The 54,122-nt window shown below is 43.1% G+C and carries 41 protein-coding genes and 4 tRNA genes (1 of these 45 only partly in view); 23 read left to right on the forward strand and 22 right to left on the reverse strand.

Annotation, left to right across the window (positions count from 1 at the left end):
- From EMP01_RS06030 to EMP01_RS15780, 3 genes are all read right to left on the reverse strand, one after another.
- Positions 1 to 448, reverse strand: the beginning of a protein-coding gene (locus tag EMP01_RS06030) for an NAD(P)-dependent oxidoreductase (RefSeq protein ID WP_129020565.1). It extends 494 nt beyond the left edge of the window; the window shows 448 of its 942 coding nt (coding positions 1–448); its start codon is at positions 446 to 448; its stop codon lies off the left edge, out of view.
- Positions 445 to 1,203 (reverse strand): 16S rRNA (adenine(1518)-N(6)/adenine(1519)-N(6))-dimethyltransferase RsmA, encoded by a 759-nt coding sequence (gene rsmA, locus EMP01_RS06035; RefSeq protein WP_129020566.1) that lies wholly within the window; start codon positions 1,201 to 1,203, stop codon positions 445 to 447. The genes EMP01_RS06030 and rsmA overlap by 4 nt, the downstream gene beginning before the upstream one ends.
- A gap of 94 nt (positions 1,204 to 1,297) precedes the next feature.
- Positions 1,298 to 2,995, reverse strand: coding sequence for an OmpA family protein (locus tag EMP01_RS15780; protein ID WP_129020567.1), 1,698 nt, complete (start codon positions 2,993 to 2,995; stop codon positions 1,298 to 1,300).
- A 279-nt stretch (positions 2,996 to 3,274) separates the two neighbouring features.
- Between EMP01_RS15780 and EMP01_RS06045 the strand changes: the two genes are divergently transcribed.
- Together EMP01_RS06045 and EMP01_RS06050 are read left to right on the forward strand one after the other, a co-directional pair.
- Entirely contained in the window at positions 3,275 to 4,237 is a 963-nt protein-coding gene (locus EMP01_RS06045) for a polyprenyl synthetase family protein (RefSeq protein WP_129020568.1), read from the forward strand.
- Positions 4,238 to 4,263: 26 nt separating this feature from the next.
- Positions 4,264 to 5,073 carry an OmpA/MotB family protein gene (locus tag EMP01_RS06050; RefSeq protein WP_129020569.1) on the forward strand — a complete coding sequence of 270 codons (810 nt, stop codon included), beginning with the start codon at positions 4,264 to 4,266 and terminating at the stop codon, positions 5,071 to 5,073.
- 57 nt (positions 5,074 to 5,130) lie between these two features.
- Here the strand turns inward: EMP01_RS06050 and EMP01_RS06055 are convergent, their stop codons facing one another.
- From EMP01_RS06055 to EMP01_RS06075, 5 genes are all read right to left on the reverse strand, one after another.
- The gene (locus EMP01_RS06055; RefSeq protein WP_129020570.1) at positions 5,131 to 6,687 is read right to left on the reverse strand and encodes an Rne/Rng family ribonuclease; all 1,557 of its coding nucleotides are present in this window, start codon (positions 6,685 to 6,687) and stop codon (positions 5,131 to 5,133) included.
- Between the two features lie 511 nt (positions 6,688 to 7,198).
- Positions 7,199 to 8,119, reverse strand: a complete 921-nt coding sequence (locus tag EMP01_RS06060) for a tetratricopeptide repeat protein (protein WP_129020571.1) — start codon at positions 8,117 to 8,119, stop codon at positions 7,199 to 7,201.
- 58 nt (positions 8,120 to 8,177) lie between these two features.
- Positions 8,178 to 8,804, reverse strand: a complete 627-nt coding sequence (locus EMP01_RS06065; protein ID WP_129020572.1) for a deoxynucleoside kinase — start codon at positions 8,802 to 8,804, stop codon at positions 8,178 to 8,180.
- 24 nt (positions 8,805 to 8,828) lie between these two features.
- Positions 8,829 to 9,830, reverse strand: a complete 1,002-nt coding sequence (trpS, locus tag EMP01_RS06070) for a tryptophan--tRNA ligase (RefSeq protein ID WP_129020573.1) — start codon at positions 9,828 to 9,830, stop codon at positions 8,829 to 8,831.
- Between the two features lie 69 nt (positions 9,831 to 9,899).
- Positions 9,900 to 11,180 carry an O-antigen ligase family protein gene (locus EMP01_RS06075; protein WP_129020574.1) on the reverse strand — a complete coding sequence of 427 codons (1,281 nt, stop codon included), beginning with the start codon at positions 11,178 to 11,180 and terminating at the stop codon, positions 9,900 to 9,902.
- 125 nt (positions 11,181 to 11,305) lie between these two features.
- Between EMP01_RS06075 and EMP01_RS06080 the strand changes: the two genes are divergently transcribed.
- Entirely contained in the window at positions 11,306 to 12,817 is a 1,512-nt protein-coding gene (locus tag EMP01_RS06080; protein WP_129020575.1) for an Ig-like domain-containing protein, read from the forward strand.
- Between the two features lie 500 nt (positions 12,818 to 13,317).
- On the opposite strand, the gene EMP01_RS06085 is transcribed toward EMP01_RS06080, so the two are convergent.
- From EMP01_RS06085 to EMP01_RS06095, 3 genes are read right to left on the reverse strand one after another with little or no spacing between them, the layout of a single operon-like run.
- The gene (locus tag EMP01_RS06085; protein ID WP_129020576.1) at positions 13,318 to 16,842 is read right to left on the reverse strand and encodes a gliding motility-associated C-terminal domain-containing protein; all 3,525 of its coding nucleotides are present in this window, start codon (positions 16,840 to 16,842) and stop codon (positions 13,318 to 13,320) included.
- 33 nt (positions 16,843 to 16,875) lie between these two features.
- Positions 16,876 to 17,517 carry a response regulator transcription factor gene (locus EMP01_RS06090; RefSeq protein WP_129020577.1) on the reverse strand — a complete coding sequence of 214 codons (642 nt, stop codon included), beginning with the start codon at positions 17,515 to 17,517 and terminating at the stop codon, positions 16,876 to 16,878.
- A 49-nt stretch (positions 17,518 to 17,566) separates the two neighbouring features.
- Complete coding sequence (locus tag EMP01_RS06095; protein ID WP_129020578.1) at positions 17,567 to 18,286, reverse strand: 3'-5' exonuclease; 720 nt, start codon at positions 18,284 to 18,286, stop codon at positions 17,567 to 17,569.
- Between the two features lie 191 nt (positions 18,287 to 18,477).
- Here EMP01_RS06095 and EMP01_RS06100 point away from each other — a divergent pair, with 191 nt between their 5' ends.
- The 4 genes from EMP01_RS06100 to EMP01_RS06115 all read left to right on the forward strand — a co-directional run bounded on the left by EMP01_RS06100 (position 18,478) and on the right by EMP01_RS06115 (position 23,575).
- Positions 18,478 to 19,140 (forward strand): hypothetical protein, encoded by a 663-nt coding sequence (locus EMP01_RS06100; RefSeq protein WP_129020579.1) that lies wholly within the window; start codon positions 18,478 to 18,480, stop codon positions 19,138 to 19,140.
- Between the two features lie 107 nt (positions 19,141 to 19,247).
- Positions 19,248 to 19,895 (forward strand): DUF47 domain-containing protein, encoded by a 648-nt coding sequence (locus EMP01_RS06105; protein WP_129020580.1) that lies wholly within the window; start codon positions 19,248 to 19,250, stop codon positions 19,893 to 19,895.
- Between the two features lie 52 nt (positions 19,896 to 19,947).
- On the forward strand, positions 19,948 to 21,345 hold the full coding sequence (locus tag EMP01_RS06110; protein WP_129020581.1) for an inorganic phosphate transporter: 1,398 nt from the start codon (positions 19,948 to 19,950) through the stop codon (positions 21,343 to 21,345).
- Between the two features lie 142 nt (positions 21,346 to 21,487).
- Positions 21,488 to 23,575 carry a dipeptidyl-peptidase 3 family protein gene (locus EMP01_RS06115; protein ID WP_202615998.1) on the forward strand — a complete coding sequence of 696 codons (2,088 nt, stop codon included), beginning with the start codon at positions 21,488 to 21,490 and terminating at the stop codon, positions 23,573 to 23,575.
- 72 nt (positions 23,576 to 23,647) lie between these two features.
- On the opposite strand, the gene EMP01_RS06120 is transcribed toward EMP01_RS06115, so the two are convergent.
- Entirely contained in the window at positions 23,648 to 24,094 is a 447-nt protein-coding gene (locus tag EMP01_RS06120) for a DUF4293 domain-containing protein (RefSeq protein ID WP_129020582.1), read from the reverse strand.
- Between the two features lie 12 nt (positions 24,095 to 24,106).
- On the reverse strand, positions 24,107 to 25,384 hold the full coding sequence (gene serS, locus EMP01_RS06125; protein ID WP_129020583.1) for a serine--tRNA ligase: 1,278 nt from the start codon (positions 25,382 to 25,384) through the stop codon (positions 24,107 to 24,109).
- Positions 25,385 to 25,628: 244 nt separating this feature from the next.
- On the opposite strand from serS, the gene EMP01_RS06130 reads away from it, so the two are divergent.
- The 7 genes from EMP01_RS06130 (at position 25,629) to EMP01_RS06160 (ending at position 30,019) form a co-directional block, all read left to right on the forward strand.
- Positions 25,629 to 25,701: transfer RNA gene (locus EMP01_RS06130), tRNA-Thr, on the forward strand.
- Positions 25,702 to 25,756: 55 nt separating this feature from the next.
- Positions 25,757 to 25,839: transfer RNA gene (locus EMP01_RS06135), tRNA-Tyr, on the forward strand.
- Positions 25,840 to 25,877: 38 nt separating this feature from the next.
- Positions 25,878 to 25,950: transfer RNA gene (locus EMP01_RS06140), tRNA-Gly, on the forward strand.
- Between the two features lie 103 nt (positions 25,951 to 26,053).
- Positions 26,054 to 26,125, forward strand: a tRNA-Thr gene (locus EMP01_RS06145).
- Positions 26,126 to 26,323: 198 nt separating this feature from the next.
- Complete coding sequence (gene tuf, locus EMP01_RS06150; protein ID WP_129020584.1) at positions 26,324 to 27,511, forward strand: elongation factor Tu; 1,188 nt, start codon at positions 26,324 to 26,326, stop codon at positions 27,509 to 27,511.
- 135 nt (positions 27,512 to 27,646) lie between these two features.
- The gene (locus EMP01_RS06155) at positions 27,647 to 29,512 is read left to right on the forward strand and encodes an HNH endonuclease signature motif containing protein (protein ID WP_161971234.1); all 1,866 of its coding nucleotides are present in this window, start codon (positions 27,647 to 27,649) and stop codon (positions 29,510 to 29,512) included.
- A gap of 93 nt (positions 29,513 to 29,605) precedes the next feature.
- On the forward strand, positions 29,606 to 30,019 hold the full coding sequence (locus EMP01_RS06160; protein WP_129020586.1) for a hypothetical protein: 414 nt from the start codon (positions 29,606 to 29,608) through the stop codon (positions 30,017 to 30,019).
- Positions 30,020 to 30,086: 67 nt separating this feature from the next.
- Here EMP01_RS06160 and EMP01_RS06165 read toward each other — a convergent pair whose 3' ends face one another.
- The 4 genes from EMP01_RS06165 to EMP01_RS06180 all read right to left on the reverse strand — a co-directional run bounded on the left by EMP01_RS06165 (position 30,087) and on the right by EMP01_RS06180 (position 35,870).
- A complete protein-coding gene (locus tag EMP01_RS06165) occupies positions 30,087 to 30,686 on the reverse strand; it encodes a superoxide dismutase (RefSeq protein WP_129020587.1) in 600 nt (199 codons plus the stop codon).
- Between the two features lie 102 nt (positions 30,687 to 30,788).
- Complete coding sequence (gene gldG / locus EMP01_RS06170) at positions 30,789 to 32,522, reverse strand: gliding motility-associated ABC transporter substrate-binding protein GldG (protein WP_129020588.1); 1,734 nt, start codon at positions 32,520 to 32,522, stop codon at positions 30,789 to 30,791.
- Positions 32,523 to 32,570: 48 nt separating this feature from the next.
- Positions 32,571 to 33,227 carry a bifunctional nuclease family protein gene (locus EMP01_RS06175; protein WP_237559483.1) on the reverse strand — a complete coding sequence of 219 codons (657 nt, stop codon included), beginning with the start codon at positions 33,225 to 33,227 and terminating at the stop codon, positions 32,571 to 32,573.
- A gap of 69 nt (positions 33,228 to 33,296) precedes the next feature.
- A complete protein-coding gene (locus EMP01_RS06180; RefSeq protein ID WP_129020589.1) occupies positions 33,297 to 35,870 on the reverse strand; it encodes a DNA gyrase/topoisomerase IV subunit A in 2,574 nt (857 codons plus the stop codon).
- Between the two features lie 140 nt (positions 35,871 to 36,010).
- Between EMP01_RS06180 and EMP01_RS06185 the strand changes: the two genes are divergently transcribed.
- From EMP01_RS06185 to EMP01_RS06195, 3 genes are all read left to right on the forward strand, one after another.
- Positions 36,011 to 37,693: a S41 family peptidase gene (locus EMP01_RS06185; RefSeq protein ID WP_129020590.1), complete on the forward strand. Its 1,683-nt coding sequence runs from the start codon at positions 36,011 to 36,013 to the stop codon at positions 37,691 to 37,693.
- 87 nt (positions 37,694 to 37,780) lie between these two features.
- Complete coding sequence (locus tag EMP01_RS06190; protein WP_129020591.1) at positions 37,781 to 38,434, forward strand: DUF5606 family protein; 654 nt, start codon at positions 37,781 to 37,783, stop codon at positions 38,432 to 38,434.
- 267 nt (positions 38,435 to 38,701) lie between these two features.
- Positions 38,702 to 38,941 carry a hypothetical protein gene (locus EMP01_RS06195; RefSeq protein WP_129020592.1) on the forward strand — a complete coding sequence of 80 codons (240 nt, stop codon included), beginning with the start codon at positions 38,702 to 38,704 and terminating at the stop codon, positions 38,939 to 38,941.
- A 42-nt stretch (positions 38,942 to 38,983) separates the two neighbouring features.
- Here the strand turns inward: EMP01_RS06195 and EMP01_RS06200 are convergent, their stop codons facing one another.
- From EMP01_RS06200 to EMP01_RS06210, 3 genes are all read right to left on the reverse strand, one after another.
- Entirely contained in the window at positions 38,984 to 39,775 is a 792-nt protein-coding gene (locus EMP01_RS06200) for a C40 family peptidase (RefSeq protein WP_129020593.1), read from the reverse strand.
- A 65-nt stretch (positions 39,776 to 39,840) separates the two neighbouring features.
- Positions 39,841 to 40,713, reverse strand: a complete 873-nt coding sequence (locus EMP01_RS06205) for a uroporphyrinogen-III synthase (RefSeq protein ID WP_129020594.1) — start codon at positions 40,711 to 40,713, stop codon at positions 39,841 to 39,843.
- A gap of 77 nt (positions 40,714 to 40,790) precedes the next feature.
- Positions 40,791 to 41,687, reverse strand: coding sequence for a DUF4271 domain-containing protein (locus tag EMP01_RS06210; protein ID WP_129020595.1), 897 nt, complete (start codon positions 41,685 to 41,687; stop codon positions 40,791 to 40,793).
- 160 nt (positions 41,688 to 41,847) lie between these two features.
- Between EMP01_RS06210 and EMP01_RS06215 the strand changes: the two genes are divergently transcribed.
- Positions 41,848 to 43,269, forward strand: coding sequence for a CCA tRNA nucleotidyltransferase (locus EMP01_RS06215; RefSeq protein ID WP_202615999.1), 1,422 nt, complete (start codon positions 41,848 to 41,850; stop codon positions 43,267 to 43,269).
- A 56-nt stretch (positions 43,270 to 43,325) separates the two neighbouring features.
- Complete coding sequence (locus tag EMP01_RS06220; protein ID WP_129020596.1) at positions 43,326 to 43,916, forward strand: LURP-one-related/scramblase family protein; 591 nt, start codon at positions 43,326 to 43,328, stop codon at positions 43,914 to 43,916.
- A 76-nt stretch (positions 43,917 to 43,992) separates the two neighbouring features.
- Here the strand turns inward: EMP01_RS06220 and EMP01_RS06225 are convergent, their stop codons facing one another.
- Both EMP01_RS06225 and EMP01_RS06230 read right to left on the reverse strand, forming a co-directional pair.
- Positions 43,993 to 45,891, reverse strand: coding sequence for a porin family protein (locus EMP01_RS06225; protein ID WP_129020597.1), 1,899 nt, complete (start codon positions 45,889 to 45,891; stop codon positions 43,993 to 43,995).
- Between the two features lie 5 nt (positions 45,892 to 45,896).
- Positions 45,897 to 46,445 (reverse strand): RNA polymerase sigma factor, encoded by a 549-nt coding sequence (locus EMP01_RS06230; RefSeq protein ID WP_129020598.1) that lies wholly within the window; start codon positions 46,443 to 46,445, stop codon positions 45,897 to 45,899.
- Positions 46,446 to 46,788: 343 nt separating this feature from the next.
- Here EMP01_RS06230 and EMP01_RS06235 point away from each other — a divergent pair, with 343 nt between their 5' ends.
- The 4 genes from EMP01_RS06235 to EMP01_RS06250 all read left to right on the forward strand — a co-directional run bounded on the left by EMP01_RS06235 (position 46,789) and on the right by EMP01_RS06250 (position 53,686).
- The gene (locus EMP01_RS06235; RefSeq protein WP_129020599.1) at positions 46,789 to 47,418 is read left to right on the forward strand and encodes a hypothetical protein; all 630 of its coding nucleotides are present in this window, start codon (positions 46,789 to 46,791) and stop codon (positions 47,416 to 47,418) included.
- A 64-nt stretch (positions 47,419 to 47,482) separates the two neighbouring features.
- The gene (locus EMP01_RS06240; protein WP_129020600.1) at positions 47,483 to 50,650 is read left to right on the forward strand and encodes a TonB-dependent receptor; all 3,168 of its coding nucleotides are present in this window, start codon (positions 47,483 to 47,485) and stop codon (positions 50,648 to 50,650) included.
- 92 nt (positions 50,651 to 50,742) lie between these two features.
- On the forward strand, positions 50,743 to 52,320 hold the full coding sequence (locus EMP01_RS06245; protein WP_129020601.1) for a calcineurin-like phosphoesterase C-terminal domain-containing protein: 1,578 nt from the start codon (positions 50,743 to 50,745) through the stop codon (positions 52,318 to 52,320).
- Positions 52,321 to 52,333: 13 nt separating this feature from the next.
- Positions 52,334 to 53,686, forward strand: a complete 1,353-nt coding sequence (locus EMP01_RS06250) for an alkaline phosphatase family protein (RefSeq protein ID WP_129020602.1) — start codon at positions 52,334 to 52,336, stop codon at positions 53,684 to 53,686.
- Positions 53,687 to 54,122: the final 436 nt, after the last annotated feature.

The following is a 54,122-nucleotide window of genomic DNA, read 5'->3' on the forward strand; positions in this document are numbered from 1 at the left end:
TACCGATAATACCGGCCGTTGTGCCTTCTATCTCAAAGCCACGGTTAGCGTCCCTTAGCCAGATGTCCTGGCGCAGTTCTGTATGTGACTTTACAATGCGGTGCTGCAATGCCAGGTACATACCCAGGGCCTGTTCTGCTACGGCATTGGCATTCCCTTCCGGGCTGCTGATGCAGATGATATTACGGCTTTTGGCATAGGCTACATCTATATGTTCCATACCGCTGCCCATACGGCCTATCCAGTGCAGGTTTTCAGCCTTTTCCAGCAAAGGCTGATCAAACTTTATTTTGGTGGAGGTAATGATACCCGTATAGTCCTGAATACACTGCGAGAGTTGCTCATAATCGAGCGAAAAGCCTTCTTCCAGTGTATACCCCTTCTCCAGGAGGAAATCAGACAGTACCGGTTCTATTTTAGTGATAAGCAATACGCGTTTCACACTCATTTTTTAAAGTATTGATTGTACATCGCAACAAATTCTGCTACAGAAAGCTGTTCTGCACGTTTATTGAATATTTCATCGCCCAATTGTTCAGGAGCAATCAAAGGTCTTAACGCATTACGCAGTGTTTTTCGTCTTTGTCCGAATGCAGTTTTAACCATTTTCTGAAACTTAGGAAACTGGTCAATCTGGTATTTGTTGCCGGCATTCTTCAACCTGATCACTCCTGATTTAACTTTAGGAGGAGGGGTGAAGCAATTCTCATGCACATCAAACAGGTAAGTAACATCAAAGTATGCTTGTATCAATACACTGAGTATGCCATAATCTTTCTTCCCGGATGCAGCGGCTACGCGCAGTGCAACCTCCTTCTGGAACATACCAATTACCTCATCGACCTGGTCATGCCAGTCCAGTACCTTAAACAGGATCTGGGAAGAGATATTATAAGGGAAGTTACCGACCAAGGAGAACTTACCCTCAAAAGGTACAGTAGATTTCAGAAAATCGATATGGATCAGTTTGTCGGTTATGGCCGGGTAAGTTGCCTTCAGATAATTCACCTTATCATCGTCAATCTCAATAGCCTTGTAATGGATATTTGGAATCTCTAGCAAGTACTTGGACAGTGCGCCGCCGCCGGGTCCTACTTCTACAAGATTTAAACCTTCACTGAGGGTAACCTGGTCTACAATTTTAAGGCACATGTTTTCATCATGCAGGAAGTGCTGACCCAGGCTTTTCTTTAAAATATACATATATGAAGATTAGTGTACAAAAGTAAGCATAAAAAGAAAGCCCGCATTGCTGCGGGCTTTCTTTTTATGATCTAAAGTATGGTTAACTTAAGAATTATTTGCTTGTACCCAGGTGTGGGTGTGGAGGAGCTACAGAAGATGGACCTTCTTCGCCTTCGTTAGCTGAACGATACATAACAGAGTTGATATCGCCAGTAGCACCAGAGTATTGGAAGATGAAACGGTCACGGCTGATGTTTTGAGTTTCAGTCATGTACTCGATTACATTGTTTACGCGGTCCCAAGCACGTTGTTGTTGTACTTTAGAAGCACCAGCGTTACCCATTACTACCACTTTACAAGAAGGGTTAGCGTTCATCTGAGCAGCTAAGTTAGCCAGTTGGCTTTGAGCAGCTGGAGACAGACGAGCAGAGTTGCTAGAGAACATTACAGAACCTGCACCGATAGAACCACAAGATTTAGTATCTGTACCACAACCATCTGGACAAGGGCATTTACCAACACCATCAGCATCAACTGGTTGACAGTAAGTAGGAGTGATTAATTCTTTATCCATGTAATCAGGAACGCCATCACCATCAGTATCCAGAGGACAACCAGTAGCGTCAACTTTTACGCCAGCTTGAGTATCAGGACATTTGTCGAATTGGTTAGCAACACCGTCTTTATCATCATCAGCCAGAACTGGATCAGGCAGCATCATGTGACGAGGAGCAGCCATTTCGTTGTAGATATGATCCATTGGATTAACCCACCATAATGGTTGTACGTTTCTTTTCTTGTTACCCAGGTTGAAACCTAAACCAACAGAAGCATAGTTAATCAGATCTTTATCATTGTTCTGCAAGATTGGGCTTTCAGTTGCATCTAAGATGTCCAGACCAGTCCAAGTGATTTTATCTTCGAATTGTAAAGATACGCGATCACCTAATTTGAATTGGATACCCATACCACCAACTAACGCAGGAACTAAACCCCATGTTTTGTCGCCGATGTCAAATTTAGCCTGACCTTTGTTCGTTAAGTTAGCGCGGTTAGCGTCAACATAAGTCGCATCTTTCAGTGCTTTTTTGTATTCTTTCTGAGCATCTGTAGTTAATACGCCATTTGCGTCAACTGGCCAGCCAGCGAAATCAAATGGAGTACCGTTAGCTTGCATGTTACCAACTTGTGTGTTCCACAGTAAAGCACCAGCACCCGCAAAACCGTAGAAGCTGAATGCATTCTTAGCTTTGTGGAAACGGATGTTGTTAGTAGCAGCAACAACTTGTAAAGTTAACTCATGTGCACGGTATTTGTAGTTGTTATAAACCAGAGCACCTGGGTTAGTGTTGTACGCACCCCAAGAAGTACCTGCATTAACAGCCTCACGACCACGGTAGTCAATACCTTGAGCGTTTTGGAAGTTATACTGTAAACGACCAGAGAAAGTGTATCCGAAAGCTTTACGCAGAGATGCGCCGAAGCCCATAGCGTTAAACGGATTAGTTGCAGTCCAAGGCATTTTGTCCGTAACGTCAGAGAATAAGTTTTGTGTACCAACGCTTACGCCTAATTCCCACATGTTACGTGGTTTTGCAGGGAAGCCGTATTGATAGTTTAAATATTGGCGTTGTTGTTCCATTCTGCTTTTAGGAACATACGCGGTGTCTAATACATCATATACTTGACCACGGTAAGTCATGTCTCTACCGCCCCAAGATGATGATTGTTGTGTTTCTTGCGCAAAGGCCGGTTGTAAAGCCATTGCCGAACACAAACCTGCTAACAAGATGTACTTTTTGTTTACCATAACGAGATTTGTTTATTAACGTTTTTAGTTTTTATTTCTAAGTATTGCGACAAAGGTATATTCTATTTCGAGAAAAAAAAAATAAATACCTGAATTTATGGCATATTCGTCTATTTTTTCAATTTGATAACAATCAGGGTATAACTGCATTTTGGACTTGTTATTTGTTATCAGACTTGTTATAAATACATAAATTTAAATGTGATCAGAACTTATACATCGCTTTCCTGAAATAATAAGTACCTTAGCCGGACATTTTAATGAAGATATAATATTCGAATGAAATTAGCCAAAAAAGTAATTGAGGAAGAGCTGAAAATATTTGAAGAGCACTTCGCTCAGAGTATGAAAAGTGGAAAAGGCTTGCTCGACCGTATCATGAGTTTTATCATTAAGCGTAAAGGGAAACAAATGAGACCAATGTTTGTTTTTCTGGCAGCGAAAGTGGCTGGTGGTACTGATGAGCGCACTTTTCGGGCAGCATCACTTATTGAATTGTTACATACGGCTACCCTGGTACATGATGATGTAGTGGATGAGGCTAATATGCGCAGGGGCTTTTTTTCAATCAATGCTTTATGGAAAAATAAGGTGGCTGTATTGGTAGGGGACTACCTGTTATCTAAGGGCTTATTGCTTTCTGTTGAGCATGGTGATTACCCCATTCTTAAAATTGTATCTAAGGCAGTGAAGGAAATGAGTGAAGGGGAACTGCTGCAGATAGAAAAGACACGTAAACTGGATATTAAAGAAGATATTTATTTTGAGATCATACGCAGCAAAACAGCCTCATTGCTGGCTGCTGCCTGTAGTGCGGGTGCATGGTCTGTTACAGAGAACGAAGCAGAAGCCGAGAAAATGCGCCAGTTTGGCGAGAAACTGGGAATTAGTTTCCAGATAAAGGACGATCTGTTTGACTATGGTCATGATAATATTGGTAAGCCTACGGGAATAGATATCCGGGAGAAGAAAATGACCCTTCCCTTGATTTACACTTTGCAGACTGCAGAGGAAACTACAAGACGTAAGATAATATATATAGTTAAGAACCAGAATACGCAAAAAGATAAGGTTGAGGAAGTCATTGGATTGGTGAAGCAGCATGGTGGAATTGAATATGCCAAGACTAAAATGGAGGCCTATCAAAAAGAGGCACTGGACATATTACATAGTTTCCCGCCGTCAGAAGCGAGAGACGCTATGGAAGATCTGGTTGCTTATGTGACCAGCCGTAAATATTAAAACATCTAAATACCATATTGCTTATAATGAAAAATATTGCAAAACCACTAATTGCCGCTGCCGCTTTACTTACGCTCAATACACAATATAGTTGTGTGTCCAGTAAGAAGTACAAAGATGCTAATGCAACTATTGCTTCTCTGCGTAATCGTAACAAAGATTTGAACACCAATATTGACAACCTCAGAGACCGGCTTGAATTAATGGAGTCGGCCAATAATAGCGCTGCCCAGGAAATCCAGGATAAGGAGTCGACCATTAGTGCGAAACAGTCTGAGCTGGATGCCAAACAGGCAGAGATTGCTGCTCAACAGGAAAGGCTGCGCACCCTGCAGGAATTGATTGATAAGCAGAAGGCCAAGACAGAAGAACTGAAAAACAAAATGTCTGAGGCATTGAAGGGATTCAAGGCCAGTGAACTGACTGTATCTCAGAAAAACGGTAAGGTGTATGTAAGCCTCCAGGAAAGTCTTTTGTTCCCATCGGGTAGTGCTGTAGTAAATACCGGAGCCAAGAATGCTTTGTCAAAACTTGCTGAAGTATTAAATGCCAATCCGGATATTACTATCGCTGTAGAAGGACATACCGATTCCATTCCTATCCGTTTGAAATTTGAAGATAACTGGGCACTTAGCGTGGCCCGTGCAACAGCTATCGTAAGGGTACTGACCAATGATTATAAAATTGATCCGGAGCGGATCATCGCCAGTGGCCGTAGCCAATACTTCCCGGTTGCCGGCAATGAGAGTCCTGAAGGCAGGGCTTTGAACCGTAGAACGGAGATCATTCTGGAGCCTAAGCTGGATGCACTATATAATATTATAGAACAACAATAAGCTTATAAAAAATAGACCTGCCATATGGCAGGTCTATTTTTTATAAGCTTATTCCATTTACAGTTTTATGAAATCATCGGTTTGGGTATCGATGAATTTGTATTGTGTAATCGGGAAGTCATTATTAGGTTTGATCTTCAGCCAGATCTTGTGTTTGCGATACCATTTCCATTGAAGTGATTTCCAGAAGCCGCCATACTTAATATATGACTGCAACATCGGGTGACACATAATGGCCAGGTTTTTATGTCCCTGGTTGATCAGGTATTGCACATCTTTAGCCACCTCATCAGTAATCAGTATAGAAGGTTCGATCTTACCGCTGCCTTTGCAGGTAGGACAAACTTCCGTTGTATTGATATTGATTTCCGGGCGCAGGCGCTGACGGGTCAGCTGCATCAGTCCGAATTTAGAGATGGGCAGTACTGTATTTCGGGCTCTGTCTTTAGTCATAAACTTAGACATTGCATCATGCAGTATCTTGCGGTTCTCTGGTAACTTCAGGTCAATAAAGTCGATGATAATAATACCGCCCAAGTCTCTCAATCTTAACTGGCGGGCAATTTCTTCTGCAGCTTCCAGGTTTGTCTTTAATGCACTTTCTTCCTGGTTGCTGTCTGCTGCACGGGTACCGCTGTTTACATCAATCACATGCATCGCTTCTGTATGCTCAATGATCAGGTAGGCACCACTGTTCAGGTTAACGGTTTTACCAAAAGAGGCCTTTACCTGGCGGGTAATGCCAAAGGAGTCAAAGATCGGTTGGTCCTGGTGATAAAACTGCACAATCTCTTCCTTTTCAGGAGCGATCTTCGCAATATAGTCACGGGTATCGTTCAATATTCCTTTATCATTAACCACTACTTTCGAGAAACTGTCATTCAGCAGATCGCGCAGGATAGAAGTCGTTTTGGCTTTCTCGCTCAGGATACGCTGTGTCGGAACAGCACCTTTCAGGTTATTCTGAATATTCTGCCAGGTACTGGCCAGGTCAGAAAGATCGGAATGGAGTTCAGCTGTATTCTTTCCTTCAGCAGCAGTACGTACGATAACACCAAAGTTTTTAGGCTTGATGCTCTCTACGATTTTCTGCAAACGTTTTCTTTCTTCAGCAGAATGTATTTTGCGGGAGATAGATACGAAGTTGTTGAAAGGAGTCAATACAACGAAACGCCCCGGAAGTGAAAGTTCGCAGCTTAAGCGGGGTCCTTTGGAGGAAATAGGTTCTTTTAGAATCTGTACCAGTATTTCAGGTTTCGGGTTGAATACATCCGTAATCTTACCGGTTTTCAGAATCTCATCTTCGTTTTTGAAATTACCGAAATCAAAGCCGTTTGGATTCGTGTCGAATCGGGCCTGATGGGTAAATTTGATTAGTGAGCGCACATAAGGGCTCAGATCGGTATAATGGAGAAATGCGTCTTTCTCGTAGCCAACATCTACAAATGCGGCATTAAGGCCTGGCATCAGTTTTTTGACCTTACCAAGATATAAATCGCCTACGGCAAAGGCAGTATTGCTTTGCTCGTAATGTAATTCTACAAGTTTTTTATCCTCTAACAACGCTATTGCTACTCCGTTATCCGATGAATCGATAATCATTTCTTTGTTCATGAGTGATATCTTTTACATCGAACCCCAGGCGTTTGCACCAACTGGGTTCCGGCATTCTCCTCACTTATGGATACTAAGTACCGTACAACAGGTTTCTGACAAAGGCAGAGTCAGAAGAAATGCCGTCGGCATAATTAAGTTCGGGAAAGCAATTTAATGAATCTTACAATACAAAACAGTACCATAGTACCAGCCCTGTATAACTTACACAGCTGTGGCAATTAATGCCGGGTGCTGTGGGTTACAGACCGGGAATTAGCATACGGTACAAATAAGAATACAGATACCCGCAAAAAGTATACAAGTATCTGCATCAAATATTTAAAAACAAGTGGTAACGGGTACTACTTATCTCTTTTTGCTTTTATGACGATTCTTTCTTAAACGTTTTTTGCGTTTGTGTGTTGCAATCTTATGACGTTTTCTTTTCTTACCACAAGGCATAATTAATTGATTTAATTAAGTTAATAAAATGTTTACTATATATTTCAAGCGTTTCGCGCTATAAATTTTATGGTTTTTGCTGCTTATTGAAAGTAGCGATATATGCATCCATGTCTTTGTCAAATGCCGGGTTTTTCATAATCGCTTTTGCCTCATTGAATAATTCAATAGCTTTTTCGAGATTACCCTGCATTTTGTAAGCCTCACCCATAAACAGGTGCGCTTCCAGGTTGTTTTTGTCCAGTGCCAGTACTTTTACACCGCGTTCAATAGCCTTATCCGTTTGATTGGATTGTAATGCCATTTTACCGAGTGTAACCTGTGCGCGGATGTTCTGAGGGTGTTTTTCTGCAAAATCGCGCAGTTTAAATACACCATTCATCACATCGCCCCGGTCAATCATTGCGACAGCAATATCCATTTCAAGGGTATCACTTTTCGGATCAATGTTTATCACTTTATTCAAAGAAGCAATCCGGCCTTCGGCCAGCCATTGTCTCACAGCAGCATCTTTCTCTTCAGACAGAGCTTCCTGAAACAAATGGGCGGCAAAGTTCAGTATTTTTTCTGAATTTTCCAAATTACCCGCTTCAGCATAATAATGTGCCGCAATACCAAACTGGTTCATTTTCTGCCAGCGATCGCCCAAAGCCTTATAGGAAGCGGCTTGCGCCGTCTTGTCTTTGTTTGTAAGGGCGTCTGTTTCCAGGTGATTTATTTCTGCAGCAGTCTGCGGAGACAGTAATTTTTTCTTGGTTGCAGCAAGTAAAGAGTCAAAATTAGCAGGTGGTACCATAGCCATTGCTCCACCCATCATGGGGCCGGCCGCTCCCGGGGCTTCTGCAGCATGGTCATGTCCGTCATCGGCACTATGGTTATGGCTCGCCTCAGCGCTTCCCTTTGCGGGTTTTACATTACTTGTACCCCAGTATATACCTGCTGTGGCAGCCAGTGCGACACCAATGGCGATCAATTGCTTACTGTTCAAAATATTAAAATTTTTGCAAAATTAACGAAACTTACGTTTCTCATACGTTAAAACATGGTCAAAAAAGACCATTGATCTCCGCATCTATCTTACTGATTACCTGGGCAAAATCTTCGGTATTATCGGCGTAGTTACAGTTGTCAATATCAATGATCAACAGCTTGCCATCCTTATAATTATCTACCCAATGATTATAATGTTCATTAAGGCGCTTCAGGTAATCGAGCCGGATATTGTCCTCATATAAACGTCCTCTTTTTTGAATCTGGTCTACCAGTGTCGGAATCGAAGCCTTCAGGTAGATCATCAGGTCCGGTGGCTTCACCATACTCTTGATGGTACGGAAGAACTGGGCATAGTTTTCAAAATCCCGGGAAGACATCAATCCCATCTCATGCAGGTTGGGCGCAAAGATGTGCGCATCCTCATAGATTGTTCTGTCTTGAATCACCGCATGAGCACTCTGCTGTATTTCGAGCAGTTGTTTCAGCCGGCTGTTCAGAAAGTAGATCTGCAGGTTGAAAGACCATCGCTGCATATCATTGTAGAAATCGCTCAGGTAAGGATTATTCTCTACCGATTCAAATTGCGGTACCCATTTATAGTGTTTAGCCAGCATCTGGGTCAGGGTAGTTTTCCCTGCCCCGATATTTCCGGCTATGGCAATGTGCTTTAACGTACTCATTATACTATTGTACAGTTCTGGAGATTAATAATAGTTAATGCCGATTGCTTTGCGTGCTGCAGTCAGGGTCTGAACGGCACTTTCACGGGCACGTTCTGCTCCGGATTTCAGGATCTTACGCAGACGCTCTTCGTCTTTCTGCAATTCCAGTGCCTCTATTCTGATCGGATCCACAAAACGGATCATATCCTCAGCCAGTTGCTTTTTGAAATCACCGTAGCGGATACTGCAGCTATTGAACTGCTCTCTGAATAATGCTGCCGTATCTTTTTCTGATACCAGATCCATCAGGTCAAACAGATTCTTTATATAATCAGGCATTACGCTGTTGGGTTCTGTCGGACCGCTGTCTGTCTTGGCCTTCATCATTTTTTTGCGGATCGTTTCTGCTTCATCATTCAGGTAGATGGTCGCATTCTGGTTCTCGCTTTTGCTCATTTTACCATTGCCATCCAGGCTCATGATTTTTACCGTCTGCTCGTCGAAGCGGTATACATGTGGTTCCGGGAATAGATCAACGTTATAGCGCTGGTTGAAACGGTTACCGAAGTTGCGGGCCATTTCCAGGTGTTGCTCCTGATCCTTGCCCACCGGTACTTTCACCGCACGGTGTATCAGTATGTCTGCTGCCATTAATACCGGATAAGTAAGCAGGCCGGCATTCACATTGTCCGGGTTTTGTCTCACTTTATCCTTAAAAGTAGGCACTTTTTCCAGTTCCCCTTTATAGGCCAGCATATTCAGCATTAAGTATAATTCTGTAATCTCCGGTACGTCCGATTGTGCGTACAGGGACACCTTATCCGGATCCAGTCCACTGGCAATGTTCTCTGCGGCTACACGGAAAACGTTTTGCTTAAGGTCTTTAGGGTCAGGATGAGTGGTCAGGGAATGATAATCTGCTACAAAGAAGTAACAATTGTAATCATTCTGCATTTTGATATAATTATGAATGGCACCAAAATAGTTGCCCAAATGTAAAAATCCGGTGGAACGGATTCCACTAACTACGATATCTTTTTGCATAGTGCTGCAATTTACAATATTTTGAATTCTCCCTAAGGGAGATTAGTCTGAAATGAAATGAAAAATAACTTAAAGGGCAGCGGCTATGGCTGCAGGAGAATTGACGGCGCGCAGGCGCCAGACAAATAATACGAAGAAAAGATATACCAGTACACCAAACTGTACTTCCAGCATTGACTCTGCCATCATAGCAAAGATCAGTACTGCGGAAGTGGCTATGGCATACACTGCGCCAGGCCCTTTACTGAATATTGGTTGTACAATCATGAGTATAAAGATAAGACTTAATACGCAACCCAACGCAACCATCACAAAAAGTAACTGGTTATGAGGGATCAGGCGGTTCTCTTCCGGTATCAGCGGGTAGTGCGCTGCATACTGATCTGCCATTGCTTTTTTCAGGTCTCCGGCACCTACACCCAGCACGGGATGCTCTTTGATAATATTCAACGCCAGCTGATAAGAGATAATACGGCCCTGGTCGCTGTAGTTGTAGTCCAGCGCAGCATTGGGGTCGTTAGCCTGTTCGATCTCTTTTTGTACGTAATCTATCTTGGCATGGATTGTCGGCACTTTTAAGTAGGCCAGAAAACTCAGGACAGGCAGAGACAGCAGGAATAATACGGCCACCAGCTTATTGCGATTATAAATTTTACCAAAACCCAGTATGGCAATCATAATATAGAATCCGAGCAGGCCCGTTTTGGTTGCGAGCAAATGATTAAAACCTGTGAGTACCAGTATGAAAAAGAAGGCTAAAAACTTATCCCATTTTGTAATCCTGGTCCAGTGCTCCAATACTAAATACACATTTAAAAGCGTTGTCAATACCAATGCCAGGCTAAAGCGTATATAATCATTGTATATAGAAGTAGGTATCAGTTTAGATGAACCATAAGATTCTATGTAATAGCCCGGGTTTTGCATAAAAGTATACAGGCTCTGACTGATATTGATCAGCAATAGTCCCGAAATGCCATATATAAGTATGCGCAACATGTTCAGCTTATGAACCGGTAAGCTGAGAAAACCAAATGGTAACAGGAGGAACGGAAGCTTGATCACGATGCGGGAAGCCCATTCAGCAGTGTTACTGCTCCACAAACCGGAGACAAGGTAGCTGGCAAAGAAAAGGGCGCTCCATAAAGCCAGCCGGCTTTTGCGGATTGTAGCCCAATGTTGCTTTATGGTACCCGGCATGCAGGCATTCAGAAAAAGGGCAATGGCACCGATACTGACCAAAGCGCGTGCATGCAGCATTCCGGCGATCATCATCAGGCAGGAGAGTACCGCAATCCAATCCTGGATGCTATGCTTTTGGTGAATATTTCCGGTGGTTGTATGCGTCATCTGATGTGTGCTGTGCTTTAACAGGTTAGGCGCAAAATTCACCTTTTTAAATAACAATACAAAAAAAGCCACATTTTTCTAAGCAGTAGAATACTTGTACTTTTGATGCGTTAAAAATACCTTGTTTGAAACTAAATAAATATACAGGCTGGATTTTACCAGCGGCGATGGCCCTATTGTTTGCAGGATTGTACTCCTGTGCCAATATCGTTCCACCGTCCGGAGGGGAAAAGGACACTACTCCGCCAAAGTTGCTGTCCATGTCTCCTAAAGATTCTTTGCGCAATCAGAAGGTGAGTAAAATCGTATTGCACTTTGACAAATTCGTAGAACTGACTGATCTGCAGAAAAACCTGGACCTGTCTCCGCAACTGGAAATTCAACCTTCCGTGGTCGCTATAGGTAAACGGGTAGAGATCAAAATTGTAGACAGTTTATTAAAGCCCAATACTACCTATCGCATTTCTCTGGGAAATGCAATTACGGATAACCGGGAAAAAACGCCTTATGGAAATTTCCGGTATACGTTTACGACAGGCGACTATTTCGATTCCCTGCAGTTGCAGGGTAATGTGGCAGATGTATACGGCGGACACCCTGATACCGGGGCTATAGTAGTATTGTATCCGGAACCATTCAATGATTCGATGCTGCTCACCAAAAAAGCGATGTATGTAACGCGGGCAGATCAGAATGGTCATTTTAAATTAAGCGGACTGCCGGATAAGTCTTTCCACATATTTGCCATTGCGGATGCAGATGATAATAAGATGTATGGTGCGGAAGAGCGTATTGGATTTATAGCTGGAAGCCTTAAGCCAAAACCGGAATCAGATTCAACCAGTATAACCTTATATAGTTCCAAAGCCAGAGCGCCAGTCGCGGCAATAAAAGATACTACTGTTATTGCCAAACCGCTTACGGTAGGTAAAATCATTTCTACAGATAAGAATGCCCAGGTATATATTGTACAGGCCGATTCTGCGCACCTAGAACGCGAGACTTTTGAGCTGAATAAACCTCTGGGCATCCTGCTGAATACGATTGTAGGCAAAATCGATTCTTCGAAAATATACCTTAGTTATATCAATACTGGTGGTATTGAAACAGAAGGACGCCGGACCATCAGCACAGATAGCAGCCGCATACTGATACACCATCGCTGGGAGCCGGAAACGGTATATACCCTGCGACTGGTGAAGGGATGGGCGTTAGATACTTCAGGCAAAGAGTTGCCTCCGGCAAAAGTAAGCTTCCGCACCAAACGTAATGAAGATTATGCCATGATGAATATACATATCCCGGCAGCTTACCGTGCAGATAGTTTTGTGCTTTCGATATACAAAGATCAGGACAGCATCTATCAGCAAACAGTACGGGATAGTGTAGTAACCCTTACCTTACTGGATCCGGGAAAATATACGATCAAAATTATTGCAGACGGAAACAGGAATGGCATGTGGGATCCCGGTAATTTCTGGAAAAGGCTGCAGCCTGAGATGATATTTCCGCACCAGACAACAGTTGATCTGAAACCCGGTTGGGAGAATGATATTGATTTCGTCTTTGACCCTGCGGTACTGATCGCACCGCAGCAACAATCAGCATTGAAGAAGAAGGCTGCCTTTGAACGGTAGCGAGATGTATATAAAACAAACTGAGTATCCTCTTTTAGGAAACAAAGCTCTACATTATTTCTTTGATTTCATTTTGTATTATTGCTGGCTAAAATCAATGTGTTTGCCGTTCAGAAACCAGAACGCTGTACTCAGACAGTGGTTTGTAACTCTATCGACCGAGCCAATGATTTTTGTAACGCCGGATTTATAAGGCCTTTTAAGCGATCTGTACCTGTACAGATCGCTTATTGTTTTCATCACAGCGATAGTCATTTTGGAGTGGAGATGCGATCGTTGAGCACCGAACGCATCACACGTTAAGCTCAGACGATCAATGCACGCAACGGTACAAAATGGCGGTGCTCTGCAATCGCCTTGATGAAAACAAAGGCATTTTTGGTCCTTTTGTTGCCTGGACAAAAGGACGAATAAAAGAGTTACCTACATGCGTATAGTCAGTTAAAACAATAAAGGAGGGCATTGCCCTCCTTTATTGTTTCTATATAATGTTGAAATGCTTATCGCATAAGGGTTACATTACCCTGTTTCTTGGTAGTAGAGCCATCAAAGAAATCGGCAGTAAGCAAGTAACCATAAGTATCCATTTCCTGGAGTACACCTTTATACTTACCATCCCATCCTTTATCCAGTTCACTGGTCTCGAATACTTTTTCTCCCCAGCGGTTAAAGATTTGCAGGTTTACCTTGTCAATACCATAACCCCTGATACGCAGGATGTCATTATTACCATCTCCATTCGGACTGAATGCTGTAGGCAGATCTACGATAGGGTAAATGCTCGCGGTCAGTTCCTTGCATACTTTGTCACTACAATTGAATTCATTGGTGGCGGTCAGGCATACTTCGTATGTTCCACTACGTCTGTACTCAAATACAGGATTAGTTTCCGTACTGCTTCTGCCATCACCGAAATTCCATAAGTAGCTGCTCGCTCCTGTACTTTGGTTGGAAAAAGTAAACGGTTCATTCGGTTCTCCTATTGTCGGACTAAAGGTGAATGCAGCAGTCGGTGCCGGATTTACCTTGACAGTTACATAGATCGTATCGAATTTATTACAGGTATTGGGATTGCCCACAATCAAACGAGCGGTATACGTTCCAGCCTGGGTATATACGTGGCTGGTTGGAGAAGTGGTCGCCTGAGTGCCATCGCCAAAATCCCACTGATAAGAGATCGCATTGCTGCTGGAATCCGGGAAGTCCACTGCCGCATGTACACAAGCGCTTATGTCCGGGAGCGGATTAGCGTTTACAAACAGGTTAGAAAAATTAATCGTTTTGATCACACTGTCTGGGTTATTACAGGCACCAGGCATCGTCATTTTCAGTTTAATGTTGTATGGTCCCGTACCGGCATAGGAGTGCACCGGAGGGTTGGCACCGGTAAAGCTATTACCATCGCCGAAATCCCATACAAATGTAGCACCCGTGGTAGGGCCGCCGTTAATACCTACAGAAGTATTATTGAACTGCACTTTAGGGTTAAAGCAGCTATCCAGTATAGTATAAGTAAAGTCAGCATTAACGGTATCTGCACGTACGACAATGGTTACATAACTGGTATCTTCCGTAATACAGCCTTCGGGATTGCTTCCGATCAGGCGCACGCTATAAGTGCCCGGTGTGGTATATGTATGCGTAGGGGTTTGTGCCGTGCTGAAGCCCCCGTCGCCAAAGGCCCAGCTCCATGAGGTAGCATTGGAAGAGTTGTCCTGGAATTGTACGGTAAATGGTACACAACCAGAAGTAGAAGGGCTCGCCGCAGCATTCACCGACACACTACCCAGGTTAAACGCGATTTTTACCGCACCAAGGTTACAGTTAGAACTGCCTTTTGTCGTTGCATAGGCACCCGGTGTAGATGGAAATGCAGAGCCTGCACCGCAACTGGCACATATAGCCTGGTATACCACCCCTTTAGGATCAAAGCGGCTGGTACCACCATCTACGTGCTCCTCTTTAGACGGAGCACCAAAGTAGGTGCCATAAAGGAGGCTCTGGGCACCACTGCTTAATACAATAAAGTAAAAGTCTGCACCATCGGTTGTAGGTTGTATTGCATTGCTGGTTATAGGCATACCCAGTACACTGGTTGCCGGTGCAGCAGATGTAAGACCACCCCAGCCGGAGATATATACATTCTCACAGGTATCTACAAGAAATGCAACCGGAGAGATATTTGCATTGGCTACATTACTGCCGCTGCCATATACAGTAGAGTAAATCCGTGTGGCGAGCGTGCTATCCAGCTTCAGCAAAAACTGGCGTGAACCCGGATTGTTATATACACCGGGACTCACCGGGAAGCTACCCTGTGTTTGTCCCATTACATATACATTATTTTCTTTGTCGACCTGTATACCATAGTTCTGGTCATAAGCCGGAGTGCCCACATAAGTTGTACGGATCAAAGGATAAGTACCGCTATTCTGGAAGCGCATGATATATCCGTCGATACCTCCCGCATTACTGGATTGCCATGCACCAGCCGTACTGCTGCTATGGAAGTCGGTACTCTGCGTACCTCCGGAAACATATACCATAGCCTGTGTTTTGTCCAGGGCAATGCTATAGGCTCCGTCTACGCTGGTGCCACCGAGGTAAGTACCATAGGTAAGCGTGGTCAGGGTTGGATTAAATTTCAGAAATACACCATCCTGTGTACCGCCCAGCGATGATTTAAGCGCATTGGAGCTTACCGGAAAGTTTGCAGATTGCGTATTGCTGGACAGGTATATATTACCTGTATTATCAACAATAACCTCGCTCCGGGAGTCATCACCGTAGTTATGTTTTAAGGTAGAAAATGTATTATAGTTGGCAGAGATGTTTACACCATCTGCAGCCGTGCCTCCGATATAGGTAGATCCGACAAGTGCAGTGCCACCGGCATTCAGTTTGGTAACTATGATATCAAAGTCTCCTGCATTGGTGGTACGGAAAGCGCCGGTAGTAGTTGGGTAATTGGTAGAAGCAGATTTTCCGCTGATCACCAGATTGTTATTCTGATCTACAATAAGGCTGTGCGGCATTTCGTTGCTGCTGCCACCTATATATGTTGAGTAAACCAGGGAAGTACCTGAAGCATTAAATTTAGAGATAGAAATATCACAGTCTATACCCAGACTTGCAGACCCGCTACCACCGCCATAAGTGGTCTGGAAGGCACCGGTACCCACCGGATAACCAGCTCCTCTGGCAATACCCCCGGCATACAGATTGCCGGCAGCATCGTACGTGGCGGTAAAGCCCCAGTTATCTGCAATAGAACCCGTCAGTGTAGCAAACACCATCTGCGGGTCAATAGTCAGTACCTGGCTTTTGTCGTAACCTTTAGGAAATTTAAAGCTCAGCACATCACCATTCAGTACATACTCGCACTTTACTTCTTTACGAACGCCATCTACATACTGGAAAGCGTACGGCTTTTGTTCTATAATCTTACCAACGGAGGTCTGGATCTGTAAGTTGCCTTTTTCAAGGCTTAGTCCGTTTGTACCTTCGTACTGCAGTTTTATTTTATTAATATCTGCATTGGGTTGCACCACCAGGTCATACTTCAGGTAGCTGTTTTCAGAATAGAAATAAAAATCTATACCCTGGTAGATCTCTTTAAAAGTAACATTGCCAAATAAGGACACATTACTTTTCCAGCGTTGAGGATCGCTGCCCAGATAATAGTTGTGATAAGCAGTTTGCTTGCTTTGCGGCACCACAGCAGCCTGCTGGTTCCCGTTAAGCCATTTCATTTTATAAGCATGAAACTTCAGCGTAGGGGCATCAATATTACCATCCTTATACTGCTCGATCAGGGCATTGTTTTCCGGAGCGCCGGTAAGGTAAGTAATCCCTCCATGTTCCAGGTATATGTCTACATTCGGAGAGATACCCTTATAGAGAAAATCCTGTGACCATTGCCCTTCATTAGGGATAAAGAGAACGCTGCTGCTCTGTGCCTGCGCGCTATAGCCGGGACATAAAAGCAGTATGCATCCGATTATCCAAAAAAACTGTTTTATCATGTGATTAAAGCGTTTATAGAATAGTAAATGGGGTTATATAAATTTGTTCATACGGGCTGTTTTAATGGCTTCTGCTTTAGAATGAACATCAAGCTTACTGTATATATTTTTCAGGTGTGATTTTACGGTCTCCAGGTCTATAAAGAATTCATCTGCTATTTTGCCCCGCGTCTTTCCATTGGCAATCTGCTCCAGTATCTCTGTCTCTCTCTTGGTGAGGGGAGATTCTTTGCTGCGCTGGAAGGAGTTAACAACCATACGGGCTATGTGCGCGCTCATTGGTCCGCCGCCCAGCATTACTTCATTCACCGCATCCAGTATTTTCTGTGGGGGCGTGTTTTTGGTCAGGTAGCCGGAGGCTCCTTTGGTCAGCGCCTCAAATACGGCATCCTGGTGCTCGTTTACAGACAGAATAATTACAGCCGTATCGGGACATATTTCTTTAATCCTGGGTAAAGCCTGCAAACCCGAGAGTCCCGGCAACTGTATATCCAGCAGCACAACATCCGGAGCAATTGCAGGAAGCTGCTTCAGCGCACTTTCTGCATCTGCAAATACTGCTTTTACCTGGTAGCCTTCAGCATCGTTCAGTAAGACCTGGAAGCTCTCCCGGATTATAGCGTCATCTTCAATCAATGCAATAACAATATCATTCGTAGTAGTATTCTTTTTCATTATCTGGTTTATACACACAAATTTAACTATTTCTGCCTAGAATAAAACATTACACATAACAGGGCTCATATCCATCGCTGCTTTGCTGTGTCAGGCGCAGGTAGACCAGCGCGGTAGTATAGATATCGCTCATGCAGTAATGGGCAATGCCGGGCAGGTCATTTTCTATCCAGTAGTTATGTCCTACTTCACTACCACTCATCTCCGTTTTAGAAGACGGCAATTTTAAGGTGCGGGCAAGCAGATCCAGTGAAATAAAATGTTTGTAATCGCCAAATCGCCATAGATTAAGGGTATCAATATGAGGTACTTCCCATGGTTTCAGGCCATTCAGCTGTAAGCAATCGGGCAGGCTCAGGCCCTGTACGGTAAATCGCCTGCAGAGATAAGGCAGGTCGAACTCCTTAATATTATGGCCACAGAATATTATGGAAGGATGCTGTTCCGAGATCTCTTTAATGGTATCGGCAAAGGTCTGCAAGACAGTTTGCTCATCGTGATCAGCTATAGACTTAATACGGATTTGTTTGTTTTTAGTATCAATGATGCCCAGGCCTATGCAGATTACTTTGCCAAACTCTGCATAGATGCTGGCCCTGTTACGATAACTTTCGGCCGGATCGGCCAGTTCTGTTTCGTTAAGCTTTAAAAATGAAGACTTGTGTATCCAATGCTCCCGGATGCTTTCTTCCAGGTTTGTAATGTCTGCATGTTCGCTAACGGTCTCAATGTCAATAATTAGGATTTGTGGGCTGGTTTTAGATTTCATTATGGTAGTTTTAAAGTAACATTAATAATATTACATAAAGTTATCATATAGTTTTTTAAGTGTGGTAGGAAATATGAAAATATTGTTTTAGTTTTACTCTACCTCCTTATATGAACTGATTGAAAGAGTAACCTCTCAGCCCTAAAAAAAAACGTAGTAGTAAATAGTAAAAATTTAAAAATAAAGTTTATATGAGGTTTCTCGTGTTATTGATGGCACAGTTATGTGCATTTTGTGTAGTTTGGTCGCAGGAAAAGACGACGTATTTCCAGGGCAAGATTTCATACGTAATGAATTATTCCGATTTTAAAGGGAATAATATTAACAGCAAAGTGGCGGCATTTTTTGACCGCGAGCAGCATTTGTACATTAATGAGCAGAACTATAAGTTACTGGATCAGAACAAAAATCATGTGAAATTGTACAATGCTGGTAATAATGCCTATTTCTTCTTTAATAGGGATCATACCGCTTATAAGATCGATGTAACCAGCAAGACGACCCAGCGCGTAAAAGTGTTTGAGGTTGAAGATACGGACACTATTCTGGGTCATGTCTGTAAGGCGGTTAAGGTCGAGGCGGACTTCAGGGCGTACATATACTTCTACAGTCCCGAGATCAGGATTAATCCCGAGGTATACAATAACTACAACATGGAAGAGTGGAATGTGTATATCAAGGCTTCTAAAGGAGCCCTGCCGCTTCGTGTGATTACCCTTGACCTGCGCGGAAAGTATGTAGAAGATAAAGAAGCAGTGTCTATTACCCCAATGTCACTGGTGGCTGCCGACTTCACATTTCCTAAAGATGTTAAGCTGAAAAGGCTGAAATATGGCCTTGACATGGTCTGGTAGGCAGCAATCCAATATTAATTAATTATTAACTCTGGCGTTTTGATTGCATAGCCCGGTATTATATTGATACATTTGCCCCAAATTTTAAAAGCATAACATAAAATTATATGGGTTTAAATTCATTTTTGAAGGCTTTCCTTCCTAAGGACAAGATTTTTTTCAGCTTATTTGAGCAAATCGGAGTAAACCTTCAGGGAATGTCCAAGGCATTTGTAGCAGCATTGAACGATCCGAACTATGATAGCAGAAGAGCGGCATTGCTCAAACTGGAAGATTGGGAGCACAAAAACGATAACTTATCGCACAAAGTGTTTGTTGAACTGGGCCAGAATTTCATCACCCCATTTGACCGTGAGGATATCCACTACCTGGCTACCGCACTGGATGATGTAGCTGATTTTATGTATGCAGCCGGTAACAAGATCGTTACTTACGACGTTACAGAGCCTAATGATTATATGAAGAAAATGGCGGAGATTGTACAACTGTCTGTTGAACAATTGGCTATTGCGGTAGATAACCTGCGCGATATGAAAAATATCCGTGCGATTACAGAATGTTGTGTAAAAGTAAACAGCTACGAGAATGAAGCTGATGATGTGTACACGGCAAGCATTACCGACCTGTTCTCTTCTAACCTGCCTGCGGTAGAAATTATCAAATTAAAAGACGTATATCAGGATCTGGAATTTATCACCGATAAATGTGAAGATGCTACAAATATTATTGAATCGATAATCGTTAAATATGCTTAATCCGTTGCGGGTTAATCAATTCTTTTACATTTTATCTCAATAGTATTTTTATATGTTTACTTTACTGATTGTCATTATAGCATTAGCCTTAATATTTGACTATATTAACGGCTTCCACGATGCGGCAAATGCGATTGCGACCGTAGTGTCTACAAAGGTATTGACACCTTTGCAGGCTGTAGTATGGGCAGCATTTTTCAACTTTGCAGCATATTTTATCTTTGACCACGGGGTAGCCAATACCATTGCCAAGACGGTAAAGACGGAGTACATTACCCTGGCGGTTATCCTGGCCGGTCTCATAGCAGCCATTGCCTGGAACCTTATTACCTGGTGGTTCGGAATACCTTCCAGCTCCTCCCACACCCTTATCGGGGGCTTCGGCGGGGCGGCCATAGCACATGCCTTACTATCCAGCAGTGGAGCTACCGGATTAGGTGCTATCGATGGTCCTACCATTATCAAGATTATTTCCTTCATTGTACTGGCACCGTTTATGGGTATGCTGGTCGCCTTTATCATCTCACTATGGTTCCTGCACTCCTTCAAGAAAGGAGCGTGGCCGAAGGTTATATCAGTGTCGATCATTATCCTTTCCCTGTACTCTATGTCAAGAGTGCTGGAGACACCAAAGGCAACCATGTATAATTCGCAGGTAAAGATTGAAGAAACAACTGCAAAAATCACCGCTTTAAACCTGACTACCGATCAGAAAGTAAAAGAGATCGCAGATGAGACGCTGAGAAAAGAAGCAGAACCATTGTTTAAAGATCTGAAAGAAGCGAAAAAGAAAGCTGAGGCTGCACAGAAATCAATCGACAGCCAGAAGCCGTATATCCTTAAGTTATTACTGTTTGGGCATAATATGAAATGGGCATTATTGTTCTTCATCCTCATGTCTATGTCCATCTTTACCCTGTTCCTGAGCTCTTTGAACTATGCACAATCTGAGCGTTGGTTCAAACGCATGCAGCTGGTTTCCTCTGCCGCATTCAGTATTGGTCACGGTGGTAATGACTCACAGAAAGTAATGGGTATCATTATGGCGGCCTATATCGCCTACGATCCGACCAAGTATAACCTGGATCATATGGTGGCCTGGGTACCGCTGGCATGTTATACAGCAATCGCTTTGGGTACTATGAGTGGTGGTTGGAAGATCATTAAAACCATGGGTACCAAGATCACTAAAGTAACTCCTTTCGAAGGGGTGGCTGCTGAGACAGCCGGTGCCTTAACCCTGTTTATCACAGAGATGCTGAAAATACCGGTGAGTACAACACATACCATTACCGGTTCTATTATCGGGGTAGGGGCCACCAAGCGTCTGTCTGCCGTTCGTTGGGGTGTAACCATCAGCCTTTTATGGGCATGGATTATTACCATTCCGATCTCAGCCCTGTTCGCAGGAGCTGTATACCTGATCTTATCAGCATTCGGTCTGAAATAGAATATTAATCTTACATATCAAAAAGAGCTGCATCCCTCGGATGCAGCTCTTTTTTGTTACAATCTCCCCCCGAAAGGGGGACAGGCTTACTATTGAAATTAGTTTATCTTTACTGCTTCAATACCAGAAAAATTAATTGCTTATGTCAAAATTAAAAATAGGAATGATGATGCTATCAGGAGCTTTAGCATTTGCTTCTTGTAAAGGAACCACTTCCGGTACTACGGATGGAAAAGAAAAAGCCGCAAGCGGTTACAGTAAAGATTTTAAAGTAGAGGCAGAAGCCTTTGCAGACCTGCAACTGCTGCGCTACGAAGTGCCGGGTTGGGATGAGCTGACACTGCAGCAAAAAACACTGGCGTACTACCTTTATGAAGCAGCCCTGTGTGGTAGAGATATCTATTACGATCAGGCCAATATTCATGGTTTAACGTTACGCAAGACCATCGAAACAATTTATACAACGTATAAAGGAGATAAGAACTCCGAAGACTGGAAAAAATTCATGGAATATGCTGGTCGTTTCTGGTTCAGCACCGGTAATCACCACCACTATTCAAAAGATAAATTTATTCCGGAGTGTTCTGAAGAATATTTCAAATCACTGGTAAAGAATAGTGATACCACAAAGCTGCCTTTAGAGCAGGGCGAAAACGTAGATGCATTCCTGACCCGCATTCATGCGCCACTGTATGATATGAGCTATATGCCTAAGATGGTGGATCTGCGTGCTGGTGTGGATAACATTGCCAACTCTTCAAACAACTTCTACGAAGGTGTTACACAGAAAGAGGTAGAAGCATTCTACAACAATCCAGCATTGTTCCCGCACTCTGACCGCGAGCCGGAATGGGGACTGAACTCTAAGGTAATGAAAGATGCTTCCGGTAAATTAATCGAGAAGGTATGGAAACAAGGTGGCATGTATGATGCAGCAATCACTAAAATGGTTTCCTGGCTGGAAAAGGCAGTTACTGTAGCGGAAAATGAAGCACAGAAAAAAGCACTGTCTTTACTGGTTGAATACTACAAAACCGGTGACCTGAAAAAATGGGATGAATACAACATCGCTTGGACTGCAGATACCGCAAGCCGTATAGATGCGTCTATAGGCTTTATAGAGGTGTATAACGACGCAATAGGCAAGAAAGGTAGTTATGAGGCCGTAGTGTCTCTGAAAGACCTGGAAACAACCAAAATTGTTTCTAAAATTGCCAGTGAAGCACAATGGTTTGAGGACAACTCTCCACTGATGCCGGAGCATAAGAAAAAACAAGTTAAAGGGATTACCGCTAAAGGTATTACAGTGATTGTAGAAGCCGGAGATGCGGCGCCAAGTACTCCAATCGGTATCAACCTGCCTAACTCTGACTGGGTTAGAAAAGAACATGGCTCTAAATCAGTATCCCTGACCAATATCGTACATGCCTATAATGAAAGCAGCAAATCAAGTGGTATGCTGGAAGAGTTTGTAGATGGTAAAGAAGATATGGATCGTATTAAACAATACGGTAGCCTGGCCAGCGATCTGCATACAGATATGCATGAATGTATCGGTCACGCATCAGGACAGATCAACCCGGGTGTAGGTACTCCGGATAAAACCCTGAAAAACTATGCCAGTGCCCTGGAAGAGGCTCGTGCCGACCTGGTTGCGCTGTATTACATCATGGACAAAAAACTGGTAGATATCGGTGTGATGCCTTCTCTGGAAGTAGGTAAAGCAGAATACTATAACTACATGATGAATGGCCTGATGACGCAGCTGACCCGCCTGAAACTGGGTGATAAAATTGAAGAAGCACATATGCGCAACAGAGCCCTGAATGCATACTGGGTATATGAAAAAGGTAAGAAAGATAACGTAGTTGAACTGATCAAGAAAGACGGTAAAACCTTCGTAAAAATCAATGATTACAATAAGCTGCGTACCCTGTTCGGCGAACTGCTGAAAGAGATTCAGCGTATTAAATCTGAAGGGGATTTCAATGCCGGTAAAAACCTGGTGGAAACCTATGGTGTAAAAGTAGATCCGGTATTACATAAAGAGATCCTGGATCGTTATGCAAAACTGAATACCAAACCGTACAAAGGGTTTGTACAACCAAGACTGGTTCCGGTTATGAATGGCGATAAGATCACTGATGTTAAGATCGAATATCCAACTTCATTCTACGAGCAAATGGCTGAATATGCTAAAGGATATTCCCTGCTGCCGGTTAAGAATTAATCAGATTACAAGTCATAAAAAAAGCCCCCGCCGGAAGGCGGGGGCTTTTTTTATGACTTGTCTGAATTTTAATTATCGTAAACGGTCCAGAGACTTGATTAATTTTTCATCTTTACGCAGGCCTCTTAAGGCAAATAGCAAGAGGAATACGGTAATAAAAGGAAGAAACATTCCTATCCATAAACTACCCTCAACACCCGGATATTTATTCCAGAAATTATTCAGACCTACAAACAGCCAGAACAATAATCCGATGCAAAGCAGGATATTGATCCATACCATCCCGATCTGTCTTTTGCGGTTTTTGAACATAAAGATCGCAACCAGGCTTAATACTACACTGATGCCGGAAAGCACTATAGCCAGGTAGTTATTGTTGATATTCTTAACGCTGTTGTAAACGCCCTGTGTGGCATCGTCCGGTGCAGCTGCAGCAAAGTGGTATACATCAAAGTAAAACATGCCTGCCATCACTAATGCAGCCAGCAACAGCCATATCGATTGTATTCTTTGTATCATAAGTGTTTCAGATTAGTTGATGATTTCGAAAGGTACATAATTTTTCAACACTTCCGGCAGGCGTATGCCCTCGGCAGTCTGGTTGTTCTCCAGCAGGCAAGCCAGTATGCGTGGCAGTGCAAGAGAGCTTCCGTTCAGGGAATGCAACAGTTCTACTTTACCTTCCGCATTGCGGTAACGGATCTTCATACGATTGGTCTGGAAGTTCTCAAAGTTAGACACAGAGCTTACTTCAAGCCATCTCTGCTGTGCCGCGGAGTAAACCTCGAAATCGTAAGTAAGCGCAGAAGTAAAGCTCATATCGCCACCACATAAACGCAGGATGCGATAGGGCAGGCCCAATGATTTGATCAGGTTCTCTACATGTAAAACCATCTCTTCCAGCGCTGCATAAGAGTGCTCCGGTTGTATCATCTGTACAATCTCTACTTTATCGAATTGATGCAGTCTGTTCAGGCCACGTACATCTTTACCATAGCTACCCGCTTCTCTGCGGAAGCAAGGAGTATAACCGGTCATTTTAACCGGCAATTGTTCTGCTTTTACAATCTCATCGCGGTAAATATTGGTTACCGGCACCTCAGCTGTAGGGATCAGGAAGAAGTTATCATCTTTGGCATGATACATTTGTCCTTCCTTATCGGGCAATTGTCCGGTACCATAAGCAGACGCTTCATTAACCATATGCGGTACCTGCAGCTCTTCGTAACCGGCTTTGGTATTATAATCCAGGAAATACTGGATCAGTCCTCTCTGTAAACGCGCGCCTTTACCGCGGTATACAGGAAAGCCACTTCCGGTAATCTTATTACCCAGTTCAAAATCGATCAGGTTGTATTTGGTCGTTAGTTCCCAATGCGGCAATGCTTCACCTTCAAATTCCGGCATGTCACCACCACTGCGCACCACTTCATTTTCTTCTGGCGTCTTGCCTTCCGGAACGCTGCTGTGCGGTAGGTTAGGCAAGCTTACGATTTTATCATGCAGTTCTGCTTCCAGGCGGTTTAATTCCTGTTGCAGCACTGCCGATTGTTCTTTATGTGCAGCCACTTCTTTTTTAGCGGCTTCTGCTTGTTCTTTTTCTCCTTTAGCCATCAGTGCACCAATCGTTTTCGATGCCTGGTTCTGCAGAGCCGTCAATGACTCCGATTGCTGTTGAATAGTTCTTTTTTGTTCGTCCAGCGCGATAATTTCATCTACAATTTCAACTTGCTTGAAATGTTTTTTGCGAAGGCCATCCAGGATGCGCTCTTTTTCCTGTGCTTGTCTGAATAGGGTAATCGGTAACATAATCTATAGAAATGTTTTGTGCTCGTTATACTTGCAAATGTATTGATTTGTTTGTGTACTTTAATGATTAAATATTGATTAGGATCATCAATGATAAAAGGCGTGTAATGCCCGCTGAAAAGGGACTTTGAAAAAAAATTTGAAAAAAAAGCAAAAAAAGTTTTGCAGATAAAAAAAGGTTTTCTACCTTTGCAATCCCAAACGGGAACAAAGTTCTTTAAGAAAATAAAAAACGAAGTAACGCGCCGCTTTAGCTCAGTTGGTAGAGCAGCTGATTTGTAATCAGCAGGTCGCTGGTTCAAGTCCGGCAAGCGGCTCTTATTGAGGCGAAATTTCGAATGTGTTTATTCATGTTTTAAGCTAGTCTCACTAGGGTAGGTGGCCGAGTGGTTAAAGGCGGCAGACTGTAAATCTGCTCACTCACGTGTACGGAGGTTCGAATCCTTCCCTGCCCACATTTTTTATTTAGCGAATAGCACTCTTTAGTGCTTTTGCGGGAGTAGCTCAATTGGTAGAGCGACAGCCTTCCAAGCTGTAGGTCGCGAGTTCGAGACTCGTCTCCCGCTCATTATTGTAGTCTGAGATGAATTGTCGTATGGTATGTTAATAGTTGTTCACAACGGCAGCCCTACCGCAGTTCATTTTTTTTGACAATAAATCCAACAACAAGCTGTTGTAGCTCAGTGGTAGAGCACTTCCTTGGTAAGGAAGAGGTCGGCAGTTCAATCCTGCTCAACAGCTCTTAATAATATACTTTCTTTGCCTTGTTTTAAACAAGACGGAGTGCATAAATTAAGATGATGATTTTTTAATATTGTTTTACAATTAAAATTTGTACAATATGAGAAAATATGCATATATTTGCACTCTGTTTTGAAAAAGGGCAAAACAGAAAGTGTATATTTTAACGTTTAACACAACTCTTTAAAAAAAATAACAATGGCAAAAGAGACCTTTAACAGGGAGAAACCCCACGTAAACATTGGTACAATCGGTCACGTTGACCACGGAAAAACAACTTTAACAGCTGCTATCACTTCTGTATTAGCATCAAAAGGTATGGCTGCTAAAAAAGGTTATGATGAAATTGATGGTGCTCCAGAAGAAAGAGAGCGTGGTATCACGATCAACACTGCACACGTAGAGTATCAAACTGAAAATCGTCACTATGCGCACGTTGACTGTCCGGGTCACGCCGATTATGTAAAAAACATGATCACTGGTGCTGCTCAGATGGACGGTGCTATCCTGGTAGTAGCTGCTACTGATGGTCCGATGCCTCAAACTAAAGAGCACATCCTGCTGGCTCGCCAGGTAGGTGTACCTCGTATCGTAGTTTTCATGAACAAAGTTGACTTAGTTGACGATCCTGAGATCTTAGAATTAGTTGAATTAGAAGTTCGCGAATTATTATCTAAATATGATTATGATGGAGATAACACTCCAATCATCAAAGGTTCTGCATTAGCAGGTCTGAACGGTGATGCTGCTGGTGTAGCTCAAATCGAAGAGTTAATGGCTGCTGTAGATGAGTACATTCCTCTGCCTCCACGTGCTGTTGACCAACCATTCCTGATGTCTGTAGAGGACGTATTCACTATCACTGGTCGTGGTACTGTTGCTACAGGTCGTATCGAGCGTGGTGTGATCAATGTAGGTGATAACGTTGAAATCGTTGGTTTCAATGAGTCTCCTCTGACTTCTACTTGTACTGGTGTAGAAATGTTCAAAAAATTATTGGATCGTGGTGAAGCTGGTGATAACGCTGGTCTGCTGTTACGTGGTATCGATAAGAAAGATATCCGTCGTGGTATGGTAATCGTTGCTCCTAAATCTATCACTCCTCACACTGAGTTCAGAGGTGAAGTTTACGTTCTGTCTAAAGAAGAAGGTGGCCGTCACACTCCGTTCTTTAACAAATACCGTCCTCAGTTCTACTTCCGTACTACGGATGTAACTGGTGAGTGTATGTTACCAGAAGGTACTGAAATGGTTATGCCTGGTGATAACGTAAACCTGTTCGTGAAACTGATCGCTCCTATCGCTATGGAGAAAGGTCTGAAATTCGCGATCCGTGAAGGTGGTCGTACAGTAGGTGCTGGTCAAGTTACCGAAATCGTTAAATAAGAAATATCATTCTTATATACAAAAGCTCCCGTTTTACGGGAGCTTTTTTTATGTGCCCCACCCATGCTTTTCTCTAAAGGAAATATGGGCTTAATATTGGATAATTATTTTTGTACTATATTAATGATCAGATATATGTATAAGAGTATTTGTACACTTGCTGTTATAATCATTTCTGCGTTCAGTACGCTGGCGCAGTCGGGGAGCTATTATAATGGCACACAGAACCTGCAGGGCTATCGTCTTAAAACGAAACTGCATGATATTGTAGCCCATAAGACCATCAGCTGGAACTATGGAGACCTTCCATCTTTCTACCAACAGACAGACAGGGATCTGTATTATGAAAACGACAGTTCCTTGCTGGATATCTATTCCGAAAACCCCGTCGGCCTTGATCCTTATAATTACTATTATCAGAATAACAGCCTGATCAGTGGTGCATCTACCGAAGGCCTGGGCTGGAACAGGGAGCATATTTATTCCCAGAGTTTCTTTAATAGTTATTACCCCATGTACTCTGACCTGCACTTTATCTTGCCGACCGATGCCCGTGTAAACCAGCGCAGGAGCAATTATCCGTATGCGAAGGTGGGTAACGCAGCCTTTACCTCATTAAACGGTACAAAGGTCGGACCATCTGCCACAGCCAATTATACCAATACGGTTACAGAGCCTATAGATGAGTTTAAGGGAGATATAGCGCGTATGCTTATGTATGTAGCAGTCCGTTATGAAAACCTCTTGCCATTTTTTGAATATGCCAATGTGCGCAACCCGATAGATAGTCTTTCTGAAAAGTCGTTTAAGGATTGGTACATACCCTTACTCTTGAGCTGGCACCAGCAGGATCCGGTATCGCAAAAAGAGATGGAGCGCAATAATGCGGTATATGCCATACAGGGTAACCGCAATCCGTTTATTGATCACCCGGAATGGGTACAATCTATCTGGGGCAACCTTCCCAATGATAATACCGTGCCCGACGCGCCTTTCCAGGTGGTGATGCAGGAGAAAGGAAAGCAATTTATCACTATTGAATGGCCATATGTACAGGGAGGAAATATTGCAGGCTATGAGGTATTGCTGAATGGAAATTTCGTGGGCTCTACGCAAGGTCTTAGCTACACTTTTGATCAGCTGACCGAAAACACAACTTACGATATTACCGTGCGTAGCTATAGTACAAGCTATGTGAAAAGTGCTTTAGCACCAGCTATCTCCGCAACGACAACAACAACTGATACTTTTGCAGGTGATCTGCTGATCAGCAAACTTATTACAGGCTCTGCCTATAATAAGGCCATTGAAATCAGTAATAAGACGGGGCATCCAGTGGATCTGAGGCATTATTACCTGAATATGCGCCAGGAAAATAGTACTTCAGGTGCTTTATACTGGTCATCAAATAAGATTCAGCTGGAAGGTACGCTGGCACATGGACGAAAGCTGGTCATCATCAATCCTCATGCGCAGCTGGCCTGCTTTGCAGTAGATAGTGCTGATATTGTTTCCAATGGATTACCCATGAACTTTGATGGCACACTCGCCATTGATTTGTTACATGATAACACTACCATTGATCGTATAGGTGATGCTTCTGTTCGGGCAAACTTTGCCACTGGCCGTAGCCTTTATCGTAAAGGTTCAGTTACACTACCTACTGCTGTGTATGATAGTACAGAATGGAATACGTACCCGTTAAATTACTGTGATGGACTGGGAAATCTTCCTGAAGAACCGACCATGATTAGTATCACCGCGAAAGAGTCATTGAATATTTATCCGAATCCCGTAGCGGCTGGCAGCTATATTTATGTGGAAGGAAAGTCCTTAAACCATGTAAAAGAAGCACTGCTACAGAGTATAGATGGCCGCGTATTAGAGAGGTATAAGAGTCCTTTCCGTAAGAGTTGCAGCATACAGCTCCCGGATCAGCTGGTACCTGGTATATATATATTGAGGATTGACGGACAAGGCTACAAACTTTTGGTGAAATAAAAACTTTAAATGAAATATACCAGTTATATATGAATTTTCATTTAATGTGAATATATTTGTAATGCATTCACATTCACCCTAAAAACAAAAATTATGAAAAAGGTATTATCACTGATGCTGCTTTTGGCAGCTTCTACTGGTTTATGGGCACAAAAAGGCCAGGTATGGCCCAGCGAAACCCGTCAGGAATTTGAAATTGATGAAAACGGCAAGATCACCAAAGAATATGCCGCAGCCGATTACAATTCCTATTATTTATTCATCAACAATAATGAATTCGTTCATTGTACGGGTACCATTACCAGTCTGTATAAGATTGTGAACCGTAAACAAAGAGATGGTGGAGTAGAGTATTCTGTTGTAAGCGAAGTGGGCAATAACTACCAGATGTTCTTTCATGAAAAAGATAAATACATTGTATTATCCTCTCGCGACAAAGGTTTCAGTGTGTATATAGAATGTAAAGCACCATATACCACACAAGTCTTTGACAATATCAATCGTTAAACGCAACTATAAAAAGTAATGGCCTGATCTTTAGATCAGGCCATTACTTTTTATAGTTGTAAATATATTACAGCGCAGCTTCGTAGCGTTTGCTTACTTCTGCCCAGTTGATTACATTCCAGATAGCAGACAGGTAATCAGGACGTTTGTTCTGATATTTCAGGTAGTAAGCATGTTCCCATACATCAATACCCAGTACCGGTGTACCTTTTACATCAGCAACATCCATCAGCGGATTGTCCTGGTTAGGAGTAGAGCTTACTTCCAGTTTACCGTCTTTTACGATCAGCCATGCCCAGCCACTACCGAAACGGGTAGCACCTGCAGTAGCCAGTTTTTCTTTCAGGGTATCCATACCGCCTAATTCAGCAATAGCAGCCGCTAATTTTTCAGAAGGCTGGCTACCGTTGTTGCTCAGGATTTCCCAGAACAGACTGTGATTATAGTGGCCACCACCGTTGTTACGTACAGCAGCAGGGTATTTAGAAATATTGGCCATCAGATCTTCCAGGGAAAGATCAGCAGCTTCAGTTCCTTCGATCGCTTTATTCAGGTTGTCAACATACGCTTTGTGGTGGCGATCATGGTGAATCTCCATAGTCGTAGCGTCGATATGCGGTTCTAAAGCATCGAATGCATATGGTAATGCAGGAAGTGTGTGTGCCATAATGTGTCTATTTATTTTTGTTTTTAAATTAATCTCTTTACAAATGTAGCTGTAAAATGCCTTTCCCTTTATTGATTAATAATATTTTAAGATTATCAAAACCTATTTGCCGGTATATTTACGCTTGCGGATAAAGGTATAAATCAATGCCAGTAAGCCTACCAGGATCACCGGTACGGCAATTGCAATCATCTGCCACTGGCTTCTCTCCGCCTCTATACGCTTAGGGTCCAGGATACGGTTTTCAAAAGATTTTTCTCTTGCCGCCAGCAGGTTCTGATCATCTACCAGGTAAGTCAACGCATTTTGCAGGAACGTAATATTATCGAATCGATAAGACTTATTGAAACGGTATACGCCCATATCCATCGGGCGCTGCTCTTCTTCAGATACTTCATTCAGAAGGATATCTGCATCGCTCAATACAATAATTTTACTGTTGGCAGGTGCAGCGGGCTTCAGGATAATATGGTTTGCCGCCATAAAGTTAGCCACTTCCTTACTATACTGTCCATTGAATGCTGAGGTAAAAGCCCCTTCCAGTAAGGTTGCTACAACTAAATTCTTTTTGGTGAAGGTTGCCGGATTCGACTCATCCAGTATGGTTTTGAACATAATAACAGCTGGCGCTCCTTCCGTTTTGGAATAGGCAGAAGTAGTCAGCAGGGCGGTCTTCTTAATATTATTATTGTTCTTATTAATGTCGATACTGCTGGCAAAACGGGCAAATACCCCATCCAGATTTTTGGAAATAGGATGCCCTTCTGCTCCTGGTTGTAAAATAGGAAAGTATGGCCAGGAGAACATTTTAGGCTGTGCCTGTCCTTCTGAATTGACTGGTATACCCGCATTAGAAGCGGCATCCAGCACCAGGTCATTATTGATGCGCACACCATAATGGAACAGCATATCATTCAGCTTCAGCTCTACAGGCATGGCCATAAAGGTCTCCTTCTTTCTGAAACTATCAATAGAGGCCTGCACAGGATCAATAGCAAAGATAACTTTACCACCGTTCATGATATACTGATCGATTTTGAACTGATCCAATTCTTCAAAAGCTTTGAACGGGCGATTGATGATAACCGCTTTATAATGCTTGGGATCTATCGCTACCTGACTTTGCAGGTTTACTGTATCCAGTCCGTATTGCGCACCGATGGTTGCAAAGAGGCTCGCAATTTCCGGGGTAAAAATTTCATCATTACCGGTAAGATAGGCTACAAAATCCTGCTGATCTTTCTGCAGGTTCATGATTGTATTTGCCAGGTTGTATTCAAGCAACATTTCTGATCTGCTCAGGATTGTTTTGGACAGAACCATAGAGTTGGTCTGCTGCAGAAATACAGGAGTAGCCCTTTCCGGAGCACCATTATCCGGTTTGTAGCGCACCAGTGCCCATGGGTAAACCATCTTCTGCTCCGAGCCACCGCCCTCACCGTTAATGGTTACCGGATAGCCGGTAATGTGGTAACGTGCCAGGGTGCCGATCACCGCCGTATCATCTCCCTCAGTAGGGTCAACAAAATCGTAAGTGATGCGCTGCCCGCTGTTATTACTGAAAGTTTTCAGCATCTCCTCCGTGCTTACAGACAGGTTCTTAAACGCTGCAGGAATCTTTTTTCCTTTCAGGAATACCGTGATATGGACTTTCCCTTTCAGCGATTTCAGGAACTGATGTGTAGCCTCTGTGGTAGAGTACTTTTTGTCTTTAGTCAGGTCCAGCTGAGCATACCAGCGGTATGCAGCGATGTTTACTATAATCAATAAAGCAATTACTCCGAGTAATCTGAAGAGTAATTGCTTTTTCTTGTTGTTTGATATATTATCAGACATACGAGATGTGTTCTTTAAATATAAAGGTGAATGTTCCGGAATCAATAACTAAGATCCTGCCCCGCGCGCGCGCAGTTCATCTCTGAACTGTATGGCCAGATCATAATCTTCATTATCCAGTGCTTTCTGCATCATTTCTTCCAGTTCTGCAATCGTATAATGGCTTAAGCTGGATTTTGGCATCGCCTTTTTCGGGGCTTCCTGTTCTGTCTTGCCTGTTGGCGCAGGAGTCGGTGTACTGCCGCTATCCGCTGCCTGAGACTCTGTGTTTTCTTCAGGTGTATCCGTTTGGTCTTCGTTAAATCCGGCTGCTTCGTTAAGGATGTTCTCGTAAGTATAAATCGGGCATCCGCAGCGTATTGCCAGGGCAATCGCATCAGATGTACGGGAATCAATTTCAATCACATCACCGTCGCGCTCACAGATCAGCAAAGCATAGAAAATGCCTTCAGACAACTTATAAATAATCACTTCCTGCAGGTCAATCTGGAAAGAAGCAAGTACGCTGGTCATCAGGTCGTGTGTCAGCGGACGTGCAGGTTTGATCTGCTCTAATGCCACCGCAATGGACTGTGCTTCGTAGCTTCCGATCACAATAGGGATACGCCTTAAACCACCTACCTCACCCAATACTACAGCATAAGACTGCAATTGCGTAACACTACTGGATAAGGCAACTATTTCTAATGGAATCTTATTCATCATAACAATTCTAATACATCAACAGCATTAGCCGGACGGTAAAGCTAATGAATTATTCAGTTTTTATTAAATTTAAAATAAAGTTGGGGCCGCATTTGCCTCTCCTTCATCATGGTGTTCTTCTTCCTGAGAAGCCTGCTCCGCTACAGGAGGATAACTGTCTTCAATTTGGATCAGATCATTGTCACAAAGTTTAACGCCGATGGTTTTCCAGCCGGTTATTTCTACCTGCTCTGCCGGTTTCCACTCTGTGCTCACAGCATCTGCTTTTTTCTTCCCGGCCCATACCAGTAAAGTAGGGTTAGGATGAACGGTTACAAATTTGAGATAGTTCTTATTGCCCTCTTTAATAAACAGGAACTTATTCTTTAAGGTTTGCGTTTCTATGCGGAAACGCTTAATGTTGAACTGTTTCTTATCGTTGTCAAAGTACACTGCGGTAATCGGATCCTGCGGCGACCATTTGTCTATAGCCAGGATAGAATCTGTTTCGTAGCGGTTGCTCAGGTCAAAGTCTGTCAGTTCATAATGTCCGTCTTTATAGAATACGATAATACGGTCTTCTGTATTAAAGCTGCCCAGCAGTCTGCCGTAGCCATCCGTATTCAGACGGCCCACCTGCTCGTCATACCAGATTTTAGGAGCCGATAAAGTGCTTCTTCCCTGCTCTTTAAATTTGATCTGGCGTACCGGGTACTTCGTTACCTGGTTACCCTGCGAGCTACGGCCTTTAATGGCCAGTTCTTCAAAATAAAAATCGAATGTTTTGATTCTGGCAGAGCTGCCCGGCGATAAAGTAATGCTTACCACTTCCGCTTCACCATTAGGGTTAGACGTAAAGTATACTACTTTGCTGCCTTTATTGCCTTTAGTCAGATCATATTCCTTGTCGCGGGTAATACCGGTTACATTGAATCTTTTGCCATAAACGATACCACTGATGCCATCCATGTACATCATGTTATACGTTGTACGTTCATCATTTTTACGGAATACATCTACATGCAGAATGTCTTTGCCCACAAAGGTTTTGTCGGCCATTTTTGTAATCTGCATAATACCGTCTCTGCGGAAGATAATGATATCATCCAGGTCAGAACAGTCACATACAAACTCGTCTTTCTTTAATGACGATCCGATAAATCCTTCCTTACGGTTTACATACAGTTTGGTATTGGCGATGGCCACTTTTGTGGCATGAATCGTATCAAATACTTTAATCTCCGTTTTGCGCTCTTTACCCTTTCCGTACTTCTTCAGCAGGTTTTCATAATAGGTAACCGCAAAATCAGTCAGGTGTTCAATATTGTGCAGCACCGTATTGATCTCCTCTTCCACATTTTTGATATGCTCATCCGCTTTGAAGCTGTCGAATTTAGATATACGTTTGATCTTGATCTCCGTCAGTCGGATAATATCTTCCTGTACAATCTCTCTTCTGAACATAGATTTGTAAGGAGCCAGACCTTTGTCGATGGCCTGCAGTACCCCTTCCCAGGTCGTTTCTTCCTCGATGTCGCGATAGATACGTTTTTCGATAAATATTTTCTCCAGAGAAGAATAATGCCAGTCATTTTCCAGTTCCCGGAGCTTAATCTCCAGTTCCTTTTTCAGCAACTCCTTCGTCAATTCTACAGAACGTCGCAGCAGATCAGATACTCCTACAAAGTGAGGTTTATCATTGATGATGATACAGGCATTCGGAGAGATAGAAATCTGGCAATCGGTAAAGGCATACAGTGCATCAATCGTCTGATCTATAGATACACCTTGTGCCAGTTGCACGACCAGTTCTACTACCGCAGCAGTATTGTCCGTTACACTCTTGATCTTGATTTTTCCCTTTTCATTGGCTTTCAGAATACTCTCAATCAGTCCGGAGGTGGTTACTCCATAAGGAACATCACGGATGGCTATACTTTTCTTATCTATCTCTTCTATACGGGCACGCACCAGTACCTTACCACCACGCATACCATCATTATAATTGCTGATGTCTGCCATACCTTCGGTAAGAAAGTCGGGATATAGCGTAAAGGGTTTGCCCTTCAGGTGCTTGATAGAAGCGTCGATCAGCTCTATAAAGTTGTGGGGTAATATTTTGGTAGACAGACCCACTGCGATACCATCTGCACCCTGTGAGAGTAGCAGTGGAAACTTCATGGGTAGTGTGGTCGGTTCATTCTTACGGCCGTCGTAACTCAATTGCCATTCCGTAGTTTTAGCATTAAAAGCCACATCCAGTGCAAATTTGGTCAGTCTTGCCTCAATATAACGGGCTGCCGCTGCACGGTCACCCGTACGCACATCTCCCCAGTTACCCTGCGTTTCAATCATGAGGTCCTTCTGCCCCAGGTTGGTAATGGCATCTCCGATACTGGCATCACCATGCGGGTGATACTGCATCGTCTGCCCTATGATGTTGGCCACCTTATTAAAACGGCCATCATCCATTTCTTTCATAGCATGCAGGATACGGCGTTGCACCGGCTTAAGCCCGTCCTCTACCGCAGGTACTGCACGCTCCAGTATTACATAACTTGCATATTCTAAAAACCAGCTCTGATACATTTTGTCAATCGAGGCGGCATTTTCTTCATGCGGCACCTCTTGTGACTGCTCTTCCGGTAATTCCATTTCACTCATTACGATCAGTATAAATTTAGATTGCGAAAATAATCAAAATCGGGCAGAAATCCGGCCCCGTTAAACCCATCCTAATTTAAGTATTTACCTATGCTAATCAATTAAAATCCTTAATTTGCTGTTTCAAAACCATAATTACTATGTATTGGAGCAGGAAAATAGCCCTAAGCCTGAGCCTGTGCGGCTTCAGCATGGGTGCTTTTGCACAGTTCAACAACGATGAGGCAGATAAATTCTTTGAAATCTCTAAAAATCTGGAGATCTATACGAATGTGTTAAAGGAGTTAAATACCTTTTACGTTGATCCCATCAACCCCGGGAAAATGACCAAAACGGGACTGGATGCAATGTTGAACGAACTGGATCCTTATACCAATTTCATCACCGAAGCCGAGGCAGAGGAGTTTGAAATGCAGTTTAACGGAAAATACGGAGGGGTAGGTACCACCGTAAAAATCGATTCTACCGAAAACATAATTGTGGAAGCCATAAGACAAGGCAGTCCCATTGATAAAGCCGGTGTAAAGCCAGGCGATATCATTATTTCTATAGATGGCAATGCCGTAAAGGGTAAAAAGGACGAAGAGGTTGGCTTATTGCTTAAGGGAGCACCCGGCACTAAACTTACTATGGTACTGCAGAATCCGGTAACGAAAAAGCAGTTTACCAAAGAAGTAACACGTGAGGAAATTACGATTCCCGCTATCCCTTATTATGGCTTTGTAGATAAAGACAAACAGATCGGCTATGTGCTGCTCTCTCAGTTTACACCAAACTGTGGCCGCGAAGTGCGTAATGCACTGGATACCCTTAAAGCGCAGGCCAATGGCGGGCTTAAGGGTGTTGTACTGGACCTGAGAGGCAATCCCGGAGGGCTGGTTACGGAAGCAGTTAATATCTGTAACCTTTTTGTGGAAAAAGGAAAGATGATCGTAAGTACCAAGGCCAAACACCAGGAGTGGAGTAAAGAATACAGTGCTACCAATGAGCCCTGGGATGTAAATATACCGCTGGCTGTGCTGATCAACGGCAATTCTGCATCTGCATCCGAGATCGTATCCGGTGCCCTGCAGGACCTGGATCGTGCAGTCATTATCGGAAGCAAAAGCTTCGGTAAAGGCCTGGTACAGGTAGTGCGCCCGGTAGGCTATAACTCACGCCTGAAAGTAACTACAGCCAAGTACTACATTCCTTCCGGACGTTGTATACAGGCATTGGATTACACCCACCGTAACGAAGATGGTACCGTAGCTGCTGTGCCGGATTCCTTAAAGAAAGCCTTTAAAACAAACCTGGGCAGAGTGGTATATGACGGCGGCGGCATTGAGCCCGATGTAAAGATCGAAAGCGAATATTACAGCATACTGTCTGCACAGCTGATGAAGGATGATTATATCTTCAACTATGTAACAGACTATTATTACAGTCATCCTACCATTGCACCGGCAAAGGAATATCGCTTCTCTGATGCAGATTATACTGACTTTCAGTCCTGGCTGGTTAAGCGTAAGTTTAAATACGAAACCCGTAATGAGTATATCCTGAGTGCAATGAAGAAAAATGCGGAAGAGGAAAAGAACTTTGACGGCATTAAAAATGAGTACAATACTTTGCTGGCAAAGATCGAAGCAGAAAAGAAACAGGACTTTATCAAAAACAAATCGGAATTGCAGGAATTGCTGTCCTCTGAAGTGGTATCCCGTTACTATTATCAGAAAGGGCAGATCGAGAATCAGCTGAATAATTATAACGCTGCGCTGAAAAAAGCAGTAGAGTTATTAACCACCAATACAGCGGAGTATAAAAAAGTATTAAAAAAATAAAATAAATGTAAACCGTGCATAGGGCATGATATTTAAAAAAAATGCCCTAAATTCGCACCCTCAAATCTTTATATTAAACATTTCAAAATGGAATATAGACAAATTGTAGCAGTAACCGGCTTGACAGGACTATATCAATTAGTAAGTACAAAGAACGATGGTGCTTTGGTACGCAGCTTGGCAGATAAAAGTATCAAATTTGTATCTTCAAGATTACACCAGATCACTCCTTTAGAGAGTATTGAAATCTATACTTACAGTGACAATGTTCGTCTGCACAACGTGTTAGAGAGCATGAAAGAAAATGATGCTGCTATCACTGAGCTGGTATCCGGTAAAAAGGCTGCTGCAAATGATATTAGAGCATACTTTGCTACAGTATTGCCTGACTTCGATCAGGAGCGCGTATATACCAGTGATATCAAAAAAATCATGAAATGGTATGAGCTGCTGAAAGCAAACGATTTACTGAACTTCGAAATATACAACCAACAAATGGCTGATATGGATGAAGCGGTAATGGAAGAAGATGCTGCTGAAGAAGAAGCACCTAAGAAAGCCGCTAAGAAGGCAGTTGCGAAAGAAGAAGGTGAAGAAAAACCAGCTAAGAAAGCAGCTAAGAAGGCAGTTGCGAAAGAAGAAGGTGAAGAAAAACCTGCTAAGAAAGCCGCTAAAAAAGCCGTTGCGAAAGAAGAAGGTGAAGAAAAACCTAAGAAAGCCGCTAAAAAGAAAGAAGATTAATTATTTCGCTTATAGCCATAAAAAAACGGAGCATCGTAAAAGATGCTCCGTTTTTTTTATTGCTACTACTTTCAACTCGCATGTAGGCAACTATTTTATTCGTCCTTTTGTCCGGCAACAAAAGGACCAAAAATGCCTTTGTTTTCATCAAGGCGATTGCGTTGCACCACCATTTTGTACCGTTGCGTGCATTGATCGTTTGAGCTTAACGTATAATGCAATCGGTGCTCAACGATCGCAGCTCCAACCAAAATTGCTATCGCTGTGATGAAAACAACAAGCGATCTGTACGGTACAGATCGCCTAAAATGGCCTTATAAATCCGGCGTTAATAAAATCATTGGCTCGGTCGATAGAGTTGCAAAGCACTGTCTGAGCGCAGCGTTCTGGATTGTGACAGACCGACGCATTGATTTAGCCAGGGATTTATACAGCCTTGATTTTTTGGCGCTACCTTTTGCATCAAGGCAAAAGGTAGCAAATTCTAAATGGAAAATAAAGGAATAATGTAAGTCTTGTTTCCTGCAAGCGGATTCTCAGTATACTTATTTAAGCAGGAAGTATTCGTTTTATAATGCGCAGCTGATGTGTACGCTTTTTATGTTTAACACTAATGATGCCGCCATTATCTATGGCATCAACGACAACACCGCCGGCAATCTCTGTAGCATGTATAATCGTATTACTGTCCAGCAGCAGGCCTACATGATCAATGAAACCTTCTGCGTTATCGAAAAAAGCCAGGTCGCCACATTGCGCTTCCTGTAAGAATCCTACAGATTCTCCTACTTCTGATTGCTGTCTGGAATTACGGGGTATACGGATGTTCATCATTTTGTATACCATCTGTGTGAGGCCGGAGCAATCAATGCCCATGATCGAGCGGCCGCCCCATTGGTAAGGTGCGCCGTAATACTCCATAGCAGCAGCACGTATGGCAGCAGGATCGCTTGTCAGTTGTGCAACAGCTTTCTTCTTTCCCCTGAACTTAAGTGCAGATTGGTCCAGCCATTCGAAAGAACGTCTTTTTAAGGCAAAAAGATCGGATCCAGGAGAGAGTAGAATATTTCCGGAAGGTCCGGTCAGTTTATCACTTGTTGAGGTATTGACAAACTTATTCGGCTTACGGTAAGCTTTCAGTTCGATCAGCTGCATTTGCCCGGCAGACACCCAGCCTTCATAGTGGTCCCAGTCACACACAATATACATCCAGTTACCTTCCCGGCGCATGACTTCTGCACGCTCTCCGAATAATAGCTGGGATATGATAGGCGCATGATGAGAAGCCTCCGTCCTTAAAGGAGCCGCGGGTACTGCACAAACGACATAAGAAAAAATCATAGACTGATCTTACTGTGTTAAAAGAAAAAAGTGCAATAATCAATTATTGCACTCCTTGTATTCGATTATTTATTGTTTTGCTCGGCAAGGAATCGGTCCAGTGCTGCTACCATAGAAGGGGCACTAGGGACAGGTGCTTTGATTCTGACCTCAAGGCCCACATCTTCCAGTGCTTTCTGGGTGGTGCCTCCAAATCCGCCAAAGACAATGCCATTTTGTTTAAAGTCAGGATGCACACTCAGAATGGCTTCTACGCCAAATGGACTGAACAGGATCATCGCATCATATTCAGTGCCTGTCTTCAGTATAGTCTCCATATCATTCGGTACCGTTCTGTACAATACCGCTTCTACAAATTGATACTTATTTTTGACCAGGCTTGGAGAGATATCATTCTTGGTGTTTTCCGATACAGGGATCAGGAATTTTTCCGTATCCTTATATTTAGCCAGCACATCCATCAAACCATCTACAGAACCATCGGCAGAGAAGAATACTTTACGCTTACGGTACAGGATAAATTTCTGCAGGTACAGGGCGATCGCTTCTGTGATACAGAAATAACGCATTTCCTGCGATACTTTGAATTTCATCTCTTCGCAGATACGAAAGAAGTGGTCTACGGCATTGCGGCTGTTCAGGATTACTGCGTTGTATTCAGATAACTCTATTTTTTGCTTTCTGAATTCTTTTGCAGAGAACGGCTCCAGTTTAATGAACTGGTGGAAAGTGAGCTTTACATTATACTTACGCTCCAGATCGTAGTACGGAGATTTTTCACTCTCCGGCCTCGGTTGGGAGACAAGTATGCGCTCTACTTTTTTTACAGCAACTTTCTTTGCAGCAGCCTTCTTTGGTGATTCGGGCTTGTTGTCTGCTGAAGTAGCCTTCTTAGCAACAACTGCTTTAGGGGTTGCAGATTTAGTAGCTTTTGCCATTTTCAGAGTTTATAAGTATAAACTAATTATTTATATTTAACGCAAACTATAACGATCAGATACCGGGTATTATTACGCTATACTAAAGTATTGTAAGTAAGTTTGACCAGGATCGCTAAAGGCAATAATTCCGAGGCGCAAAAGTACATAAAAAAATGGAATTTGCTATATTGGAAAAATGAGCCTAATGAGCTCCATGATCGGGTATAGCGATTGATGAGCAGAATACCGGTGAGCATACAGGCTACAGCTAGTATTAAACGCAACCAGGACCCTTGTCCGAAAGCCAGTATAATAGCAAAAGGGAGTAATACGACAGATAAAATTTTATTGATCAGGAATACATTATAGGTATATGCTTCCGTAACCTGGTCTATTTTAAATACCCAGCCTACAAACTTTAATAATAAATACTTAATGAGGTATATACAGCCGACCATCAGTATAAGGCCGCACAGCACCATATTAGCGCTGTAGCTTGATTCCTGGATAATATTACTTTGTGTAAATAATACGGCATACAGGAAGAAGCCTATGGAAATGCTGAAGAAAATATTCATGGCTGCATTGGCCTGCACATTTTGCTCAATCTGCTCTCTGAGCTGGCGTTTATTCATCATCGGGCTCATAAAGGCATTGTACAGGTGCCTGAAATAAGTAGGAAAGATGAGTCGCAGTATGCCTAGTACAAACAGCAGCAGCAAGACCAGGTAGAAGCTGGTTGTCTTGTTCACAAAATGATGCGCTTTCTGTACCTGGTTGATGACCGTAACCTGCTTACCCAGCATCGGATGCCCGGCAAAGTAGCTGTAAAAGGCAGAATCAGCTTTGACACGCACTACACTATCCGGGATGTTATACCCGTAAAGCGTTATTGCATGGACATCTGCACAATATAATAAACCCGTAAGGATCAGCAGCGGTAATAATATATATATGTATCGATTGTTCTGAAACAATTTCCCTGAAAACATTTTTTTAAGTTGCTGTACAAAAGTAAAGTTTTAATCTATACGGTGAGTGTATCTTACAGATTAAGGATTGTAAAATCCGGAGCTGTCAAATGCATACAAATGATTAACCCTTAAGACATTTGCTTTGCATATCTTTGCCAGCATAATTTAATTGTACATTTTGGAGATAAAGTATACCAGGGAAGAGCAGTTCATTATGGACGTGGTGGCTGATGCCGCTGCTCAGGCCGGAGTGTCGGCTTACCTGATCGGGGGCTTTGTGCGGGATAAGATCCTGGGCAGGGCTACCAAAGATATTGATGTGGTTTGTGATGGTGATGGTATCGAACTGGCACATGCTGTTGCCGGGTTGTTGCCCAATCGTCCTAAGGTTGCCTTTTTTAAAAATTTCGGCACAGCGCAACTGATCATAAAAGGAATAGAAGTAGAATTTGTAGGCGCACGGAAAGAGTCTTACCGTGCCCATTCCCGCAATCCGGATGTCAGCCCGGGTACATTGGAAGATGATCAGAAAAGAAGAGATTTTACGATAAATGCGCTGGCCATCAGTTTGAACCGAGAGGACAAAGGCCGGCTGATAGATCCGTTTGACGGCTTGCTGGATATGGAAGATAAGATTATCCGTACCCCATTGTTGCCGGATCAGACGTTTAGCGACGATCCCTTGCGTATGATGCGGGCTATTCGTTTTGCCACGCAGCTGCAGTTTCATATTGATGTAGCCTGCTTTGACAGCATCAAATCCCAGAAGGACCGGATTAAAATCATCTCCAAAGAGCGTATTGCCGATGAGCTGAACAAGATCATGATGAGTGCCAAACCCTCAATCGGTTTTGATCTGCTGTTCCGAAGCGGATTGCTGGATATTATATTGCCACAGCTGGCAGCCTTATCCGGTACGGAGTATGTAGATAATAAAGGCCATAAAGATAACTTTTATCACTCCATACAGGTGCTGGATAATATAGTGCCGCATACAGATAATTTATGGCTGAGATGGGCCGCATTACTGCATGATATTGGTAAAGCCCCGACAAAGAAATATGAAAAAGGTCATGGCTGGACCTTTCACGGGCATGAAGTTGTGAGTGGCAGAATGATACCAAAGGTATTTGGTAATCTTAAGTTGCCCATGAATGAAAAAATGGAGTATACCCGTAAGATTATCGAGTTGCACCACCGGCCGGTCGCCCTTACCAAAGAGAATATTACGGATTCTGCCATCCGCAGACTACTGTTTGATGCAGGAGATGATATTGATGACCTTATGACTTTGTGTGAGGCAGATATCACCTCTAAGAATGCACAAAAAGTAAAACGATACCTGGAGAATTTTGAGATCGTAAGAGAAAAACTGAAAGAAGTAGAGGCGAATGACCAGATTCGTAACTGGCAGCCTCCGATCAGTGGAGAAGAGATCATGGAGACCTTCGGACTGGAACCTTCCCGCACAGTAGGCATCATAAAGACTGCTATCCGTGAAGGAATCCTGGACGGACATATCCCGAACAACTATGAAGGAGCGAAAGCATTTATGATTGCATTCGCCCGACAGGAGTTAAACCTGGAGCCCCGGAACTAAAGCCGGCAACTACCCCTAAGTATAAAAACCTCTATTTTAACCTTTAAATAAAATCTATGTTATTTAAATTCTTTGAATCTGACAGCTACTTTATTGACGAGAAGGTAAACTTTCTCAAGTTCGAAAATGAGTACAAGATTTATGATGATCATGCAATCCAGATTGGCATGGTAAAACAAAAACTGAGCGGCGGCCAGAAAGCATTGCGCTTATTGCTGAACAAAGCCATGCTGCCGTTTCACCTGGAGATCCAGAACCACCAGGGCGAAGTACAGTCCAGCATCAGACGCGGTTGGACTTTCTTCATGTCTAAAATCTCCGTATTTGACGGGAATGAAAACCTGGTCGGAACTATTCAGCAAAAGTTCAAACTGTTCAAACCTACCTTTAAAATCTTTGACCCGCAGGGTATGCAGATCGCAGAAATAAACGGGGATTGGAAAGCCTGGAACTTTGCTATTAAAGATGCCTCAGGAAACCAGATCGGTTCAGTAAATAAGAAATGGGCTGGTATTGCAAAAGAATTCTTTACGACCGCAGATAAGTATAATGTAAGCATCGACCAGTCTTATCCGGAAGATAATAATAAAATACTGATTCTCTCCAGCGCGATCACCATCGATATGGTTTTGAAAGAAGCTAAGTAAGTTTATTAATAAGATAAAAAGTAAAGGAGTGCCAGACGGCACTCCTTTTTTTCGCTATGAAAGGGTTTATGGCGAATTATTTTCGGTCACTCATCATATAGATGACCTTATCTTTTTTACCCAGGAAGTAGAACAGGGAGAACTGTACATTAGGGTATTGGTATAATTGTGTAGACAGCTGAGAAGTCTTACTTACGTTTGTCCATAAATTATGGCTTATACGCATATCCAGGCTTATGTTTTTCGACAGATCATAAACTATACCTGCAGTATAACCCAGTCCCATGCGGGAACGGAAGTCCTGCTGATTGATCTTGCCGCTGCCAGATACCAGTGCTGTTTCAGACAGTACCGTTTTCGCAGCTTCCATATCCTTGTTCAGGATAGAAGTATACTTAACCGGTGAGAAGTAAGTGGCTTGTAATCCTCCGAAAACAGAGAACTTGCTCAACTGATATCTTAACGTAACCGGAATCTCAAAGCTGTTGATATTATCTAACTGATAGCTGTTTTGTTTGTTATATTCGGTAGCACTGTACATCGTTTGACCATTAACTACAGTACTGGTTTGGTTTTCGTATGATTTAAAAGATTCCAGGATATTCTGAGGCAGTAAACCCTGGTGGCTGTATTTCAGCTCTGCACCTAAGGTCAGGCGCTCTTTTAATTCATAATAACCACCGATACTGAAATGATAACCGGTAGGCATATAAGTGCTCAGGGTAGAGTTCATACCTATGGCAGCACTGAAGTAATAAGGTTTTTCCATGCTCAGGTAATTGCTCAGCACATCATAGAAATGCTTGGCAAAGCTACCTTTCTGAGCTGTAGTGCTGGCCACTTTATATTCGCTTAAAGGCGCTACACTTACATTAGACTCTGTAACAGAAACCGTATTATTACTACTTAAGCTTGGTGCCAGGATAGAAGCAGCTCTTGCTTTAACAAAGATGCCCGTGTTTCTGCTGGTAATCGCCAGCAGCTCCATTTTATCCTGAGGGTTCAACGGGGCTAAAAATTTGCGGGTAACCCGTACATTTTTAACCGTGTCCATTACAACGCCGGTAACTTTCTGTCCTTTATCATCTTTGATCAGGTGACGTACCGCGTGAATTTCATTTACCGTTTTAGATTGTTCTTTATACCACTCGTTTTGCTGAGTCAGTACAAATTTCTGTGTACTACCTGGTACTACTGCAGCATATTGCGTATCAGCAGCCTGTTTCGGAGTGTAAAGACTTTTATCAATAGTAGCCATTGCTTTCTCAGCAGCAGTTGTATTGAAATCTGTTTGTCCGGCAGCGGCCTGCTGTGGTAATCCGGCAAGATTTTGAGTAATCTGATCATTCACCGCCAGGGCCTGCTGTTGCTGGGCAGCGGCCTGGTTGCGTTGCTTACGGGAACCATGTCCTTTAGCAGGCTGTGCAGTAGCATTGCTATGTTGCACAGACGCAGTTCCTGCAATACCGGCTACACTATGGTTGCCAGATTGAGGGGGATTATGTTCAGCATTACTATGATTGGCGCTGGTATTGCTTCTGTTGCTCCGGTTGCCGGTAACAGCAGCATGATCTGCAGATGCAGCAGCGTTTACCTGTGCCGCATCAGATGATGTAGCAGCTACTGATGCAGATGACGCCGTTCCGTTCTGGGAAACACTATTGTGATCTCCTGTTACAGAGGACGCATTTCCTGTGCCGGAGGCAGGGCTTCCCTGCTCCGTACTGGTCTCGCTGAACAACACTGGTCTGCTCTGGTTATACTGCCAGGTAACCGCAGTAGTACCTATACCCAGCGTAAGCAGGGCCAGGGCCACATAACGGTTCAGGCTACCACCGGCCAAACCTCCGCCCGTAGTACCTGCAGACTCCAGCAGATGCTGCATATTGCCCCAGGCGCCGGGAGGAATGCGCTCCTCACGATCCGGCTTACCCTTGAACAGGTCGTCTACCTTTATAAATTCGTTATTACTCACAGCAATTATTTTTTTAAATGTAAACCTTGCTTTTCTATTTTTTCCTTTAATATTTTCCTTGCTTCAGAAAGATACCATTTAGAGGTCCCTTCACTGATGCCAATGTGTTTTGATATTTCTTTATGGGACAGATCTTCAAAAACATACATGTTAAAGACCACGCGTGCGGTCTCGGGAAGACTGTATACCAGTTTCATCAGATCGTCATAGTACATATTACTGGCAGCATCCTTCAGCACAAATTCATCCTTCTCTACCAGCAGTACATTATCACTATACTTTACCTGCGATTTTGCAAAATCCGATACAGAGTGGAACACAATTTTGCGTAGCCATCCCTCAAAAGATCCTTTAAAACCATAGCTGCCCATCTTTTGGAAAGCACGTAAAAAACCATTATTCAATATCTCCTCAGCCAGCTCAGAAGCCGGAAAATATCTGCGGACCATACCCATCATTTTAGGGTAGAATAGCTCATATAACTTCGCCTGTGCGCCGCGCTCATTGCGCACACAACCAGTTATTAACGCTTCCAGTTCGCTTGTACTTGTCAACACGTTATGATATGCCAAAGAAAATGACAATGTATTTAGATATTATTTGCTTGATTATAAAGACAGTGGGCCTTTATAAATAGGTTGGTAAATATAATCTTTTTTACATAAATATTGTTTTTGGTACTATGAGCCGAATACCAATGGTGATAATTATTTCGCATAATCTGCAAATTATCAATTATTTAAAGACCATTTAACCAATTGATAACAATTATTCCTTATTAATTGAAAATTGTTATATCAACATTAAAACATGGTTAATATCCGCTTTCATAATGATAATAGTACGCTAACAGCCTGTTAATCTAGTGATACTAATTTCGCGGAAAATTCACAGTATATGATTAAGCTCATGAAAATAATGTCCCATAAGCTGGTGCAAATATTTGCCGGCATTGCTTTCATCAGCATGACCTCTATGACCGCTGAAGCCGGCAAAGGACATGTATTGATTATAACTGCTGCCGATAATATAAAGTCCAATCATTATTATGATGACTATATCGCTAAAGAAATGGGCGTTTCTGTAGATAGTCTCGACTATTATTTCAATGGTTCCGTAACCCGCCACCTGCAAAGCTTGCATGAAGGCGCGTTAGAATATACTTTGTTGTCGGAGAACGACCAGCCCGCAGTGAAAGAAGATATAGAAATATCCGGAGAGGCTGAGGGTTCCGTTGCCTCTGTAGATAAAATGAGCCTGGAAGAATACCACTCCCTGCTGGAAAAAAACCATACAGAATTCTTACTGGTCATCAACCAGCATTACCTGAAGAAGATGGAGTCCGGTACGATGAACACTGTGTTTCACATTGTAAGCTATACCTTATTTGATAAAGACAAGAAACAGCTGAATACCTCCAGCCTGTATTACTCCACCATAAAACTGGACAAGCCCAACAAAATGGAATCTCAGTTGAAGAAGACCGCTGCAAAGATGGCTTCCAAACTGGAGAAAGTAGTTTCCTGAGGCTGGTCCGGGACCGATCCCGCATACTTCACTAACTATATAAACTTTTAAATTTTAACAGTCAATGATCGAAAGATTTACAAAAGCATCAGTGTTGCTGGCAGCAGCGACACTGACAGCCACCACTATGGTATATGCCCAGGGGAATGAGGCTATCGTATCTGGTGTCGTAAAGGATGAAAACAAAGGAACGGTTATAGGGGCGCAGGTAGTAGTGAAGAATGAATCGACCGGTTTTACCGCATCTACCGTAACCAACGAGAGCGGTAAATACATCTTCAAGCAATTGCCCCTTGGAGATAACTACACCATTACGGTTTCTGTAATGGGCCAGGGCGAACAAAAGAAAACCGGCTATGTCCTGAACCAGGGCGATCAGCTGGTGGTGAACTTTGACATGCAGACCACCTCCTCAGAACTGAAAGAGGTTGCTGTTGTTGCGAATTCACTGAGAAAATCGATCAACACTTTAGGCGCATCTACTTCAGTATCTGCAAAGGATCTGACACAGCTGCCGGTAAATGGTCGTAACTTCAACTCCCTTATCGATCTGTCTCCGCTGAGCAGCGGAAGCAGCCTGGGTGGTCAGTTGGCGTCTTCTACCAACTACACTATCGATGGGATGAATGCAAGAGGTACCATCGCAGGTGGTTCTACTTCCGGAGCATATTCTATCTCCATGGAAGCGATCCGTGAGTTTAAAATCATTACCAATGAATATGATGTAACCAACGGTCGTGCCGGTGGTGGTACGATCAGTACAGTGACCAAATCCGGTACCAATACCCTGCACGGTAGTGTATTCGGTTATGGAAGAACAGACTGGCTGTCCAGCCCTTATGATATCCGTGGTAATAAAAGAGTAAATGACTTCTCTACATACCAGTATGGTTTCTCCCTGGGTGGACCGATCCTCAAAGATCGCGCACACTTCTTCATCGTATGGGATAGACAGCAGGATGCCCGTCCGCTGAACATTGCTAATATCCGTACCTCGTCCGATGTCGCAGCATTCAACGTAACGCAGCAGACACTGGATAATTATATGGACATCGCCCGCTCCAAATACGGCGTATCCGACAATCCACAATTCGGTTCTTTCGATAAGCGTAAGACTACAGATGCGGTATTTGCCCGTGTAGACTGGCAGATCAACTCCCGCAACCTGCTTACCTTCCGTAACAATTTTGTATACGAGTTCGATAATCAGTCAGAAGGTGATAACTCCGGTATCAACCTGTTTGAATCTTACATCAACCGTAAGAGAGTAGATAACAGTTTAATGGCTTCATTACGTACACAGGTAAATCCTAAAGTGACCAATGAGCTGAAAGCACAATACTTCATTCAGCAGGAAGATGTACTGACGAATGATAAAGAATTACCGGTAGCCAATATCCCGCGTGGCATCGTGGAGAATGTAGAATCTATCGACGAAAACGGTAAAAAATACTTTAACTCTATACAGCTCGGCGGCCAGCGCTTTGCGCCGGAGTGGTTTAAAGGAAGTACAGTACAACTGGTAGATAATGTATACTACAATACAGAAAAGGTAAAATATACCTTCGGTATTGACCTGATGTACTATCGCATGAATTCGCGTTATGGTAGTGAGATGAACGGTCGTTTTTACTTTACCGGTATGGATAATTTCAACAACATGACACCTTACCGTTATGCCCGTGAAATCTATCTGAACGAAGATCAGGCTAACCAGGTACATCAGTTAACCTCCGGTGCATATGCACAGCTGGAAACCCGCCTGGCAAAAGGCCTGGACTTCATGGCTGGCGTGCGTCTGGATAATACACAATACCTGAATGGTGCCAACTATAATGAGGTAGCCGACAGAACATTAGGCATCCGCACCGATCAGAAAATCAATACCCTGCAGGTACAGCCACGCATCCAGTTTACCTGGGATGTAAATGAGAAGCGTAAAGACATCGTGCGTTTCGGTGCCGGTATCTTCGGTTCTGCATTGAATCCATATTCTATGATCAACAATATGCTGTTTGACGGTACGAAAGTTGCTTCTGTAGACATTACCGGAAGCCTTGTGCCGACACCTGATTTTCCTGGATACAGAAACAATCCTGCAACAGCTCCAGGTACCGATCTTTTCAATATTCCGGGTGTACAAAAACTGATCACCATCAATGCGAATAGTAAGGATGCAAAAGTACCAACACTATATAAGACAAACCTTTCCTATAACCACTTCTTCAGCGATAAATTACGCGTAGGTGTTACTGCATATGCAAGCTGGGCACGTAATAACTATATGTATGTAGACCGCAATATGGTCGACAATCCATACTTCACTATCGAAGAAGAAGCCAACAGAGGTGTATATGTACCGGCAAGCACCATTAACCCATCAAACGGTGCTACGAACTGGGTAAATGGTCGTAAGACTACAGAACTGGGGCGTGTACTGGAGCTGGTAAGCGATGGTAAAAAAGATCAGTATGCAGTAGTATTAGACGCAACATGGCGCTACTGGAGAGATGGTCAGCTGACCGCTTCTTACACCTGGAATGATTCTAAAGATAATACTTCCTACAACGGTAACGTGGCCAATACGGCAACTCTGGATCTGATGGTCGCTTCCGATCCGCGTGATCTGTCTAAAATGACTTATTCAAATAACCAGTTCCGTCACAAAGCAGTATTCTACGCTTCTACACCAAGTATTAAAGGATTCTCAGCAGGTATACGTTTCTCTGGTATCGGCGGTACCCGCTACTCCCTTGCGGTGAGTGGTAATATGAATGGTGACTTCGTTTCTTCTAATGACCTGGCTTACGTTTACGACCCGAACAGTCCGTCTACACCTCAGTATCTGAAAGATGGTATCAATGCGATACTGAATAATCCGGATGCAGAGCAGTCTGTAAAAGATTATATCCGTAACAGTTTCGGAAAAATTGCAGAGCGTAATGGCGGTATCAATGGCTTCTATGGTGTATTTGACCTGAGAGTGGCCAAGCGTTTCAACATTAACCGCCAGCATGGTATCGAACTGACCCTGGACATATTTAACGTAGCCAATATGCTGAATAAAGACTGGGCAGTAAAAAGAGATCTGGGTAAACAGAATATCTACACGATCAAAAACTTCAACCCGACCGCACAGAACTATACGTACAATGTGCGCACAACAACAGGCGTATCGAGCTATAGCGGAACTCCGTTCCAGTGCCAGTTAGGTCTGAGATATAGCTTCTAAACTAGATCGGATAGTATACAATAAATTTTATTCTCAAGGCATACCCGAATCCCGGATTGCGGGTATGCCTTTTTTAAATTAATGATCATAAGATGAAATTGCATTCACTCCTTTATACAGTAAGTGCGATGCTGTTGAGCAGCGCCGCGATTGCCCAGCATACAACCGTTTCCGGCTTTGTTTTTGAAGATAAGAACAATAACGGTACTAAAGAATCCACTGAGAAAGGCTTGGCAAATGTTGCCGTATCAAATGGTAAAGATGTAGTACTGACCGATGCCAAAGGACAGTACACCCTTAATATAGCTAATGACAATATTATTTTTGTCATTAAGCCAACCGGATATAAAGTGCCGCTGGATGAGTATAATCTTCCTAAAAGCTATGCACTGCATAAGCCGCAGGGCACACCGGCTCATTTTAAATTCAAAGGCGCGCAGCAAAGTATAGATGCGCAACGCAGTCTGGACTTCGGTTTGGTGGCACAGAAAGAGGCAAATGACTTTGCAGTATATGTTTTCGGAGATCCGCAGCCTTATACCATGGAGGAGATCCAGTATTTCGATAAAGCGATTATCCAGGAAGCGAAGAGCAATAATAGAATTGCATTCGGAATAAGTATGGGTGATCTGGTAGGAGACAACCTGGATCTGCACACACCGTATAAAGAGGTCATCAAAAAAATGGATATGCCCTGGTATAATGTTATGGGCAACCATGATATGAACTACGATGCAGCATCCGATTCTTTGTCAGATGAGACATTCGAAAAAAACTTCGGTCCGGCCAACTATGCATTCAACTATGGCAATGCCCACTTCATTGTGCTGGACGATATTTTATATCCCGACCCAAGAGATGGCAAAGGCTACTGGGGCGGTTTCAGACCCGATCAGCTGGCTTTCATCAAAAATGACCTGCAGCATGTATCTAAAGACAAGCTGATTGTATTGAATTTCCATATTCCTTTACTGATTACCGGAGAAGATGAGTTTATTCATCAGGATCGTCAGGCCCTGTTCGACCTGCTGGAAGGCTACGAAAATGTACTAGCGATATCTGCACATACCCATCTGCAAAGACATAATTTCTATTCCATCGCAGATGGCTGGAGAAACAGGAAGCCTTTGCATGAATATAATGTGGGTACCACATCAGGCGACTGGTATTCCGGTAGAATAAATGAACAAGGGGTACCCGCTTCTACAATGAGAGATGGAACACCTAAAGGATATGCCGTAATGCAGGTAAAGAACAATACCTATACACTGGATTACAAAGTAGCCGGAGCACCACAGGATTATCAGATCAATATCTATGCCCCGAAAGTACTGGCAAAAGATAAGCGTACCTCAGCATCCATATTCGCCAACTTCTTTATGGGAACTGCAACTGATAAGGTGTACTGCAGAATCGATAACGGAGACTGGAAACCTATGAAATATGTTGTGGATGTAGACCCTTCCTTCCAGGCCATTAATATGCAGTATGATCAGTCACCTGTCCTGCTGGATGGCAGAAGACCAAGCATGCCCGAGGCATCAACCCATTTATGGATGGTGAATATACCTACCAAGCTCATAGCGGGGGAGCATACTATTGAAGTAAAGGCAACCGACATGTTCGGTAAAACATACACCCAAAAGAGCACTTACAAAATCGTTGAATAAAAATATTAAATTCATGAACAAGATATTCGGATTGCTGACCGCCTGCTTATTCGGCGCTACGGCATTACAGGCAGCAGAAAACAATCACGTCATCCTTATTTCAATTGACGGGCTGCGTCCAGAGTTTTACAAAGAAACTTCGTGGCCTACAACCCACATTCGTCAGGCATTAAAGCAGGGCAGTTATGCCGATGGGGTTACCGGTGTATTTCCTACCGTAACTTATCCATCCCATACGGCAATGATTACCGGAGTAAAGCCATTAAAGCATGGTATATATTATAATACACCTCCGGAACCATTAGGTGTTACTGGTAAGTGGAATTGGTTTTATGATAGTATCCGTGTGCCCACCTTATTCACAGCTGCTAAAGCACAGGGGCTTAGCACCGCTTCTTTCTTCTGGCCGGTTTCTGTTGGCATGCCTGCAGATTATACCGTTCCGGAGTACTGGTATCTGCCAAAAGCCAAAGGAGAAAAGAGAGATATGAAACATGCCCTTTCCGATATGGCCTACCCGAAAGGCTTCTTTCAGGAATTAGAGGACAATGCTATTGGTAAAGTAGATGAGATCGACTTCGATGGCGATTTCCTGAGTATGGATGACCTGACTACAAAAATGGCCTGTTATACCATCAGAAAATATAAGCCAAACTTTCTGACCCTGCATTTGGTTACTGTAGATCACTTCCAGCATGAGCAAGGCCGTAACGGAGATAAGGTACAGGCATCTCTTGCTGCCGTGGACCACGCTATTATGCAGTTGATGGAGGCTGTTGAAAAAGCAGGCATCAAAGAACACACAACATTTATCATTACCGGTGATCATGGTTTTGTGGATATTCATACCTCAATCAATCCGAATGTATGGCTGGCGCAGGCAGGTCTATATGATCCTAAGCACCCGGAGCACTGGAAAGCATATTTTCACGCTTCAGGAGCATCAGCATTCTTATTGCTGAAAGATAAGAAAGACACTAAAACCCTGAAGATGGTAAATGAGCTTCTGGCTAAACTGCCGGAGGATCAGAAAAAGCTGTTCGCCGTAAAAGATCGTACCAACCTGGATCAGGTAGGAGCAAGCGGAGAATCATTCTTAGCCTTAGCACCAGTAAAGGGCTATACTTTTGGTAACAGTGCAGAAGGAGATGTCCTGAAAAAAGCGAAAGGCGGTACACATGGGTTCTATCCCGATTTTAAAGAAATCCAGACCGGCTTTATGGCATTTGGCTATGGCATCAGACCAGGAGTAGTGATTCCGGAAATGAGTCTTACAGATGTTGCACCGATCATCGCTAGGTTATTACATATTCCCTTCCCATCTGCGGAAGGTAAGATACCGGCTAATTTGCTCATTGTGGAATAAGAGTAATTAGCTGTGGCTGTTATCTTGCATACTTATATAACAGCACTAAGCGGGCAGGATTTAACTCCTGTCCGCTTATTTTATCACATTCCCTCCCTTTTCTCTCTTTTTTACTTATATTTTAAAGAATATGTGTGGTCTGTAATGTATGCTGGTATTGTGTTATGATGAAAATATGCCAAGTAATGCGGGATTAAAATAGTAAAAAGATTTGTTCAGGAATTAATAAGGATCTATCTTTGCACTCCCTTACGGAAACGGGGGTTGCTCTTAAGATTGAATGGGAAGTGAGGCTGGTATTGTGTTTGAGGTATTTTTGGAGGTTTGTTAGCGGACTGAAGGGAATAAAAAAAAACTTCAAAAAAGATTTGGTTTTTATAAAAAGGTTATCTACCTTTGCACTCCCAACGAAACGGCGGTCGGCGCACGATAGGAG

This window comes from Edaphocola flava, assembly GCF_004118155.1.
Classification (GTDB): domain Bacteria; phylum Bacteroidota; class Bacteroidia; order Chitinophagales; family Chitinophagaceae; genus Edaphocola; species Edaphocola flava.

Excerpts from the sequence above, each read along its gene's own strand:
- rsmA (WP_129020566.1), bottom strand. The coding sequence starts at position 1,203 with ATGTATATTTTAAAGAAAAGCCTGGGTCAGCACTTCCTGCATGATGAA.
- EMP01_RS15780 (WP_129020567.1), bottom strand. The coding sequence starts at position 2,995 with ATGGTAAACAAAAAGTACATCTTGTTAGCAGGTTTGTGTTCGGCAATG.
- EMP01_RS06045 (WP_129020568.1), top strand. The coding sequence starts at position 3,275 with ATGAAATTAGCCAAAAAAGTAATTGAGGAAGAGCTGAAAATATTTGAA.
- EMP01_RS06050 (WP_129020569.1), top strand. The coding sequence starts at position 4,264 with ATGAAAAATATTGCAAAACCACTAATTGCCGCTGCCGCTTTACTTACG.
- EMP01_RS06055 (WP_129020570.1), bottom strand. The coding sequence starts at position 6,687 with ATGAACAAAGAAATGATTATCGATTCATCGGATAACGGAGTAGCAATA.
- EMP01_RS06065 (WP_129020572.1), bottom strand. The coding sequence starts at position 8,804 with ATGAGTACGTTAAAGCACATTGCCATAGCCGGAAATATCGGGGCAGGG.
- trpS (WP_129020573.1), bottom strand. The coding sequence starts at position 9,830 with ATGCAAAAAGATATCGTAGTTAGTGGAATCCGTTCCACCGGATTTTTA.
- EMP01_RS06075 (WP_129020574.1), bottom strand. The coding sequence starts at position 11,180 with ATGACGCATACAACCACCGGAAATATTCACCAAAAGCATAGCATCCAG.
- EMP01_RS06085 (WP_129020576.1), bottom strand. The coding sequence starts at position 16,842 with ATGATAAAACAGTTTTTTTGGATAATCGGATGCATACTGCTTTTATGT.
- EMP01_RS06090 (WP_129020577.1), bottom strand. The coding sequence starts at position 17,517 with ATGAAAAAGAATACTACTACGAATGATATTGTTATTGCATTGATTGAA.
- EMP01_RS06095 (WP_129020578.1), bottom strand. The coding sequence starts at position 18,286 with ATGAAATCTAAAACCAGCCCACAAATCCTAATTATTGACATTGAGACC.
- EMP01_RS06100 (WP_129020579.1), top strand. The coding sequence starts at position 18,478 with ATGAGGTTTCTCGTGTTATTGATGGCACAGTTATGTGCATTTTGTGTA.
- EMP01_RS06105 (WP_129020580.1), top strand. The coding sequence starts at position 19,248 with ATGGGTTTAAATTCATTTTTGAAGGCTTTCCTTCCTAAGGACAAGATT.
- EMP01_RS06110 (WP_129020581.1), top strand. The coding sequence starts at position 19,948 with ATGTTTACTTTACTGATTGTCATTATAGCATTAGCCTTAATATTTGAC.
- EMP01_RS06115 (WP_202615998.1), top strand. The coding sequence starts at position 21,488 with ATGTCAAAATTAAAAATAGGAATGATGATGCTATCAGGAGCTTTAGCA.
- EMP01_RS06120 (WP_129020582.1), bottom strand. The coding sequence starts at position 24,094 with ATGATACAAAGAATACAATCGATATGGCTGTTGCTGGCTGCATTAGTG.
- serS (WP_129020583.1), bottom strand. The coding sequence starts at position 25,384 with ATGTTACCGATTACCCTATTCAGACAAGCACAGGAAAAAGAGCGCATC.
- tuf (WP_129020584.1), top strand. The coding sequence starts at position 26,324 with ATGGCAAAAGAGACCTTTAACAGGGAGAAACCCCACGTAAACATTGGT.
- EMP01_RS06155 (WP_161971234.1), top strand. The coding sequence starts at position 27,647 with ATGTATAAGAGTATTTGTACACTTGCTGTTATAATCATTTCTGCGTTC.
- EMP01_RS06160 (WP_129020586.1), top strand. The coding sequence starts at position 29,606 with ATGAAAAAGGTATTATCACTGATGCTGCTTTTGGCAGCTTCTACTGGT.
- EMP01_RS06165 (WP_129020587.1), bottom strand. The coding sequence starts at position 30,686 with ATGGCACACACACTTCCTGCATTACCATATGCATTCGATGCTTTAGAA.
- gldG (WP_129020588.1), bottom strand. The coding sequence starts at position 32,522 with ATGTCTGATAATATATCAAACAACAAGAAAAAGCAATTACTCTTCAGA.
- EMP01_RS06175 (WP_237559483.1), bottom strand. The coding sequence starts at position 33,227 with ATGATGAATAAGATTCCATTAGAAATAGTTGCCTTATCCAGTAGTGTT.
- EMP01_RS06180 (WP_129020589.1), bottom strand. The coding sequence starts at position 35,870 with ATGAGTGAAATGGAATTACCGGAAGAGCAGTCACAAGAGGTGCCGCAT.
- EMP01_RS06185 (WP_129020590.1), top strand. The coding sequence starts at position 36,011 with ATGTATTGGAGCAGGAAAATAGCCCTAAGCCTGAGCCTGTGCGGCTTC.
- EMP01_RS06190 (WP_129020591.1), top strand. The coding sequence starts at position 37,781 with ATGGAATATAGACAAATTGTAGCAGTAACCGGCTTGACAGGACTATAT.
- EMP01_RS06195 (WP_129020592.1), top strand. The coding sequence starts at position 38,702 with ATGAAAACAACAAGCGATCTGTACGGTACAGATCGCCTAAAATGGCCT.
- EMP01_RS06200 (WP_129020593.1), bottom strand. The coding sequence starts at position 39,775 with ATGATTTTTTCTTATGTCGTTTGTGCAGTACCCGCGGCTCCTTTAAGG.
- EMP01_RS06205 (WP_129020594.1), bottom strand. The coding sequence starts at position 40,713 with ATGGCAAAAGCTACTAAATCTGCAACCCCTAAAGCAGTTGTTGCTAAG.
- EMP01_RS06210 (WP_129020595.1), bottom strand. The coding sequence starts at position 41,687 with ATGTTTTCAGGGAAATTGTTTCAGAACAATCGATACATATATATATTA.
- EMP01_RS06220 (WP_129020596.1), top strand. The coding sequence starts at position 43,326 with ATGTTATTTAAATTCTTTGAATCTGACAGCTACTTTATTGACGAGAAG.
- EMP01_RS06235 (WP_129020599.1), top strand. The coding sequence starts at position 46,789 with ATGATTAAGCTCATGAAAATAATGTCCCATAAGCTGGTGCAAATATTT.
- EMP01_RS06240 (WP_129020600.1), top strand. The coding sequence starts at position 47,483 with ATGATCGAAAGATTTACAAAAGCATCAGTGTTGCTGGCAGCAGCGACA.
- EMP01_RS06245 (WP_129020601.1), top strand. The coding sequence starts at position 50,743 with ATGAAATTGCATTCACTCCTTTATACAGTAAGTGCGATGCTGTTGAGC.
- EMP01_RS06250 (WP_129020602.1), top strand. The coding sequence starts at position 52,334 with ATGAACAAGATATTCGGATTGCTGACCGCCTGCTTATTCGGCGCTACG.